56 protein-coding genes and 2 riboswitches (1 of these 58 only partly in view) are annotated in these 56,426 nt (G+C 55.6%); of the genes, 40 read left to right on the top strand and 16 right to left on the bottom strand.

Annotated features, from left to right (window positions below; genetic code table 11):
* Window positions 1-262: 262 nt before the first annotated feature.
* A complete protein-coding gene (locus tag BMW84_RS23115) occupies window positions 263-634 on the bottom strand; it encodes a hypothetical protein (RefSeq protein WP_139209680.1) in 372 nt (123 codons plus the stop codon).
* Between the two features lie 550 nt (window positions 635-1,184).
* Here BMW84_RS23115 and BMW84_RS23110 point away from each other — a divergent pair.
* On the top strand, window positions 1,185-2,120 hold the full coding sequence (locus tag BMW84_RS23110; protein ID WP_091072612.1) for an ADP-ribosylglycohydrolase family protein: 936 nt from the start codon (window positions 1,185-1,187) through the stop codon (window positions 2,118-2,120).
* Between the two features lie 51 nt (window positions 2,121-2,171).
* Here the strand turns inward: BMW84_RS23110 and BMW84_RS23105 are convergent, their stop codons facing one another.
* Both BMW84_RS23105 and BMW84_RS23095 read right to left on the bottom strand, forming a co-directional pair.
* Complete coding sequence (locus tag BMW84_RS23105; protein WP_091072611.1) at window positions 2,172-2,351, bottom strand: hypothetical protein; 180 nt, start codon at window positions 2,349-2,351, stop codon at window positions 2,172-2,174.
* A 528-nt stretch (window positions 2,352-2,879) separates the two neighbouring features.
* Window positions 2,880-3,239, bottom strand: a complete 360-nt coding sequence (locus BMW84_RS23095) for a YhjD family protein (RefSeq protein WP_091072607.1) — start codon at window positions 3,237-3,239, stop codon at window positions 2,880-2,882.
* 575 nt (window positions 3,240-3,814) lie between these two features.
* A riboswitch (cyclic di-GMP riboswitch) is annotated at window positions 3,815-3,901 on the top strand.
* A gap of 72 nt (window positions 3,902-3,973) precedes the next feature.
* Here BMW84_RS23095 and BMW84_RS25125 point away from each other — a divergent pair.
* The 10 genes from BMW84_RS25125 to BMW84_RS23035 all read left to right on the top strand — a co-directional run bounded on the left by BMW84_RS25125 (window position 3,974) and on the right by BMW84_RS23035 (window position 15,546).
* Window positions 3,974-5,587, top strand: coding sequence for a choice-of-anchor A family protein (locus BMW84_RS25125; protein ID WP_175499019.1), 1,614 nt, complete (start codon window positions 3,974-3,976; stop codon window positions 5,585-5,587).
* 476 nt (window positions 5,588-6,063) lie between these two features.
* Window positions 6,064-7,605 carry an HD domain-containing phosphohydrolase gene (locus BMW84_RS23075; protein WP_368086737.1) on the top strand — a complete coding sequence of 514 codons (1,542 nt, stop codon included), beginning with the start codon at window positions 6,064-6,066 and terminating at the stop codon, window positions 7,603-7,605.
* Window positions 7,606-7,864: 259 nt separating this feature from the next.
* Complete coding sequence (locus tag BMW84_RS23070; RefSeq protein ID WP_091072604.1) at window positions 7,865-8,251, top strand: NusG domain II-containing protein; 387 nt, start codon at window positions 7,865-7,867, stop codon at window positions 8,249-8,251.
* Window positions 8,235-8,798: a Gx transporter family protein gene (locus BMW84_RS23065; protein ID WP_091072603.1), complete on the top strand. Its 564-nt coding sequence runs from the start codon at window positions 8,235-8,237 to the stop codon at window positions 8,796-8,798. The genes BMW84_RS23070 and BMW84_RS23065 overlap by 17 nt, the downstream gene beginning before the upstream one ends.
* A gap of 29 nt (window positions 8,799-8,827) precedes the next feature.
* On the top strand, window positions 8,828-9,685 hold the full coding sequence (locus BMW84_RS23060) for an ATP-binding cassette domain-containing protein (protein ID WP_254773122.1): 858 nt from the start codon (window positions 8,828-8,830) through the stop codon (window positions 9,683-9,685).
* Window positions 9,661-10,548 (top strand): energy-coupling factor transporter ATPase, encoded by an 888-nt coding sequence (locus tag BMW84_RS23055; protein WP_091072600.1) that lies wholly within the window; start codon window positions 9,661-9,663, stop codon window positions 10,546-10,548. The genes BMW84_RS23060 and BMW84_RS23055 overlap by 25 nt, the downstream gene beginning before the upstream one ends.
* Window positions 10,541-11,332, top strand: coding sequence for an energy-coupling factor transporter transmembrane component T family protein (locus tag BMW84_RS23050; RefSeq protein ID WP_091072599.1), 792 nt, complete (start codon window positions 10,541-10,543; stop codon window positions 11,330-11,332). The genes BMW84_RS23055 and BMW84_RS23050 overlap by 8 nt, the downstream gene beginning before the upstream one ends.
* Window positions 11,333-11,383: 51 nt before the next feature.
* Complete coding sequence (locus BMW84_RS23045) at window positions 11,384-13,309, top strand: peptidase U32 family protein (RefSeq protein WP_091072596.1); 1,926 nt, start codon at window positions 11,384-11,386, stop codon at window positions 13,307-13,309.
* Between the two features lie 58 nt (window positions 13,310-13,367).
* Window positions 13,368-14,660: an aspartate aminotransferase family protein gene (locus BMW84_RS23040; protein WP_091072595.1), complete on the top strand. Its 1,293-nt coding sequence runs from the start codon at window positions 13,368-13,370 to the stop codon at window positions 14,658-14,660.
* Window position 14,661: 1 nt separating this feature from the next.
* Window positions 14,662-15,546, top strand: a complete 885-nt coding sequence (locus BMW84_RS23035) for a UbiA-like polyprenyltransferase (protein ID WP_091072592.1) — start codon at window positions 14,662-14,664, stop codon at window positions 15,544-15,546.
* A 191-nt stretch (window positions 15,547-15,737) separates the two neighbouring features.
* Here the strand turns inward: BMW84_RS23035 and BMW84_RS23030 are convergent, their stop codons facing one another.
* The 4 genes from BMW84_RS23030 to BMW84_RS23015 form a co-directional block, all read right to left on the bottom strand.
* Window positions 15,738-16,718 carry a polyprenyl synthetase family protein gene (locus BMW84_RS23030; protein WP_091072590.1) on the bottom strand — a complete coding sequence of 327 codons (981 nt, stop codon included), beginning with the start codon at window positions 16,716-16,718 and terminating at the stop codon, window positions 15,738-15,740.
* Window positions 16,719-16,733: 15 nt separating this feature from the next.
* Window positions 16,734-17,183: a hypothetical protein gene (locus BMW84_RS23025; RefSeq protein WP_091072587.1), complete on the bottom strand. Its 450-nt coding sequence runs from the start codon at window positions 17,181-17,183 to the stop codon at window positions 16,734-16,736.
* A 121-nt stretch (window positions 17,184-17,304) separates the two neighbouring features.
* Window positions 17,305-19,188 (bottom strand): NAD(P)/FAD-dependent oxidoreductase, encoded by a 1,884-nt coding sequence (locus BMW84_RS23020; protein WP_091072584.1) that lies wholly within the window; start codon window positions 19,186-19,188, stop codon window positions 17,305-17,307.
* Window positions 19,189-19,237: 49 nt separating this feature from the next.
* Window positions 19,238-20,149 carry an FMN-binding protein gene (locus BMW84_RS23015; RefSeq protein WP_091072582.1) on the bottom strand — a complete coding sequence of 304 codons (912 nt, stop codon included), beginning with the start codon at window positions 20,147-20,149 and terminating at the stop codon, window positions 19,238-19,240.
* A gap of 452 nt (window positions 20,150-20,601) precedes the next feature.
* Here BMW84_RS23015 and BMW84_RS23010 point away from each other — a divergent pair, with 452 nt between their 5' ends.
* From BMW84_RS23010 to BMW84_RS24885, 9 genes are all read left to right on the top strand, one after another.
* Window positions 20,602-20,814, top strand: a complete 213-nt coding sequence (locus BMW84_RS23010) for a CsbD family protein (RefSeq protein ID WP_091072579.1) — start codon at window positions 20,602-20,604, stop codon at window positions 20,812-20,814.
* Between the two features lie 195 nt (window positions 20,815-21,009).
* Window positions 21,010-22,410 carry a sensor histidine kinase gene (locus BMW84_RS23005; protein WP_091072576.1) on the top strand — a complete coding sequence of 467 codons (1,401 nt, stop codon included), beginning with the start codon at window positions 21,010-21,012 and terminating at the stop codon, window positions 22,408-22,410.
* A gap of 84 nt (window positions 22,411-22,494) precedes the next feature.
* Window positions 22,495-23,769, top strand: a complete 1,275-nt coding sequence (locus BMW84_RS23000; protein WP_091072575.1) for an MFS transporter — start codon at window positions 22,495-22,497, stop codon at window positions 23,767-23,769.
* A gap of 10 nt (window positions 23,770-23,779) precedes the next feature.
* Window positions 23,780-24,445, top strand: a complete 666-nt coding sequence (locus BMW84_RS22995) for an NAD(P)H-binding protein (RefSeq protein WP_091072572.1) — start codon at window positions 23,780-23,782, stop codon at window positions 24,443-24,445.
* A gap of 82 nt (window positions 24,446-24,527) precedes the next feature.
* The gene (locus tag BMW84_RS22990; RefSeq protein WP_091072570.1) at window positions 24,528-24,908 is read left to right on the top strand and encodes a RidA family protein; all 381 of its coding nucleotides are present in this window, start codon (window positions 24,528-24,530) and stop codon (window positions 24,906-24,908) included.
* Between the two features lie 256 nt (window positions 24,909-25,164).
* Window positions 25,165-27,630, top strand: coding sequence for a glycoside hydrolase family 31 protein (locus tag BMW84_RS22985; protein WP_091072568.1), 2,466 nt, complete (start codon window positions 25,165-25,167; stop codon window positions 27,628-27,630).
* A 141-nt stretch (window positions 27,631-27,771) separates the two neighbouring features.
* Window positions 27,772-30,858: a DEAD/DEAH box helicase gene (locus BMW84_RS22980; RefSeq protein ID WP_091072566.1), complete on the top strand. Its 3,087-nt coding sequence runs from the start codon at window positions 27,772-27,774 to the stop codon at window positions 30,856-30,858.
* A gap of 40 nt (window positions 30,859-30,898) precedes the next feature.
* Window positions 30,899-31,348, top strand: coding sequence for a hypothetical protein (locus BMW84_RS22975; RefSeq protein ID WP_091072564.1), 450 nt, complete (start codon window positions 30,899-30,901; stop codon window positions 31,346-31,348).
* Window positions 31,329-31,475: a hypothetical protein gene (locus BMW84_RS24885; protein ID WP_175499017.1), complete on the top strand. Its 147-nt coding sequence runs from the start codon at window positions 31,329-31,331 to the stop codon at window positions 31,473-31,475. The genes BMW84_RS22975 and BMW84_RS24885 overlap by 20 nt, the downstream gene beginning before the upstream one ends.
* A 122-nt stretch (window positions 31,476-31,597) precedes the next feature.
* On the opposite strand, the gene BMW84_RS22970 is transcribed toward BMW84_RS24885, so the two are convergent.
* Complete coding sequence (locus tag BMW84_RS22970; protein WP_091072562.1) at window positions 31,598-31,972, bottom strand: hypothetical protein; 375 nt, start codon at window positions 31,970-31,972, stop codon at window positions 31,598-31,600.
* Window positions 31,973-32,131: 159 nt separating this feature from the next.
* Here BMW84_RS22970 and BMW84_RS22965 point away from each other — a divergent pair, with 159 nt between their 5' ends.
* From BMW84_RS22965 to BMW84_RS22950, 4 genes are read left to right on the top strand one after another with little or no spacing between them, the layout of a single operon-like run.
* Entirely contained in the window at window positions 32,132-32,911 is a 780-nt protein-coding gene (locus tag BMW84_RS22965; protein ID WP_091072560.1) for a zinc ribbon domain-containing protein, read from the top strand.
* Window positions 32,912-32,952: 41 nt separating this feature from the next.
* A complete protein-coding gene (locus tag BMW84_RS22960; RefSeq protein ID WP_091072558.1) occupies window positions 32,953-33,816 on the top strand; it encodes a TrmB family transcriptional regulator in 864 nt (287 codons plus the stop codon).
* An 18-nt stretch (window positions 33,817-33,834) separates the two neighbouring features.
* Window positions 33,835-34,137 (top strand): hypothetical protein, encoded by a 303-nt coding sequence (locus tag BMW84_RS22955; protein ID WP_091072555.1) that lies wholly within the window; start codon window positions 33,835-33,837, stop codon window positions 34,135-34,137.
* A 45-nt stretch (window positions 34,138-34,182) separates the two neighbouring features.
* Entirely contained in the window at window positions 34,183-34,776 is a 594-nt protein-coding gene (locus BMW84_RS22950) for a xanthine phosphoribosyltransferase (RefSeq protein WP_091072554.1), read from the top strand.
* 411 nt (window positions 34,777-35,187) lie between these two features.
* On the opposite strand, the gene BMW84_RS22945 is transcribed toward BMW84_RS22950, so the two are convergent.
* The 3 genes from BMW84_RS22945 to BMW84_RS22935 form a co-directional block, all read right to left on the bottom strand.
* Window positions 35,188-36,120 carry a diacylglycerol/lipid kinase family protein gene (locus BMW84_RS22945; RefSeq protein ID WP_091072551.1) on the bottom strand — a complete coding sequence of 311 codons (933 nt, stop codon included), beginning with the start codon at window positions 36,118-36,120 and terminating at the stop codon, window positions 35,188-35,190.
* A gap of 89 nt (window positions 36,121-36,209) precedes the next feature.
* A complete protein-coding gene (locus BMW84_RS22940; RefSeq protein ID WP_091072550.1) occupies window positions 36,210-36,548 on the bottom strand; it encodes a DUF4870 domain-containing protein in 339 nt (112 codons plus the stop codon).
* A gap of 80 nt (window positions 36,549-36,628) precedes the next feature.
* On the bottom strand, window positions 36,629-37,660 hold the full coding sequence (locus BMW84_RS22935) for a serine hydrolase domain-containing protein (protein WP_091072547.1): 1,032 nt from the start codon (window positions 37,658-37,660) through the stop codon (window positions 36,629-36,631).
* A 362-nt stretch (window positions 37,661-38,022) separates the two neighbouring features.
* On the opposite strand from BMW84_RS22935, the gene BMW84_RS22930 reads away from it, so the two are divergent.
* From BMW84_RS22930 to BMW84_RS22870, 13 genes are all read left to right on the top strand, one after another.
* Window positions 38,023-38,211 carry a hypothetical protein gene (locus BMW84_RS22930; protein WP_038585388.1) on the top strand — a complete coding sequence of 63 codons (189 nt, stop codon included), beginning with the start codon at window positions 38,023-38,025 and terminating at the stop codon, window positions 38,209-38,211.
* A 402-nt stretch (window positions 38,212-38,613) separates the two neighbouring features.
* Entirely contained in the window at window positions 38,614-39,657 is a 1,044-nt protein-coding gene (gene coxB, locus BMW84_RS22925) for a cytochrome c oxidase subunit II (protein WP_091072544.1), read from the top strand.
* 130 nt (window positions 39,658-39,787) lie between these two features.
* A complete protein-coding gene (ctaD, locus tag BMW84_RS22920) occupies window positions 39,788-41,635 on the top strand; it encodes a cytochrome c oxidase subunit I (RefSeq protein WP_091072542.1) in 1,848 nt (615 codons plus the stop codon).
* On the top strand, window positions 41,632-42,255 hold the full coding sequence (locus BMW84_RS22915) for a cytochrome (ubi)quinol oxidase subunit III (RefSeq protein ID WP_091072539.1): 624 nt from the start codon (window positions 41,632-41,634) through the stop codon (window positions 42,253-42,255). Before ctaD ends, BMW84_RS22915 begins: the two co-directional genes overlap by 4 nt.
* Before the next feature lie 2 nt (window positions 42,256-42,257).
* The gene (locus BMW84_RS22910) at window positions 42,258-42,581 is read left to right on the top strand and encodes a cytochrome C oxidase subunit IV family protein (protein WP_091072536.1); all 324 of its coding nucleotides are present in this window, start codon (window positions 42,258-42,260) and stop codon (window positions 42,579-42,581) included.
* A 16-nt stretch (window positions 42,582-42,597) separates the two neighbouring features.
* Window positions 42,598-43,518 carry a cytochrome c oxidase assembly factor CtaG gene (ctaG, locus tag BMW84_RS22905; protein ID WP_091072534.1) on the top strand — a complete coding sequence of 307 codons (921 nt, stop codon included), beginning with the start codon at window positions 42,598-42,600 and terminating at the stop codon, window positions 43,516-43,518.
* 18 nt (window positions 43,519-43,536) lie between these two features.
* Window positions 43,537-44,001: a DUF420 domain-containing protein gene (locus tag BMW84_RS22900; protein WP_091072531.1), complete on the top strand. Its 465-nt coding sequence runs from the start codon at window positions 43,537-43,539 to the stop codon at window positions 43,999-44,001.
* Between the two features lie 155 nt (window positions 44,002-44,156).
* The gene (locus BMW84_RS22895) at window positions 44,157-44,885 is read left to right on the top strand and encodes a hypothetical protein (RefSeq protein WP_091072530.1); all 729 of its coding nucleotides are present in this window, start codon (window positions 44,157-44,159) and stop codon (window positions 44,883-44,885) included.
* A gap of 29 nt (window positions 44,886-44,914) precedes the next feature.
* On the top strand, window positions 44,915-45,310 hold the full coding sequence (locus tag BMW84_RS22890) for a GntR family transcriptional regulator (protein ID WP_091072526.1): 396 nt from the start codon (window positions 44,915-44,917) through the stop codon (window positions 45,308-45,310).
* Between the two features lie 16 nt (window positions 45,311-45,326).
* Window positions 45,327-46,256: an ATP-binding cassette domain-containing protein gene (locus tag BMW84_RS22885; protein ID WP_091072524.1), complete on the top strand. Its 930-nt coding sequence runs from the start codon at window positions 45,327-45,329 to the stop codon at window positions 46,254-46,256.
* A gap of 3 nt (window positions 46,257-46,259) precedes the next feature.
* Window positions 46,260-47,162, top strand: a complete 903-nt coding sequence (locus BMW84_RS22880; RefSeq protein WP_091072522.1) for an ABC transporter ATP-binding protein — start codon at window positions 46,260-46,262, stop codon at window positions 47,160-47,162.
* The gene (locus BMW84_RS22875; RefSeq protein WP_091072520.1) at window positions 47,155-48,447 is read left to right on the top strand and encodes an ABC transporter permease; all 1,293 of its coding nucleotides are present in this window, start codon (window positions 47,155-47,157) and stop codon (window positions 48,445-48,447) included. The genes BMW84_RS22880 and BMW84_RS22875 overlap by 8 nt, the downstream gene beginning before the upstream one ends.
* A 230-nt stretch (window positions 48,448-48,677) precedes the next feature.
* Window positions 48,678-50,861 carry a methyl-accepting chemotaxis protein gene (locus BMW84_RS22870; RefSeq protein WP_175499015.1) on the top strand — a complete coding sequence of 728 codons (2,184 nt, stop codon included), beginning with the start codon at window positions 48,678-48,680 and terminating at the stop codon, window positions 50,859-50,861.
* Window positions 50,862-50,923: 62 nt separating this feature from the next.
* On the opposite strand, the gene BMW84_RS22865 is transcribed toward BMW84_RS22870, so the two are convergent.
* Window positions 50,924-52,009 (bottom strand): acyltransferase family protein, encoded by a 1,086-nt coding sequence (locus BMW84_RS22865; RefSeq protein ID WP_091072514.1) that lies wholly within the window; start codon window positions 52,007-52,009, stop codon window positions 50,924-50,926.
* Between the two features lie 172 nt (window positions 52,010-52,181).
* Here BMW84_RS22865 and BMW84_RS22860 point away from each other — a divergent pair, with 172 nt between their 5' ends.
* Window positions 52,182-52,370, top strand: coding sequence for a hypothetical protein (locus tag BMW84_RS22860; protein ID WP_091072511.1), 189 nt, complete (start codon window positions 52,182-52,184; stop codon window positions 52,368-52,370).
* 144 nt (window positions 52,371-52,514) lie between these two features.
* Here the strand turns inward: BMW84_RS22860 and BMW84_RS24585 are convergent, their stop codons facing one another.
* Window positions 52,515-52,844: a hypothetical protein gene (locus BMW84_RS24585; RefSeq protein ID WP_139209678.1), complete on the bottom strand. Its 330-nt coding sequence runs from the start codon at window positions 52,842-52,844 to the stop codon at window positions 52,515-52,517.
* A 579-nt stretch (window positions 52,845-53,423) separates the two neighbouring features.
* A riboswitch (cyclic di-AMP (ydaO/yuaA leader) is annotated at window positions 53,424-53,616 on the top strand.
* Between the two features lie 107 nt (window positions 53,617-53,723).
* Here BMW84_RS24585 and BMW84_RS22850 point away from each other — a divergent pair.
* Entirely contained in the window at window positions 53,724-54,140 is a 417-nt protein-coding gene (locus tag BMW84_RS22850; protein WP_091072508.1) for a hypothetical protein, read from the top strand.
* A gap of 68 nt (window positions 54,141-54,208) precedes the next feature.
* Here BMW84_RS22850 and BMW84_RS22845 read toward each other — a convergent pair whose 3' ends face one another.
* Both BMW84_RS22845 and ytxJ read right to left on the bottom strand, forming a co-directional pair.
* Window positions 54,209-54,451 (bottom strand): glutaredoxin family protein, encoded by a 243-nt coding sequence (locus tag BMW84_RS22845; RefSeq protein ID WP_091072507.1) that lies wholly within the window; start codon window positions 54,449-54,451, stop codon window positions 54,209-54,211.
* Window positions 54,448-54,774, bottom strand: coding sequence for a bacillithiol system redox-active protein YtxJ (gene ytxJ / locus BMW84_RS22840; RefSeq protein ID WP_091072505.1), 327 nt, complete (start codon window positions 54,772-54,774; stop codon window positions 54,448-54,450). The genes BMW84_RS22845 and ytxJ overlap by 4 nt, the downstream gene beginning before the upstream one ends.
* A 171-nt stretch (window positions 54,775-54,945) precedes the next feature.
* Between ytxJ and BMW84_RS22835 the strand changes: the two genes are divergently transcribed.
* Entirely contained in the window at window positions 54,946-55,668 is a 723-nt protein-coding gene (locus BMW84_RS22835; protein ID WP_091072635.1) for an SDR family NAD(P)-dependent oxidoreductase, read from the top strand.
* Window positions 55,669-55,743: 75 nt separating this feature from the next.
* Here the strand turns inward: BMW84_RS22835 and BMW84_RS22830 are convergent, their stop codons facing one another.
* On the bottom strand, window positions 55,744-56,426 hold the end of the coding sequence (locus BMW84_RS22830) for a glycoside hydrolase family 65 protein (RefSeq protein WP_091072502.1). Its footprint extends 1,663 nt past the window's final position; 683 of the gene's 2,346 nt are visible here — the last part of the coding sequence; the start codon falls outside the window, past its right edge — the gene reads right to left on this strand; its stop codon occupies window positions 55,744-55,746.

Raw genomic sequence — 56,426 nt, 5'->3', positions numbered from 1 at the left:
ACTCGTAATGCGTAGGCCGGGGGTTCAATTCCCTTCACCAGCATCCTTTTCAAACGCAAAGCGCGACTTCCGGAATCCGGGAGCCGCGCTTTTTTTGTTCACAATAAATCAACCCAAGAGGCGGGTTGACTATGCAAGGCTTCCAAGAAGTGCGAAAGAAGGTTAGTTCATATATTAAAAAGAACGCCTCAGAAGGCGTTCTTTTTCTAGCTATTGGAGTTAAAAACTGGAGGATTTGTCCACCCGGAATGCCAAGAGGTGATTAATCCTCAACGCTTGTTCTCACTAATGGTTTAATAATATCTTCTAATCGGTAGTTTTGAACAACTATTTTTTCCTCGCCATTAACTTGATATTTAATATATATTCCAAGCGAAGAGTTCTTATGCGTCTTTACCTTATACAAATAGCCGTTATCTAAAAGAATATGCTTCTGATTTTCTATTTTAAATGGATCGCCAGCCATACTAATGTTTAGAAACGAATCACCATCTATATCGCCATTGAGAGACATTCCTTCAAAGCTTTTATTTGAGCCAATTATTTCGAGATAACCGTCGGATAAATATATATAATTATTAAATTTAACCAGATGAACATTTTTAATTGTAAAGTCATCGGTTTTGATGTCCAATGTGTACTCGGTGGGTTTTTGATGTAGTTTTATTTGTGAATAAGTCGTCGAAAAGATTAAGAGAATTATAATAACTAACGGAATAAGGAAACTTTTTTTTCTAATCATAAATTTACAATTGATTTAGAAAAATAAATGTTCTCCTTTCTTTGTTTTATTAGTATGGCAGTTTGCTGTCTACATCGAAATGACCGTTAACACAGGCGAGCCATAATTCGCATGAGGATCCAACCGTAGTTTGACCACCAACAGCTTTCCAGTCAAAGCGTAAAGTGGCTTGGCTAAACCAATAGCTTCTTGCTAAGGCGGCTCTACTCAAGCTTGTATCTTCAATGCCACGAACAATTTCGTATTGAGGATTCTCGGTTGCGCCAAAACCAGAAACACCAGGTGCATAGACGCGTGCGATTTCGCTTGCCCTGTATCCAGGATTCCCCACACAAAAATCAGCATAGAACCAAAATGTAATATAATTCTAAAATATACCCTAGAATGTGAGCGTTAGTGAATGCTCAATTCATCGGAAAAGGGACGGGGAGGCTGTATCTTGATGCTGGAATATAACCGGTTTGCCGGCTGCCTGGCAGGGCTTGCGGCGGGCGATGCGCTGGGGACGACAGTGGAGTTCAGTCCGCCGGGGACGTTTGCACCGCTTACGGACATGAACGGCGGTGGCGTGTTTGGATTAAAAGCCGGGCAATGGACCGATGACACATCGATGGCGCTATGCCTGGCGGAAAGCCTGATCAAATCGGAGGGGTTTGACCCGCGGGATCAGATGGACCGGTATGTAAAATGGTTCCAAGAGGGACATCTAAGCAGCACTGGCGTGTGCTTTGATATCGGGAATGCAACGCGCACGGCGCTTACCGCTTATTTAGAGACAGGCGAACCCTACAGCGGATCGGAAAATCCGCGGTCGGCAGGAAACGGCTCGATCATGCGGCTTGCGCCGGTTCCGATGTTCTATGCGTCGGCGCCCGAACAGGCGCTGTCGTACGCGGAGGCCAGCTCCCGGACGACCCATGCGGCGCGGGAGTGCCTGGATGCTTGCCGGTTGCTGACGGCAATTCTTCTGGCCGGCCTACACGGCTGGCCGCGGGAGCGCATTCTGGCGGCCGGGGCCTTTGAGGCTTGGCTCGGAGGCCGGAAGCTGTCGCCCCGGATCCAGGATATTTACAGCGGCTCTTACCTGCGGCTTGCTCCGCCGGATATTCGGGGGACGGGGTATGTGGCCGAATCGCTGGAGGCGGCGCTTTGGGCATTTGCCGCATCTTCCAATTTTGAAGAAGGCGCACTGCTGGCCGTCAATCTGGGCGATGACGCCGATACGACGGGGGCGGTGTACGGACAAATTGCCGGTGCATATTATGGCTGGGAGGGGATTCCCGAGCGGTGGAGAGACAAACTTGCCATGGGCGACTTGATTCTTGAGTATGCAAGCCGGCTGTATCAGAAGGGAACAAGCGCTGTTTCGGAGAAGTGATGCGAAACCAGGTCGGTGGCAATGGTTTAGCTATTGGGGAGCAGGCTGAGGTTATTTCTTTTTCCGGGAATCCCGCGGAAGAACCATTACTGTCAGCCCCAGCGCAAAGATGATTTGACCAGCGAGAATGATTTGTTTATCCGTTAATGTAAAGTGGCTTAATTGCAGTCTGATACCGGCGACCCACAGCACAATTCCAATTCCGGCGATCGCTATCCCGAGCTTTCTCAATCGGATAACCTCCATACCCGTATTTAGTGGTGCCTTCATAGATACGTTGCGATTTGGAATAAATTTCAGCTAACTTTTAGCCGCATTTCAGATTCACTTAAGCTTCAGGGGATACATTATATACATAACCCCCAGTTAATATATATCTTGGCCCCGCCGGACTCCGGCGGGGTACTTTTTTTGGAGAAGATTATTTTTCCTGTAAGGCCCGTTTGCAGGAATGAACCGGGCATGCCGCGGGTAATCTTCATATATAGGGTTTACGGGGAAGGGGCGAATGCGCTAAGCATGGGCAGTTTGTTGATTGCATGGCTCGGAATGCTGTGTTTGCTTGTGACGTTTAAAGATCGACTCAGCCGAAAACTTCTTTATTCCGTCGCACTGGTTGTCCTGCTGGGTACGCTAGGCTGCTGGGGTGCGCTGATGTAACGGTTTTCTCTGCAGCCGATCCATAGCTGTGCTTCATGTCCGCCCGCGAAGGCGGGCTTTTTTTATTGCAGACACAGCAGAATTCAGGACCGTCAGCCTTTACAGGGGAATGCCCAGCTGAAGATATTTGCGCATCAGGCCAATGGTTTCTTTTTCAATCCGATTGTCCAGCATCAACATGCGCTCATGGTATCCGCGGCACTGGAACAATGCTTCGACACCGACGTCGGTCCGCCGCTGTTCATAGACGTTGACGCCGCGTTTGCGCATATCGGCGCGCACTTCCCGCAAATCCGCGGCGGCGGAAGCGGCGGCATGGTGGAGTACATCGGTATAAGGCGTGGGCGTGCGCAGTTCGCGGGCGAGAATCGCCGCATCCTCTGCGAATGCGGATGAAACGAGCGGCAGTAGGACATAGGCTTTGACAAGCAGGTGATCATGGCTTTCCGTCCGGTGCATCTGGAAATTACACCTCTTTCAGGGAACGTATATTCGTATTCTAACCCGTGCTTCACAAAATAATCAATAATTTGTCGAAATACCCGATAAAATGTGATGTTTTTCACAATAGAGATATTGGGAAATCTATATATTAAAAATTGAAATAAGAAAGTTTAAAATATGATTTCCATAAAGGAGAATGGCTTATGAATCATGAAGGAAGCTTGCGGCGCGGTCTCGTTTTTGGCCTGCTTTTCAGTATTCCATTATGGGTTTCGATGCTGGGTTGGATGCAGTTGCTTTAATGCGCAGCATGCGACTTGGAGTCAGCAGTTTTTATAGGGCTAATATACTAAATTTTAACATCTAAAAGTTAAATGGAGTTATCAAACAAATAGGAGCGTTTACGCTCGATACGGCGATGAATGGACCGTAAACGCAGTTGCAGCAAGCTTTTTCAGCTTCGACAAAATTTCCAAAAAAACCTTTGGGACCAATTGACAATCACTAGGTCCAGGGTCTACACTGAAACTAGTTCCAAAGTAACAAATGTCATAGACATACATAGGGGATAATAGTCAATTATCTACGTTCATGTATAATCGCAAACCGTTTGAAAAAACGGGACGCAAAGCCAGGAATCTAACGCCCGCAAGGGCTATGGTCGTCCGGCCGCCGTGAAGCTCATCCTTCTTGGCGGTCTTTTTGTTGTTTGGGCTTTCATAGATTTGTATTTTATGGAGGTGCCTTTGATGAAAAAAGGTATGCGGAAGACTGCAGCTTTGGTTTTTGCGGGAGTAGTAGCCGCGGCCAGCATCCTATCCTGGGGCTGGAGCATAAACGCAACGGCGAATATACCTTATACCCAAACGCCGGTTCTCGGTGTGGCGGGGAATTTCAATGCATTTGTCTTTAGCGACTTTTCGCAAACGAACGAACAGATCCATGGGAGGCTGGCTGCTGCCGGAAACATCACTTTGCAGAATTATTCCGTTTCGATGGAGGATAAAGGCGGAGATGTGCTGATCAGCGGCAAAGATATTTCGTTTACGAACGGAACGATTAACGGCAGAGCGGTATACGGCGGCTCCTTTTCGGCTTCCGGTGCGGATGTGCAGGAAGGTGCGGTAAAGGATGCACCGATCGATTTTTCGGAACAGGAACAGTTTCTGCTCGGGCAGTCCGATGAACTGGCTCAACTGGAAGCTACACAGCCGCTTGCATGGGATGGCGGGACAGCCGTCATTAACGCGCCCGATGAATTTAATGTGATCGAGATGTCGGCAGCCGATCTGGCGAAAGCAAGCGGTAACGGCATGCGGTTCAATGTAGCAAATGATGCTACCGTTATTATTAATGTAAGCGGAAGTAGTGTGAGCTATCATAATTTTCAAATGTGGAACAGCAATCCGCAGCAGGTATTATTTAATTTCTATCAAGCAGATTCCATTGAAGTGACCAGTGTAACGACAGCGGGCTCCATTCTTGCTCCCCGCGCGCATGTTACCTATAACTGGGCCGAGCTTCACGGAACTCTGATTGCCAAAAGCTTCAGCGGCAGTGTGGAGATGCATCATTACCCGTTCAAGGGCTGCCAGCCTCCGGTGAAGCCGTCGCCAACGGCTACAGCCGAACCGACGGCAACGCCGACGCCAACGGAAACACCAACACCGACGCCGACAGCAACGCCGACGCCAACGGAAACCCCAACACCGACGCCGACAGCAACGCCGACGCTGACGGCAACACCGACGCCGACAGCAACACCAACGGCAACGGAAACACCGACGTCGACGCCAACGGCAACACCAACGGCAACGGCAACACCGACGCCGACAGCAACACCGACGCCGACAGCAACACCAACGGCAACGGAAACACCGACGTCGACGCCAACGGTAACACCAACGGCAACGGCAACACCGACGCCGACAGCAACACCGACGCCGACAGCAACACCAACGGCAACGGAAACACCAACACCGACGCCAACGGCAACACCAACGGCAACACCGACACCAACGGCAACACCGACGCCGACGCCAACGCCGACGGCAACACCGATTACAATCATCGGCATCGTCGACGATCCTGTGCCGCTGGGACCGGTACCTACGGTAAGTCCATCGGCCTCGCCGGTTGCTTCCGCCGTTCCGACGCCTGCGGTTACGCCGGCTGCCGGCCCGGCGCCGGAGGATGAAGTTGTTCTGGATGACGATATCCCGCTCGGGGCCGTAGATACGGTTACGACGCTCCCGCAGACGGGAGAATCCAGTCCGGCACCGTATTATATTGCCGGGGCAGCAATCGCGGCATGCGGCTTATTGCTGGGAAAAAGGGCGAAAACAAACAAGCGTCGTCGATAGCCGGCGCGAAAAGTCCCTGAAACGTAGACGCGCCCGATATCCGCAAGAGCGGTTATCGGGCGCTACATTTTATCCACATATGGTGCCGTCCGGCACCATGTTCTTTCAGTATATTCATCCCCTGCCGCGTTCGCGGTCGAACGGGTGATTCAACATTCCTTGTTATTCCCAGCAGCCGTATGGCGAGAGTAAATCTTCCAAAACGACAAAAGCCCTGCCTCTCTTTTGCCCTTGCGGCTCCGCGGCCGCTCCAGTGTGAGTCGGAAATCTATGTGCGAATTTATTCTCATAATAAGGAAAAGTCATGCAAGAAAACGTAAGATTTTGTGAACAAATTGCCGATATAAAAGGGAAATCAACGATCGGCCCAACATCTTCTTGATGGGGATATATATACAGAAAAATCAATATTCAAATATTATATCAGGAAATGAGAAAAAATGCAAATAGAGCGTGGGCAGCAGGAGCAGGCAAGAATGGGGGAACCGATGAGTATATACAGCGTTTTTATAAAGACACAGATTCGAAACTATTTGCTCGGCTCGGTTATAGCGGTGCTTGCCGTCGGAAGTTTGATATTGTTCGCGTCACTGGAGATCGGCAAAACGGAATATATACGGCTGCTTGCCGTGCTGCTGATCTCTTTTCTGATTATGGCCGCAGTGGAGTTAAAGGCATTTATGAAACAGCTCCGGCCGATACGCCTCGCACTGGGGCAGTTTGGTCCTACGCTGGGAGAGTTGGAAAATGCCTATGAATATACGCACCGTCTGCCCAAACATGCCGTGCTGCGGATCATGGGTCCGCATTTGCTCGGTTTCGACATTCCCGCGCTGCTGATCTCCTTATGGATGATTCACTCCGGTTACTTGAACATTCCTTATTATTATGTGTTGTTTGCGCTGCTTGGTTCGGTGCTAGTGGCGTGCATGCATGCGCTGATCGAATTTTATTTGAATTCCGCGGCGATTATCCCGCTGGTCAATCAGCTGAGGGTACGGGCCATGGAGCTTTATAATGTGGATTTTTCGCTGGAGGGTCACGTGTTCGTGCCGATCCGCCCGAAGTTCCTGATCAGCTGCATGCTGATTGGCACCTTTCCGCTTGTTCTGTTCATTATTGCGACCCAGATCCGCCTGGACAACTTTGTGGACAGTTCCCAAGGCGTGGAGAGCTACTGGGCCTGGGCAGGGCTGATGCTGATCATCGGGGTCATTTTTTCCTCGATTACGGCCTGGCTCCTGACTGGCAGCGTGCAAAAGCCGATTCGCGAGCTGTACGGAGCAATGAACAAAGTGCGCGAAGGGGAGCTGGCGCTGCTGCAGGACCAGTATTCGGATGAGTTCTCCAAGCTCGTGGCCGGTTTTAATATGATGGTCCGCAGCTTGCAGGCCCGGGAACAGCAGAGCAGGCAGATGCTGGACAGCTACTTCACGACGCTGGCCGTGGCGCTGGATGCGCGCGACTCCTATACCGCCGGCCATTCCCTGAGGGTAGCGGAATACTCGGTCATTATCGGGCAACTGGCGGGCCTTGCCGGGCAGAGGCTTGACGATTTGCGCAAATCGGCGCTGCTGCATGACATCGGGAAAATCGGCGTTCCGGACAGCGTGCTGTTCAAGGAAGGCGCCTTGACGGATGAAGAGTTCAACCAGATCAAAAGCCACCCTGTGCTCGGCGAGAAGATTCTGCGGCAGATCGAGTCAGTGGAGAAAATGGAGCCTTATTTAAGCGGGGTGCGCTCGCATCATGAACGTTACGACGGCAAGGGTTACCCCGATGGTCTCAAAGGGTTGGATATCCCGCTGCATGGGCGGATTATCGCGGTGGCCGACGCTTACGATGCCATGACGTCCGACCGGCCCTACCGAAAGGGGATGGATCATGAACGGGCGCTGCTAATCTTGGAGGCGGGCAGAGGCACGCAGTGGGATCCGGAGCTGGCGGGGCTGTTGCTGAGCTACTTTGGGAGAAATCCTAAAGACGCATCGGCCGGAACCTCCGGGCGGACGGGGTGATCGCCGCTCCACTTGAACAGACTTCATGCCAAGCCCCACTTTGTGGGGTTGTTTATGTCCTGGGCATGAGCAGGGCGAAAGCGTTACTAATTAAAGCGGATACTGTAAAATATAAGGAAACGCATAGCGCTTTTTATCTGCCTATTTTGTGAACTGGGCGTCAAAACTGACAATAAACGACGACATTCATTGAAGGATTGTAAGGAGATCGTTATAATTATTAGGTCTGGAATTTAATTAAAAAATAAGGGAGATTTTTATGAAACGCGCTGATGTGCTGCTGGTTTCCATCGTACTCATCGCCGCGCTCGCATTTCTCGTGCCAAGATGGTTTTCAAACGAAGGCAAAGGCGGCCCCGGTAAAGATCTCGTGGCCAATATAACCGTTGACGGGAAGCTTTATAAGACGGTGAAGCTAACGAAGGAAGAACAAACCATCGATGTCCGCACCGAGCGCGGATACAATATTTTGAAGGTGCATGATTACGGAATTGAAATGTACGACGCCGATTGTCCCGATAAAGTGTGTCTGGATTTCGGCTTTATTACCCGCCCTAAGCAGTCCATTGTGTGTTTGCCGCACCGGGTGCTTGTGGAGATCGCCGGCGGGTCAGGAGAGGATGACGTAGATGCCTATGTCCAGTAGCGAATCGGCAACGATTCTGAAACGGACGGTCATTGTTGCAATTTTTGCCGCAGTGGCCGTCGTTCTTAGTATAGTAGAAGCGCAAATTCCGCTGGCCGGAATGGGGCTGATGCCCGGCGCGAAGCTTGGCTTTGCCAACATTATGATTTTGACCTGTATTTATTTCCTGCGCGGACGCGATGCGTTTGTGCTGGTGCTGCTGAAGACGCTGCTGACCGCATTCGTGCTCGGCACGTTTTCTAGCTTACTGTTCAGTCTTTTCGGCTCCATGCTGAGCTTTATCGTAATGTTCCTGCTGGTCCGCTTCAGCGGCAAGCGGCTCAGCGTTATCGGCATCAGTATCGCGGGGGGGCTGGCTCACAACACCGGGCAGCTGCTGGCCGCATCGATCGTCCTGGACTCTATGAGCACCTTCTATTATTTCCCGGTGCTGCTGATCACCGGCGTCGTTACCGGAATTATCGTCGGTTTTGCCGTACGCTACCTCATCGCCTCGTTGTCGAAGCTGGCATTATTTGAAGAGTTTTTGAACAGACCGGGCCACTAGCCGCGGAAGGATGACTGTACATGGAACGAATGGATAAAGACACAGAGAACATGGAGCATTCTCCCGTTATCTCGCTGGAAGGCGTATCTTTCGGCTATGATCCCGAGCATCCCATTTTGCATGATATTACGGTATCGGTCGCGGAAGGCGAGTGGGTCAGCATCGTTGGACCCAACGGCTGCGGCAAATCGACGCTGGTCAAGCTGCTGAACGCCCTGCTGCCGAAGAGCGCGGGGGAGATCACGGTCTGCGGCCACCGGCTGGAGGAAGCGAACATCGGAGCGATCCGCCGCTGCATCGGCATGGTATTCCAGAATCCCGACAACCAGTTCATCGGCGCGACCGTGGAAGAAGATATCGTATTCGGCCTGGAAGGCCTATGTTTGTCTTACGAGGAAATGAAAAACCGGCTCGAAGCCTATACGGCCAAGCTAGAGATCGGCCACCTGCTGTCCAAGCATCCCGGCGAGCTGTCAGGGGGGCAGAAGCAGCGCGTTGCGATCGCTTCCATCCTGGCTATGCAACCAGGCATCGTCATCTTTGACGAGGCCTCTTCGATGTTGGACGAAGGCAGCCGCGACGACCTGCTCGGGGTGCTGCGGGAAATGCATGCGGAAGGCCGCTACACGATTCTGATGATTACGCATGATGCCGACGAGATTCTCGCCTCGGATCGTGTGCTGGCCCTGCACGGCGGGGGGCTGGCAGCGGATCTTACGCCGCAGGAGCTGTTCCGGGACTCCGAACTGCTGGATAAGTGCCATTTACGGGCACCGTACGCCTGGCAGCTGGCGCAGGAACTGCAGGGCCGCGGAATTCCGGTGGAGGTACCCGCCAGTGAAAAGGAGCTTATAGAGTCGTTATGGCTATCCAACTACAGCAAGTAAGCTATACTTATGCAGCGCGGAGCGTGTGGCGGCAGACGGCGCTGCATGGCATTGAACTGAATATCCCGCAGGGCTCGTTGACCGGCATCGCCGGTGCAACCGGCTCCGGCAAATCGACGCTGCTGCAGATGTTCAACGGCCTCCTGAAGCCGACCGAGGGCACGGTTCAGGTGCTGGACGTGACGATACGGGCCGGGGAGAAGTCGCCGCGACTGCTCCCGCTGCGCCGCCGGGTCGGGCTGGTATTTCAATTTCCTGAACAGCAAATGTTCGAGGATACCGTAGAGAAGGACCTGATCTTCGGTCCGCTGAATTTTGGTATGCCGCCGGAGGAAGCCAAAGCGCGGGCCCGCCAGGCGATGGAAGACATGGGGCTTCCGCTGGGCCTGCTGGAGCGGAACCCGTTCCAGCTTAGCGGCGGGCAGATGCGCAAGGCGGCCATCGCTTCGGTGCTGGCGATGGACCCCGAGATTCTCGTGCTGGACGAACCGACAGCCACGCTCGATCCGGTCAGCCGGGCCGAGCTGATCGATTTGCTGAACCGGCTTTGCCGGGAGCAGGGCAAGACGGTCGTTATCGTGACGCACCGGATGGACGAACTGCTGCCTTACGCCGACCAGTGGCTGCTGCTGCAGGAGGGCCGGCTGGCTTTCCAGGGCAGCCGCGAGGAGCTGGTGCAGGCGCCGGAAGAGCTGGAGCGCTGCGGCCTCGAGGTGCCGCAGTCGCTGCGCTACTGGCGCGCGGCCGCGGCGCGCTTCGGCCTGCACGGCGAGCCGCCGTGCCTGACGGCCGAGAGCCTGGCGGCACGCATCGCCGCGCTGCTGCCATCCTCCGGGACAGGAAAGGAGGATGGCCATGAATGAACGGCTGCTGCTCGGACGCAGCATCGAAACCGGCTCCTGGGTCCACAAGCTGGACGCCCGGGCCAAGCTCACGGGGATGTTATTATACGTAGCGGTCATCCTGCTGTCGCATTCGTGGCCGGCGATGGCGCTGCTTGCCGCATTTTCGGTGCTGGTGATGCTATCGACCAAAATTCCGCTCAAATATTTCTGGAAGGCGGCCAAGCCGCTTCGTTATTTGATGTTCTTTATTTTTATTGTGCAGCTGATCTCCGTGAAATCCGGCAGTGCCTATTTCACGCTCGGGTCTTTTTCGCTGCATGCGGGCGGCTTCCGGCTGGCGGCATTCTCCGTTATCCGGATGTTCTTCCTGATTACCTTTACGGCGATTCTGACGTTCACGACGACGCCGGGCAAGCTCAATCAGGGGCTGGAGGGGCTCCTCTCCCCGTTCAAGAAGCTGGGGCTGTCGCCGGACCGGATCACGCTGATGATCGGCATTGCGCTGCGGTTTATTCCGACGATTCTGGAGGAATCGCAGATTATCCTTAAAGCCCAGGCATCGCGCGGTGCCGATCTCAAGGAGCTTCCGCTCAAAGAGAAAGCTCAGATGCTGATTTCTCTTCTCGTGCCGGTCATCGCCAGCGCGTTCCGGCGGGCACAGGATCTCATATATTCGATGGAGTCGCGCGGCTTTCTGATCGACGCGCCGCGCAGCCGGTATCACCGCCTCAGGTGGGGCGGCGCGGATACCTTTTTTGTCGCGTTGTTTGTCGTTGTGGGAGTGGCGGTCGCGTTATTGTAAATCGAATAGGCAGCTTAGGGTTGCGGTCTCAACATTTAGGGGGAAACAGGAATGGCACGTTTTTTTAATGGCAAGGAAATTGAATTGCTGGCGCCGGCAGGCACGTTTGAAATTTTTGAGGACGTCATCCGTTCGCGCTGCGACGCCGTGTATTTCGGCGGTCCGGTGCTGAACATGCGGATGATGCGCAAGGGCTACAATTTGTCGCATGACGAAATCCGGGAAGCGATCAAGATCGCCCACAGCCTGGATAAAAAAGTATATGTTACCGTAAACAATCTGTTCAGCGAAGAGGATGTGGAAGAGGCTCGCGCCTATCTGCTGTTCCTGGACGAGGTCCGTCCGGATGCGCTGATCGTGCAGGATATGGCCGTGCTTGAGTTGATCCGCTCGATGGGATTGACCGTTCCGGTACATGCTTCAGTCATGATGAACGTGCACAACCTGGAGATGATCCACGCGCTGCGCGAGCTCGGCGTGACCCGCTGCGTGACGTCGCGGGAGATGGATCTGCAGACTGCCAAGCTGCTGGGGCAGGAGAGCGGGATGGAGCTGGAATATTTCATCCATGGCGATATGTGCTCGGTGCACGGCGCCAACTGCTACTTCAGCTCGCAGGTGTTCGGCATGAGCAGCAACCGGGGCAAATGCATGAAGCCTTGCCGCTGGGATTACCGGATCAAAAAGGACGGCTTCATCTATCCGACGGAGTATCCGCTGGCCGTTAAAGATATGTTTATGTATGAGCATCTTCCGGAGCTGATCGAATCGGGCATTACGTCGTTTAAGATCGAAGGCCGGATGCGCGACAAGGAGTTTATGGTCATGCTGGTCAACAGCTATGGCGATGCTCTGGACCGCTATATCGACGATCCGGTCGGTTTTGACCGGAGCGTGGACACCAAGCTGCTGTTCGACAACCGCAAGCGCGACTTCTCCACCGCTTACGCCTTCGGGAAGCCGGGCCTGTCGAATATCAACCGCCGCTATGAAGGCACAGGCAAATTCTACAGCACGGGCAAAGTATTCAGTACGCCGACCGCCGAACGCGAGCTGTCCGAGAAACGGGTGGAGCAGCTGCGCGAGCGTTTTGCCGAAAGCCAAAAAACGCAGCAGCATAAACCGGAGCTGGCTGTGCGGGTCAACAATATGGAACAAGCCAATCTTGCGCTGGAGCTGGGCGTGGACAGCCTCTACCTGCCGGGAGAAGTGTTCCAGCCGGATCGTCCGTTTACCAAGCAGGAGATTATCGATCTCGGCGCGCGCAAAGGCCAAACGAAGCTGTATCTCGGCATGCCGCGCATGATGACCGAGCTGCATTTTGCCCAATATGATCATCTGCTCAGCGGACCTCGTTTGCCGATTGACGGACTGATTGTTACGAATCTCGGCGCGATCCGCCGCTTCAAGGGCATGGGTTATCCGATGATCGGCGATGCGAACCTAAACGTGTACAACCATCTCTCCGCGGCGCTGTATTCCGGCCTCGGGCTTTCGCAGCTGACGGTTTCGCCGGAGATGACCAAAGATCATTTCGCGTCCTTCGTCTCCCGTTGCGACCTGCCGCTGGAGGTCGTTGTGCACGGAACGCCGGCACTCATGTATATGGAGCACGACTTGTTCGAGAATACCGAAGTGATGGAGCCGATCGGCGAGGAGGATAATTTCTATACCCGCAACGATGTGCTTGTCCTGAAGACCGATAAAGGCGAAAATCCGGTGTACCGTGACCAATACGGACGCAATCATTTATTGTTTGCCAAAGAGCTGTGCTACCTGCCGGTCATTGAGGAGCTGAAGGGGCTCGGCGTTGCATGCTTCCGAATCGAAGCGGCTACTTACGGCCTGGAGGAACTGCGCCGTGTCATTACGGAATATCAAACGGCGATTAACGGTACGACAACAAGAGAATCGCTTGTAGGCGCCCTGCAGCCTGTATATGCCGGCTTTACACTGGGGTCTCTGCAGTTCGATTAAACCTTGAAGGCACCCGTTTACGTTATTTATTTCACAAAAGAAAGCGGAGGGATTTAGGATGGCGGAACCAGTTTATATCGGAAGAGAAGCGGTGGCGGCCAAGCGGAAAGAGACATTTTTCCCGTGCACGGCCCACTTTTACCGCGATGCGCCGCAAATCGTCCGCGGAAGCATGCAATACCTGTTTGATGAAAAAGGAAACCGATATACCGATTTCTTTGCAGGGGTTTCGGTCGTTGCCTGCGGCCACTGCAACCCTGCGATTACCTCGCGCACGATCGAACAGCTGCAGCGTCTGCAGCATACTTCGACGATCTATTTGACCCAGCCGAACGTGGATCTGGCGGAACGGCTGGCGGGATTGCTGCCGGGCGGTCTGCGGCGGACCTTCTTCGTTAACAGCGGCTCAGAAGCCAATGAAGGCGCCCTGCTGTTGGCGAGAATGCATACCGGACGCAAAGGGTTTATCGCGCTGGACGGCGGCCTCCACGGCCGGACGAACCTGACGATGAGCGTGACCGGGCTTCAGATGTGGAGAACCGACGATTATCTGGACGAAGACGTGGCCTTTATCGAACGTCCGTATGATCCGAATCTGAGCCTCGAACAAGCTGCGCAGCGCTCGCTGGACAGCTTGCGTCGGGTGCTGGAGGAGAAGGGGGATTCCATCGCCGCAATGATCGTAGAGCCGATTCAGGGCAACGGCGGGATGATTATGCCGGTATCATGGTATTTCCGTGAGGTTAAAGCACTGCTGGAAGCTTATGGCGTCCTGCTGATCGATGATGAGATTCAAACCGGCTACGGCCGTACAGGCAAAATGTTCGCAATCGAGCATTTCGGCGTCGTTCCCGATATCATCAGCATGGCCAAAGCGCTGGGCAACGGCGTGCCGGTCGCCGCTTTTGCCACGACGGATGAAATCGCACGTTCGCTGAACCGTCCGTCCGCCTCCACCTTCGGAGGTAACCCGGTTTCGGCGGCGACGGCGCTGGCCGTACTGGATTACATTGAAGGCGAGAGCCTGCCGCAGCGTGCGGCGGAGCTCGGCGGGCGCTTGAAGAGCGGTTTGCAGGAGCTGATGACGCGTTATCCGCAGCGAATCGCCGATGTGCGCGGTACCGGATTCATGCTCGGCGCCGAGCTTCGGGCGGAGGATGCCAATGCAGCGGCTGTCTTCACCGACGATGTGCTGGAAGCCATGAAGGATCGCGGCTACATTATCGGTAAAAACGGCATCGGCCGCAATGTGCTGGCGTTCCAGCCGCCGATTGTCGTGACAGAGCAGAATGTCGACGGACTGCTGGAAGCGCTGAACGAAGTGCTGGAATTACTCGCAAAGGAAGATTGATATGGCAATTCTGAATGCATTCAAAACAACCGCGCTGAAGCTGAAGATGTTCAGCGAGCTGGTGATGTTCTCCCATACGCTGTTCTCGCTGCCGTTTGCGGTAATCTCGATGATCTGGGCCGCCGGCGGCTGGCCTTCCGGGCATATGATGCTGTGGGGGCTGATCGCCCTGATCGGTGCGCGCAACGGTGCCAACGCCTTTAACCGCCTGGTGGACCGCACGTTCGATGGGCAAAATCCGCGCACGGCGCATCGCCATTTGCCGCAGCGGCTGCTTGAGGCCAAAGAGGTTGTCATCTTTATTATTGTCAATTACGCGCTGTTTATCGTCGCTTCGGGCATGCTGAATCTGCTGTGCCTGGTGCTTTCGCCGGTCGCCATTGTTCTGATCTCGACGTATTCCTATACGAAGCGGTTTACGTTCCTGAGCCATCTGTATCTCGGATTTGTGATTGCCTCCGCGCCGATCGGCGCCTGGTTTGCGGTTACGGGGAACATCGCCTTTACGCCGTTCGTCATCGGTACGGTCGTCATGCTCTGGATTGCCGGCTTTGACATCATCTACGGCACGCAGGATATCGATTTCGACCGGCGCCACGGGCTGTGGTCGATCCCCAGCTTCTTTGGCCTGGAGAATGCGCTGCGCATCGCCAAGGGACTGCACTTCATTATGGTGCTGCTGCTGCTCTTCCTGTACCTGTGGCGCGACCTTGGCTGGATGTACCTTGTCGGCATCGGCATTGCTACACTGCTGCTGATGACCGAGCATAAAATCATCAAGCCGACGAACCGCCGAATGATGAAAGTGGCCTCTTATAATCTGAATCAGGTGATCAGTATGGTTATCCTGACCTGTACGCTGATTGATTTCTTCTATGTCCGCTAAGAGCGGAGGTATATCGAAAGGGGACATCCTTAAGGCCATAACGGCCTTAAGGATGTCCCCTTTTTGCATGAACCTAATAAAAAAACCGCCCTTATAAGGGGCGGAGTGGCTTAATATAAAGAACTAATCTGTTTATCGAGGTCCCCACAAAGTACCTGACTCGAAGCCCCAGCTCCACTTTATGTGGTTGTTTATCGGTCTCTGCCGGCAAAAAAGCGCAGCAGCGTCTGCAGGTCGGCATGCGCCGGATGTGCAGAGAGCCTGTGGATGATCTCGCTCGCCTGGTTTAGATAATCCTGGCTCACGGCTTCCGCGCGGGCCAGCGCATCGCTGCTTGTGATCAGCTTCAGCACCCGGGCGATTTCCTCATCCCCGGAGTGCGGTCCGATCTTGCGGATCGCAGGTGCCAGCGCAGGATTCTGCAGCGCGAAGAGCACCGGGAGGGTTACCTGCCCATGCCGCAGATCGCTGCCGGCCGGCTTACCGAGCACATCGGCGGATTGCGTAAAGTCGAGCAGGTCATCCTGGATTTGAAATGACATGCCGAGCACCTCGCCGAAGGTATACAGCGCATCGGCGACCTGCTCAGAGCTTTCGGTAGACAGGGCGCCTACACGCAGGCAGGTGGCCATCAGCACTGCCGTTTTGTTGCGTGATTTCTCCAGGTAGTCATCGATGCTCATATCATAGTCGAAGGCGTGCTCCATCTGCTGGTATTCACCGAGCGCAAGCTGAGCGGTTGCAACGGATGAGAGATCGTGAACGTAGCGGTCTTTGTCGGCGCTGTACTTGCTTAAGAGCTCAATGACCCTGGCCGACATGTAGTTGCCGATATGCACGGCAGAAAGAACGCCGGTTTTGGTGTGAACGGCAGGCTCGCCGCGGCGTAGTTCGGCACCGTCGATGATGTCATCATGGATCAGCGAGGCGACATGGATGAACTCGGCGGCGGCAGCAAGCTGCAGGGTGCGTTTGTTCTCCGGACGGCGGCCAAAACGGCCGCCGACGATCACCATCAGCGGCCGCAGCCGTTTGCCGCCCGACCGGGCAAGCTCAAGAATGCTTTGCGCAAGCGGTGACTGTCTGGGTACATCCCGGTCGCGTAGAACAAGATTTTCGATTTCGCGGTTGATATCGTCAAGATCAATATTCAAGGCTTCGTGCAGCTTCATCGTCATTCCCACCTGTCAAATGGCTTTGCTTGTGCGGCTACCCTGCCGGCGTTCCTGAAGCAAAAAGGCGTCGATGTGATCGGCAGGGTTCCATTCCAAGAAATCGCCATTTGAGCGTTTGATTTGCATTTTCTTGAGGGAAGGAGCCATATACGCCACTAAATCCACTTCCCGGTGATTAACCGCGAATTGAAGGTAAAAGCTGTAAAGGTAATCTCCGTCCAAAATGTTCCGGACAAGATCCGGATGATGCAAGGTGCATTCGCTGTGGCGCTGGATCGCCACGGCAAGGATCATGTATATACCCAATAAATGAATTTTGCGTGTTTCGTCAAGTTCATGGCGTTCCAGAATCTCAATAAACCGCTCACATGACGCCGGAGAGAGTTGCAGCTTAATTCCGGCAATCGGTGATAGTTCAGCCTGAAGCAGCCGGAAGGTATCCTCAATCAGTTGTCTGTTCACAAGCTTCTCTCCTTTACAAAACCATTCATGAATTCGCCCTGTTAAATAAGGAGAGTAATGTGTCGCATGGACACATTACTCTTCGGTACATTCTATTCAACTATATGCAGTTTGTTTAATATCAGTCGGTGAATAAATACCAACGCCGGACGAGCGGTATCTTCTTCCACTGCTTTTTGAGCCATGGGAGAACATAGTAGTCAAGACTGAAGACGCTGCCCGAGCCGCCGATGCAGGCGATAGCCGCCCCAACGTACCAGAGCATTTCCGTCGACGCCATCTTGGACGACCAGATCATAACGGCGAGTCCGATGGTCGCAATCGAAGCGATAGCTGTGAAGAGACCAACGATGAGCATTACACCCAGAACGATTTCGGCACAAACCATGCCGATTTGGAACCATTTGGCGAGGAACGTGTACGTTCCGTCGTTATTGTAGAACATCAGATCCATGAACCAGTTGGTGATGTCATAAATCCATCCTGGAACCCACAGCGCTTGAACCGCTTCTTTAGCAGTCGAAACGGCGGATGCCGCGGATTGAGCGTCAACGGTATCTTTTACGGCATCAACCGCCTGGCTGGCGGAAGAAGCAGCATCGGTAGCATTCGGCGGAGCCGGAATGAGGAAGATCTTGTTCGGATCATCCCAGATCTTTCTCAGCTTGTCGATACCTTCATAGAGCCACATGCCGCCGAGCAACATACGGAGCGGTACGAGCCAGAAGTTCGGGGAACGTCTGGAGAAGTAACCTCCGACAAAGCTCTTGCGGTTCTCCACATGGAAGAACTCATGCATCATATAAGTCCACACTTTGTTGAAACCAACTACCTGAGACAGGTAGAACATGTTGATGAAGTGTTTGGACAGCATCGCCATAAAGCCGGTCAGCATAAACAGTTTGCCCGGAAGACCGACGTTAGCTACGCCGTAACGGCTGCCGATCGATACCATCGTTCCGTGGAAACCAGGTTTGTATGCTTTTTTAGCCGTGCCTTTAATGTCGGCTGTAATATTGTTTGCAATCACCGGAGCGGCTTGCTCGGCATTTTCAACCATTTGCGGTACCGGACGGGTTTCGCCTTCAGGAATGAAGAAGATGTTGTCCCCAACCACGTACACGTTTTTGTGGTCGACGCTTTCCAGATGTTCGTTGGTCATAATGCGCTTGCGGCCTTGTTGTTGAACATCGTTCAGCGTGCCAACCAGTTCGGAGCCTTCTACACCGGCAGTCCAGACGATGGTGTGCGAATCAACGACGTTTTTCTCGCCGAGCGCTACGGAACCTTCGCCCACTTCGGTGATTTTTGCGCCGGTAACGATCTCAACGTTGAGCTTCTTGAGGCGTTGCTCGGCTTTTTGGATCAGCTTATCCGGGAGGATCGGCAGAACCTTAGGCGCCATATCGGCTACGATCAGCCGTACTTCGGATGGATCAATGAAGAATTCTTTGCACAGTTCATCGCGTTGCTCGGCCATTTCACCGACCAGCTCGACGCCGGTAAAGCCTGCACCGATGATGACGAAGGTCAGCATGGAACGGCGAACCGCTGCATCTCTTTCCTTAGCCGCTTTGGTGTACATATCGCGAATTTGGCGTTTCAGCGCAACGGCATCATCATAAGACCAGAATGGGAAGGTGTTCTCTTCCGCTCCTGGAATTCCGAAGAACGTCGGCTTGCTGCCTGTGCCGATAACCAGGTAATCGTAAGCGTATGTGGCTTTTTCGGAAGCCAGCTTCTTGCCGCTGAAATCGATGTTCTTAATTTCGTCCAGCACAACATCCACTTTCAGGCCGGCGAAAATTTTCTTCAGGTCAATCTTGATCGAATCCTCAGGCGCGCGGTTCGCAGAAACCTCGTGCAGCTCAGTCAAAAGAGTGTGATATGGATTTTTGTCGATCAGCTTAATTTCTACTTCTTTGTCGTTCTTAAACTTCTTTGCCAGTTTCTTAGCCGTGAGGACGCCGCCGTAGCCGCCGCCTAAAATGACTATTTTCTTCAAAAGAAACTCACCTCGTTCGTCTGATTAGCTGCAAGAGGATAGCGATGGATTACTTCGCGCCTTCGAGTGCTTTTTCTGCCAGGGAGAAATATTCGCCTACATGGATGGATACGCCGGAGATCGCGTCTGTGGTTCCGTCGTCTTTCAATGCAGGAGCAGCGCCTTTATTTTCAAGGAAATACTTTTCGGCAAGGGCGATTTCTTCATGCCATTCAGCGGAAGCGCCGCCGGCTTTCATACCGTATTTGCCGTCAATGGAATATTGTTTCTTATCGTCGCCTGCTGCATTCACGCCGCTGAAGTTAGCAGCAACAACGTTGCCGCCTGCAACGGTAATGGCTACAGTAGATTTCCAGCCGGATTCAGCGTCCATTTCGCCTTCAGCAAAGTATCCGCCGTCTTTGTAAGGTCCCAATTGGGTAGGGCCAGCAGCCAGAGCAGCTTTCGATGCGGTTACCAGGTCGGCAACGTGGATGGATACGCCGGATACTGCGTCGGTGTGGCCGTCGTCTGTCAGCGTGATTGCGTCCGGATCTTGTTTTTCAACCAGGTAAGCGGCAGCAGCGTTTGCTTCTTCATGCCATTCAGCGGAAGCGCCGCCGGCTTTCATGCCGTATTTGCCGTCTTCGGAGAATTTCTTTTTCAGATCGCCTGCAGTCTTGGTGTTGAAACCGTCCCAGTCAACGTTGGTGATCTTGCCGCCTTCAACAGTCAGGATAACGAAGGATTGCCAGCCGGTTTCTGCATCGGCATCAGCAGTTCCGTAGTATGTTCCGTCTTGATATTTGCCAGTTTCTGCAGTTGCCGCAGCGTTGCCGGCATTGGTTGCAGGAGCGGCGGATTCGGCAGGAGCGTTCGTTGCCGCAGCGTTGTTAGCAGCGTTATTGTTGTTGTTGCCGCAACCTGCGAGCAGCGTGCCTAGAACCATGGCGCTTGCCAAGATAATCGAAGCTTTTTTCATGGGTGATGACCTCCAAAATTAGTTTAAAATATATATATTAAAATGTAAAACATTTTAATAGACTTGGAAGTGATAAATATCACTTGATAAATGACATTTATCACTATGCAATAAGGGCGGACTCTTTTTTTGTTGCAAGACTATGACATATATTAGTAAACATTAGGAAAAATTTTAAACAACCCGTTTTTGCTCCGAAGGCATTCTAGCATAATGACCGGGAAACTCATGTGAAAATAATCACTTAAAACGTAAGTTTCCGTTTCCCATCTGTATTATAGCGAATATTTTAATTTCTGGATACCTGCTTAATAGACTATTATGTGACAAAATGTGTCCGGCTTTGACGAATCGTGTCCCACGTTTTTTGCAGTTTCAAGGCTAATCGGCCCGGGTAATGTGTGATTGTGTACAGGCAACTGCCAAATGGACCCGCAAAGGAGATGAGCATCATGGACAACAACGTGCTGAAGGGCAAATGGACGCAGCTGAAGGGTGAAGCCAAAAAGCAATGGGGAGAGCTTACCGACGACGACCTTGATATCATTGATGGCGAGAAGGACAAGCTCGTAGGCAAGCTTCAGGAGCGGTACGGTCACACCAAGGATGACGCCGAGACCGAATATCGTAACTGGGAACGAGCGGTTCATAGCGTTCATAAATAATCGGGATAGACACACGCGGATTCCTTGGGGCTTCCGCGAAGCGCAAATCAACGTTGATTTGCGCTTTTTTGCTGTCATAAAACGTCTATAACTCTCAAGTTCCATGATTTTACTAAGCGCTTTATGGTAGTATGGAGTGAAGGGATTCTTATAGGCATATGGACATTCTGACAACATCGCGGTAGGAGTGAAGCTATGGAATATTTGAAAATCTTTTTCGTGAATACGGCTCTGTTGATCACATTGGCGTTCATTGCCAATTTAATCTATAAACATACGATTGCTTTCGCGCCCGACCGGGTGAAAAAAATCAGTTGGGTGCTCCTGGCGATATTAGGCGGCTGGGTCAGTTCGTTTTTCGGCTACCGGCTGGATGAACATGTGATTTTGGATTTGCGTTTCGTTCCTCTCATCATTTCCACGCTGGCTTATCCTCAGCCTTTTTTCCTTATAATAGTAGGTACCGGAATCGGAGTTATGCGGCTGACCTTCGGCGTAACCGAAGCGGCGGTGGCCGGCGTGCTCAATCTGTCGCTCCTTGGCTTCATCTGCGCGGGACTAGCCCTATGGCTGGGACGCTCCCGGTTTACGACCGTTTACAAAGGCCTCATTACCATTGTGGTTGTTAATCTGATGAATGCCGTCAATATCAGCGTTTTCGGCGTTATTCCCTTTCATCAATACATAACGCAGATTTTTCCGGTCACGTTCCCGGCCGGGCTGCTGCTGAGTTTTCTGTTTGCCTTCATCATCCACGACTTTTATCTGGACAATTTGCGCAACGGGCAGATCGTCCGGGCCAATGAGCTGTTGTCGCGCCAGACCGAAGAATTGCATAAAAACAAGATTGTGCTGGAGGACCGGGCCAAACAGCTGATGCTAGCCTCGCAGTACAAATCGGAGTTTCTGGCCAATATGTCGCATGAACTGCGGACGCCGCTGAACAGCATCATCAATCTGTCCCAGTTAATTGAAGAGAACGACGGCGCGCTGACCCCCGAGGAACTGGCCGAATACGGCGGAATCATCCACCGTTCGGGCGAAGACCTGCTTGCACTTATTAATGATATTCTTGATCTGTCCAAGGTAGAAGCGGGCAAACTCGATATTGTCTATGAAGAGCTTAGCGTCCGGGAGATTCCTGAGCTCTTGTCGCTGCAGTTCCAGGTTACGGCCAAGCAGAAGGGTCTCGATTTTGAGGTCGGGCTTGGGGAAAACGTGCCGGAGGTAATTCTTTCCGATCCGAAGCGGGTGCAGCAAATTTTGCGGAACCTGCTGTCCAACGCCTTTAAATTCACCGCCGATGGTTCGGTCAAGCTGAACGTGCGGACCGAGGAGCGGAGGGAGGGTGCCCTCCGGCGGAACTGGCTTGTCTTTGATGTCCAGGACACCGGAATCGGCATCGCGCCGGACAAACATGACATTATCTTTGAGGCGTTCCGGCAGGCGGACCAAGTTATCGGCCGCAAATACGGCGGCACCGGGCTGGGCCTCTCGATCAGCAGCGACCTGGCCAGGCTGCTTGGCGGATTTATAACGGTGAAGAGCCAGGAGCGCGAAGGAAGTCTCTTTTCCCTCTATTTACCGCTCCAATAATCTTTGGAATTCCGGCTGATTGACACGGCCTTGCTGCGGAGTAGAATGGAGCCAAAGCCCGCATCATAAGGAGAGTTACGCTTCATGGACATCATTAGAAACCGGCTCACTGCAAAGCGCCCCAGGCCTTTCCGCAAGCCGTCGGCTCACCGCAGAAATCTTTATACCGCCACGCTTGAAGGCGTGCCGGCCACGGTCTTTCTCGTTCTGCTGCAAGGACAGTTTCTTACCGGCTATCTGCTGTACCTGGGGGCAAGCTCCGGGGAAATCGGTTTTGTGCTTGCGCTTACTACGCTTGTCAATCTGGTCCAGATTGCGGTAGCGTTCCTGATTCAGCGGCTGCGCAGCCGCAAGTGGACGATGGTGACTTTTGTCGCGCTGCACCGCCTACTGTGGGCGCTGACCGGAATCATTCCGTTTGCCGTCCCGAAAGAGTACGGAGTCGCGACCTTCATCATTATGTATACGATTGCTTTTATCGCCGGTACGGCGGGCGGGGTGCTGTGGAACTCCGTGATCAGCGACCTCGTGCCTGCGAGAGTTCGCGGGCGCTATTTCGGCATCCGCAATACGCTGCTCAATGCGCTGGGCAGTCTGGTCCTGTACGGCGGCGGCGTGATCCTGGACCGTTACCCCGGCGGCCACGGCTTTGCGATTCTTTACATCATTGCGACTGTTTTTGCGTTTGCCAATATCGCCGTCTTTTTCTTCTATCCGGACGTTCCGTTCGAGAAGTCGGAAGAGACGGAATTTCTGCCGATGCTGAAAAAACCGCTGAAAGATAAGCTGTTTATGCGCTCGACGCTGTTTTTGTCTGCCTGGCTGCTGCTGCAGAATCTCACAGTTCCGCTCTACTCGTACGTGATGCTGCAGCTTCTGCATATCAACTATGAAACGCTGTCGCTGCTGAACGTGGCGCAGACGGTGTTTATGATGGCCAGCTTTTATTTATGGGGCAATCTGAATGCCCGGTACAGCAATAAACGGCTGCTGCTGTTCACGCTGCCGATCATCGCCGTCTCTTCGCTGCTGTGGGGATTGCTGTCGGTATTTCCGCTGCTGCCGGTCCTGTTTGCCGCCCATATCGTGTTTGGCGTCGGCGTCGGCGGGTTTAACCAGCTTGCTTTTAATTTCATTATCGGGGATACCCCCAAAAAAGAGCGGCCGATGTACATGGCTATGTATTCCGCGCTTACCGGATTGGCCGCCTTTTTCGGACCGCTTATCGGCGGCCAGATTTACGACGGGATTAAAGGCTGGCCGCACTGGATTCAGGTGTACGGCATGCAGCTTGCGGTCGGCGCCGTGATGATCCTGCTCGCGCTGCTGCCCGGCCGCCGCATTCTCAAGGACGAATAGGGGAGGAACTATGGCCAAAATCGCGTTAGTGCTGGGAGCCACCGGCATGGTGGGGAAAGCCCTGATCGAAGAACTGCTCAGCGGAGGCGGGTGGGAGGAGGTGCGGGTGCTGGTCCGCCGCACGCTCCCTCTTAACGATCCCCGTCTGACGCAGACCGTCATCGATTGGGAACGGCTGGAGGATTACGGGGATAGCTTCTCCGGCGTTACCGAGGTGTTCTGCTGCCTTGGCACGACGATCAAAAAGGCGGGCTCGCAGGAGCAGTTTGAAAAGGTGGATCTGCAATATCCGCTTGCGGCGGCAAGGCTGGCGAGGGCCAAAGGCGCCAGGCAGTTTCTGGCGGTCTCCTCGATGGGAGCCTCGGCGTCGTCGAGGAATTTCTACCTCCGGACCAAGGGCAACATGGAGGAGGGCGTGATGAACGCGGGGTATCCCGCGGTTCACCTGTTCCGCCCCTCGCTACTGCTGGGGGAACGCGAAGAATTCCGGCTCGGCGAACGGGTATCCGCTGTGGCCATGAAAGGACTGGACAAGCTGTTTGCGCGGTTTCTGGCACGCTACCGTGCGGTTCCCGCCGCGACGGTCGCGCGGGCGATGGCCAATATCGCGAGGGCCGGCACCGGCGGAACGCATGTGTACCCGAACGATGTATTGTTTGCGCTGGGCGGCCGGTAAAGGTACGGAAAGTTTGCATCGGCAAAGGCCCCCGCGTACAATGGATAATAAATCGAATGTACATAACAGGAGGAGCGAAATCATGAGCAAAAAGCAGGTGGCGACGACCTCGGCGCCCGGGGCTATCGGACCTTACAGCCAGGCGATCGTAAACGGGAACTGGATTTTCACTTCCGGACAGCTCGGGCTTAACCCCGAAACCGGAGAGCTTGCCGAAGGCGTACAGGAGCAGGCCCGTCAATCGCTGAGCAATGTCAAAGCGATTCTGGAGGAAGCCGGCGCTTCGCTCGACCATGTCGTTAAAACAACCGTATTCTTGAAGGACATGAACGATTTTGCCGCAGTCAACGAGGTGTACAGCACCTTCTTCGCCGAGCCGTATCCGGCGCGCAGCGCCGTGGAAGTGGCCCGTCTGCCGAAAGACGGACTGGTGGAAATCGAAGCAATCGCCCGTAAAAAATAAACGCGTTCACGATCCGGCAAGGATCGGGAGCATCGAAAATTCCGCCGTTCATGCCAGGGCATGAACGGCGGAATTTATTTTTGAGCAGCAAGTTCCCCGCTGCCGCTCCGCTTAATAACCGAGTCAATGATGCTCATAGGCCGACCAGCTGCATGCTGGCGGCCTTTGTATTTTTTATGGATAGTCTTCCGGCAAGTCGGGGTATATAAGTAATATTATGATTTTGCCGGGAGCGGCCGAAGGGGGAGAATGACGCATGGAGAGCAGCGAGGCGATACGGCCGGAAAAAATGGGGCCGCTGGTATTGAAGGAGACCTGGAATACGCCGGGGAGCCTGGTATCCTGGGAACGTTCGGAGAATGTCTACATCTGCCGGGGGGAGCGCGGAGGCATTGCCTTTTTATTTTTGGGCGACGACATGTTCCGGATGAAGGTGTTCCGCGGCAGCGTGCCGGATTTGACGACCTCCCCGGCAGTGCTTGCGGAATGCTGCATCCCGCATTTGTTCCCGGAGGAAGAGGACGACGAGCGGCTGATCTTTACGACCGGGGCCATCCGGCTCATCATCGACAAGGCCACGTTCCTGATCCGTGTGGAGAATCACCAGGGAATAACCGTCATGCAGCAAAACCTGACCAGTTGGAATCCGCGCGGTGCCAGCCATGCCGAATATGATATGCAGCCGGACTCACATTTCTACGGACTTGGGGAGAAGGCCAGTTTTCTCGATAAACGCGGCGAAAAATATACAAACTGGAACACCGACGTCTTTGCGCCCCATCTGCCGGAAATCGAGGCATTATACGAAACGATTCCGCTGCTGATCCATATGCACGGCGATCTCGCCTACGGCTTGTTCCTCGATAATACGGGCCGCAGCGATTTTGACATGCGCTCGCATGGCGTCGCCTTTACCATCGGCTGCGATACCGGGGAATACGACATTTATTTCATCAACGGGCCGGAAATGAAGGACGTGGTGAAACGTTATACGACGCTGACCGGACGAATCGCTCTGCCGCCGAAATGGGCCATCGGCTACCATCAGTCGCGATATAGTTATATGAACCAGCAGGAGGTGCTGCAGCTCGCCCGCACGTTCCGGGAGAAGGGCATCCCCTGCGACGTCATCTATCTGGACATTCATTATATGGACGAGTACCGGGTGTTTACGTTTGATCCCGTTCATTTCCCGGAACCGGAGAAAATGATCGCCGAACTTAGGGAACTAGGCGTGCGCATTATCCCTATCGTGGATCCCGGCGTCAAAAAAGACCCCCGCTACGAGGTATACCAGCAAGGCGTGCTGAATAAGCACTTCTGCCGGCGGCTTGAGGGAGATATTTTCTTTGGCGAGGTCTGGCCGGGTACGAGCGCATTTCCCGACTTCTCCGACAGCCGCGCCGCCGAATGGTGGGGCGATCTCCATAAGTTCTATACCGATCTGGGCATTCAGGGGATATGGAATGACATGAACGAACCGGCGGTGTTTAACGAGAGCAAAACGAAGGATCTCGACGTCATGCATTTCAACAATGGGCGGCCCGTGACGCATGAGGAGTACCATAACCTGTACGGTATGATGATGTCCAAGGCAACCTATGAGGGCCTGGCCGAGCAGCTCGGCGGCGAGCGCCCGTTCGTGTTGACGCGGGCCGGCTATGCCGGCATCCAGCGGTACGCGGCCGTCTGGACCGGCGATAACCGCAGCTTCTGGGAGCATATGGCGATGGCCATGCCAATGGTGCTTAACATGGGCTTGTCGGGTCTTGCGTTTGCCGGCCCGGACATCGGCGGCTTCGCGCATCATACCTCGGCGCAGCTGCTCGTGCGCTGGACGCAGATGGGCGTCTTCTTCCCGTATTGCCGCAACCATTCCTCCATCGGCACGCTGCGCCAGGAGCCCTGGTCGTTCGGGGAAGAGGTGGAGCGTATTCTGCGGGAATTTATCGGGCTGCGCTACCGGCTCCTTCCGCAGCTCTACAATCTGTTTCGCGAGGCGGAGACGACCGGACTGCCCGTCATCCGGCCGCTGGTGCTGGAATATCCGCGCGATCCTTATGTGGCTAACCTGTGCGACGAGTTCCTGTTCGGCGATAACATGCTGATCGCGCCGGTATACCGTCCGGATACGGAGCACCGTTCGGTCTATTTGCCGAAAGGGCGCTGGCTCGACTATTGGGACGGGGAAGCCTTCGAGGGCGGAGTCCACATTCTGGCGGCAGCACCGCTGCATGTCATGCCGATGTACGTCAAGGCCGGCAGCTTTATCGCTGAAGGGCCGCTGAAGCAGCATGCTCTGGAGGAGAACGGCGACGCCATCACCTTCCAGCTGTACGGGGCGGAAACAAGCGAGGATTTCCGTGCGGCGTTCAGCCTCTATGAAGACGACGGTCACAGCTTTGCATACCGCAAAGGCGAATATTCGGTGCTTGATGTCGCTGCCGAAGGGGAGAGCGACGGGTTAACGTTCCGTTGGTCTTACCAGACCGGTGCATTCCGCCCGCGCCGGGAGACGCTGCGCTTTGAGCTGCGTTACTCTGCGTTCCAGCCGGAAGGCATCGCCGGAATGAAGCGAAGAACGCTCGAACAGCTGGATGCCGGCCAAACCGGCTGGTGTCTGGGCGAAAGCGGGGGATTTCTCGTCCAGGTGGAGGATCGTCCGGAAGGGGGCACCCTGAAGGTGCGCGCCAAGGACGGGAATGAAGGGAATAGCCGATGATGTCCGGTCCGGAGGGGATTTCTCCGGACTGTACTTTTTTCTGTGCAAAATACGGTGAAATCTTGCAGAAATGTTTTTAAAACCGTTGTTTTTCGTATAAGATGGAGGGATGAAGATTATTTCGTGGTCAGGAGATCATCAATGAGTAAGCATCTGTATGCAATTTGGCTCGGGGAGGTTCTGTTTCTCTTCTCCGGCGAAACTTCGGAACCGAAAGTGGACGCCTGGACGCGCGTCGTTAGACGTCTTGCGCTGCGGGGAGGCATGCGCCCGCTGGCCGGGGCTGCCCTGCGGCTGGCGGAGGTCCGGTATCCGGTCCAGCCGCCGGCTGAAGGCCGGGCGCAGCGCCGCAGCTTGCCGGGCCGCACGCTCGAAGGGCTTGCCCTTGGACCGCGCGAGGCACTGGAGCTGCTGCTGGCCTGGGACGAGCGGCTGTGCCGGGAGCAAGGACTGGAACCGGGCGGCGAGCTGCGGTATTGGGCCGCCGCCGCCCGGTTCGCACTGGAGCTGATCGGCGCGGGTGCCATCGTGCCGGGCGCGGAGCTGCAGCGGACGGCGGGGGTTCGCCGCCGCGGCGGCGAGCAGGCGGCGCTGGCGATCTGGTCGCCGTTGCTGCGCGGAGATGCGGACAAGGAGCGATTCCTGCAATTGGCGGCGGCGATGCCGGTTCTTGCGCTCGGCTCGTTTGCTCCAGAGGATGGCGAGGCGGGCTCGCGGGAGGAGGCCGGAGCCTACGTGCTGTATTCGTTTCTCCGGGCGATCATTACAGCGGAGCTCAAACGGACGGTCGCCGAGCATGAGAGCGAGCTCGGCCGTTACAAGGCCGAATACCGCCGGGGGCGCTCCCCGCTGACGGAGCTGTGGTGGAACGGGCTGCTGACGGGCAGCCGCGAGCTTCCGGCACAGGGGACGCCGGCAGAGGTGGCGGAGCTGCTTGCCGCGGTAAACGGCGCGGCGGCGGCTCCCGTTCCGAAGCCGGGGCCGGAAGCCGAGCAGAGCGGCCAGCTAAGCCTCGGCCTCCGGCTGGAACCGCCGGAGGAGGACGGAGAAGCGTGGAACCTCAGCTTCTGGGCGGAATGCCGGGAGGAGGGAGGCTTCTGGCTCCCGGCATCGGCCGTGTGGGCCAGCCAAGAGCGGGATTTCACGCTCTGGGGCAAACGCTACGCCGGCATCCAGCGGCAGCTGCTGGCGGCGCTGGGACGGGCAGCGGCGCTGTCGCCGGATATCCGCGCCGCGCTGGATGCGCCGGCGCCGGCAGGAACGCGGCTGGCGCCCGAGCGGCTGTACGCTTTCCTGAAGGAAAGCCTGCAGCCGCTGCGGGATCACGGCATCACGGTGCAGATGCCGTCCCGCTGGAGCCGCGAAGGCCGGCGCAAGGTCGGCATGCGGATGCGCATGGCATTGCCTCCGGAGCAGAGCGCGGCAACCGAAGCTGCGCTGGGCATGGAGGCGCTGGTCTCCTTCCGTGTCGAGGCTTCGCTCGGCGGGCTGTCGCTGGGCGAAGACGAATTGCAGGCGCTGGCCGATGCCGGCGTACCGTATGTACAATTTCGCGGAGAATGGATCGAGGTGGACCCGAAGGAGGTCCGGCAGGTCCTGAAATATATGAAACGCCACGAGAGCGGCGAGATGGCCGCGGCGGACTGGCTGCGGCTGCAGGCCGAGGATGACGACGAACGGAGCTTTAAAGGCATCCAGGTCATGGGCATGGAGACCGCCGGACTTCTGGCATCCCTGATCCACGGCGGGGCGGGCGGTTACGCGCCGCCTCGCCGCATCCCGGCTACGCTGAACGGAACGCTGCGTCCGTACCAGGAACGGGGATACCAGTGGCTGGCGGCGCTGGTCGGGCTTGGCTTCGGCGTATGTCTGGCCGATGATATGGGCCTCGGCAAAACCGTCCAGGTCATAACCTGCCTGCTGGATCAGGCGCAGTCCGCATCGCTCGGCAGAGAGTCCGGGCCGGTGCTGATTCTCTGCCCCACCTCGCTGCTCGGCAATTGGCAGCGGGAGCTGCAGCGCTTTGCCCCGGGGCTGAAGGTGCATATCCATCACGGCAGCCGGCGGCAGCGCGGCCGGACCTTTGCCGATCTTGCGGCGGCGCATGATATCCTGCTCACCACCTATCACCTGGCCGGCCGGGACAGCGACGATCTCACGGCGGTGCGCTGGTCGACCGTCGTGCTGGACGAAGCGCAGTATATCAAGAACCACCGTACGAAGCAGGCGCAAAGCGTGATGAAGCTGGCGGCGCCGCGGCGCATCGCCATGACGGGAACGCCGGTAGAGAACCGGCTCGGGGAGCTGTGGTCGATCTTCCATTTCCTGAATCCGGGGTATCTCGGTTCTTATCATGCTTTCCGCCAGCGATACATTTCTGGAGACGGCGACGGGAGGCTGCCGGAGCTGCACCGGCTGGTGTCGCCGTTCCTGCTCCGGCGGCTCAAGAGCGATCCGGACATTTCCAAGGATCTGCCCGACAAGCTGGAGCTGAAGTCGTATTGTCCGCTGACCGAAACCCAGGCAGCGTTGTATCAGGGTGTGGTCAACGAAATGCTCGGCCTGATCGGCGAGCGCACCGGCATCGCCCGCAAAGGCGTGGTGCTGTCCTCGCTGACCCGGCTGAAGCAAATCTGCGATCACCCGCAGCTGCTCCGGGGAGAAGAGGGGCGCACTGCGCGCGGCGAGCCGTCCGGCAAGCTGGAGATGCTGTATGAGGTGTTGGACGGCATCGCCGAATTGGGCGAATCGGTCCTGATCTTTACCCAATACGTGGCGATGGGCGAGCTGCTCGTGCAGCGGCTCGGCAAACGTTACGGCACGCCGCCGCTCTTCCTGCACGGAGGTATCGCCAAACGCGAGCGGGACGCCATGGTGCAGGCATTCCAGGAAGGGGAAGGCCCGTCCATCTTTGTATTGTCGTTGAAAGCGGGCGGCGTTGGGCTCAATCTGACCCGGGCCAACCATGTTGTCCATTACGACCGCTGGTGGAACCCTGCGGTAGAGAACCAAGCTACCGACCGTGCCTTCCGGATCGGCCAGCGCAAAAACGTTCATGTCCACAAGCTGATCTGCCAGGGAACGCTGGAGGAGCGGATCGACGAACTGATAGAACGCAAGAAAAATCTGTCGGAGCAGGTCATCGGCTCCGGCGAGCATTGGTTAACCGAAATGTCCAATCAGGAGCTGAGGGAGCTGGTCGAGCTCCAGGGCCAGGATTGGCTGTAGCATTCTGCATTCCGGGCATTGCCGGAGAGGAGGAGGGAACATGGAGAAGCTGACCTCGGATAATCAGCCGAAAACGCCGGCCGAGGAAGAGATTACGGCGCTTGCGCTGCTGGAGCCGCATCCTAAGGCGAACGCCGACCGCGTTTTTGCGGCGTGGGCTGCGGCACTGGAGCGGGAAGGGGAAGGAGACCCCGAGCTGCTGGCCGCGGAGCTGGCGAAGCTGGAGCGCAAAGGCCCGCCGAGTCCGGCGGGCGAATGGCTGGCGGAAGCCGCCGCCGAAGGCTCGCTGCATGAGCCGGGGGCCATGTTTCACTCGCTGGAGTCCCGGCCGTTCCCGTCGGCTGCCCAGCGGCGCGAGCCGGACGAAGGGTGGCGGGCCATCCTGCCGCCGCCGCTGAAGCCCCAGGAGGGGCTGCGGCTGATTATGCGATATGCCGCGGAAGCGGCGGCGCGCCGGGCTGATGGGCCGGATGGAACGTGGAAATCATAGATGCCGGCGCGGGGCCAAGCAAGGGCTGCTGCCGCTGGAGATCGCCAACAACGGCATACGCAGCATGGTGTTCTACACCACCGGCGACGGCGGGCGGACATGGACCAACCTGTTGAAATCGAGATAATTTTCGCGCCAGGCGCGAACAAGCCGCAAAGGACGGGGCGTCCGTCTGCGGCTGTTTTTTTTCTGCGACCCGGAAACCTTCCCCTGCCGCTTCCGTATCAGCTATTGTACTTTAAGCCGTGGTCATTTGTTCAGCGGCGAACCCCCGTCATAGCCGGGGTCCTCGTAGCCGGTATTTTTCAGCTTGGGCAGAAGGCCTGAACCGGCAATGTTCCGGCGGGTATCCTCCGTACCGCTTTCGTACAAAAAGCTGAACAGGCGGACGGTCTGCTCGTCGAATTGCTCCGCCGCCTGATCGTGATCGGCCGATTTGAAGGGCACAAAGGCGCGGCGAAAGGTCTCGTCCTCCCGTTCCCGGTGTGCCTTCAGCAAATCCTGCAGCCTGCCCAGCCCGTCCCGGTCCAATAGCACCTCGTATTCGCTGGAATCGCTCCGCTCATGCTGGATCAGGCTGTGGTTTACGGATACATAATAACGCTGTTTTTCCTCTTCGGGCATCTGAAGATCCCTCCCGTATTCGTTTAACTGTCCGGCGTTCGTTATAAGTAACATACACGTTGCGACAAATAATGAATCTATCCGGCACATTTGGTATGATAGAAGCACGTTTCCGCTTTTTGCGGAGCAGTTCTCACTCTGGAGAAGGAGGAACTTACGATGGATTTTTTGAAACGCATTAAGGACGGAGCCAGCCGGGTGAGTGAAAAAGCGCAAAGCTCGGTAGAGGTCGGAAAGCTGAATAGCCAAATTTCCGATGTTGAGCGTGAGATGGAACTTGAATTCATGAAGATGGGAAAGATCTTTTTCGATGGATACCGCTCCAAGGACATGTCCGCTGCCGAAGGGCCGATGGTCGAGCTGGCACGGGGCTGCCTTAAGCTGCAGGATAGAATCGGAGAGCTGCGTTTGCGGATCGCCGAGATTAAGAATGAACGGATCTGCACCTGCGGGGCAGTGGTTCCGCTCGATGCCAACTTCTGTCCGGCTTGCGGTGCCAAGCTCGAGGCGTTCGCGCCTAAGCGGGAGTCGTCGGCTCCGCCTGTCGTTGCCGGAGTGTTCTACGGGGATGAACGCGACGAGGATGAGTTCTATGGCGCCGACGAATTAACCGACGAGGAAAAAGAACTCGCGCTTCGCCACGACCCGTCCGTGCAAGTCCAGGCCAAGGCATTCTCCGCGGGCGAGCCTGAAGTGCCGGCGTATGCGGGCGCTGCGGCCGAGAGCGAGCATCGCCGCCGGGAAGAGCAGCTGGAACGCGAACGGCAACGGCAGCTGGAGCTGGACCGGCGCATTCGCGATTGGCATGCGGTGGAGCAGGAGGAAGAACCAGCCGAGACGGCGGCGGTAGGTCGGGAAATGGTCAAATGCCAGATTTGCCGGGCCGATTTACCGAAAGGCTCCATGTGGTGCTCGCGCTGCGGATCCGAGCAAATTTAGCGCCGGCCCGCGGGAGCGGCCGGTGTGGAGGGACAACATAGATGGAACAACTGCTGCTGCATCTGCGCAATTTGGGATTTACCGAGATGGAAGCGAAAATCATGGTCGAGCTGGCGGCGAAAGGCCAGGCTTCCGGCTATGAGGTTGCCAAGCAGCTCGGCGCCTCCAGATCGAACGTATACGCGGCGCTCCAGCGGCTGACCCAGCAGGGGTATGTCCGCTGCGGCGAAGGCGAGCCGGCACGGTACAGCGTGCTGGGTCCGGAGGAGCTTGGCGCGATGATCTCCGGCAGGGTGCAAGCCTCGCTTGCTTATGTCGAGGAAGAGATGCCGCGCGGCGGGACGGTCACGCCTTCTTTTTACAATATGGAAGGCGACCGCAACATCCTCGGCGCGCTCGTCCACCAGCTTGGCCTCGCCAAGCGTGAGATCGTAGTCGACGTATGGCGCGAAGAGGCGTCGCTGCTGCGCAAAGAGCTGGAGCAGGCCGAACAGCGGGGCGTAAAGCTGCTGTGGTCTTTTAACGGGGGCAACGCTGAGGTTGCGCCGTTCCCGGCCTGGGCGCCGGCCGGCGGCGCGCCGCACAAATCCGGCGGACGGAAATTTTCATTCGTGGTCGACCGCAGCTGGTGTATGCTCGGCATGCGTTACGGGGATGGCACCGCACAGGCGGTGGTTACCGAGCATCCGGCACTCACGGAGATGCTGCTGAACCATTTTATGCAGGAAATGGTGCTGTTCGAGCTGGAGGAGGATATGGGAAGCGAATTGACCCGGAAGTATGGCTCGCGGTACAACAAAATTTACGAGAAATACTTATCCCGCCCTCCGGAGCGCCCCGAATCTGGGGCGGAGCCGGAAGGGGAAGAGGCGCCGGGGGTCCCCGGCAGTCTGGCGGCAGACTAAGCGTTGGAGGTGAGAAGCGTGGAATGTATCGTCCATTTTAATGTGCAGCATCCGCAAGGCGACAAATCGCTGCGCGGTTTGCTTTTCCTGGATGAGGGACAGACGCCGGGAGAGCAGCAGCTGATCGACATGTTCAAAGAAATGAAGTTCAATGTCCGCCTGGAGGACCGCGAAAAGCTGGTGTTCAAGCCGGTGAATCCGGCTGACGGCTATTCCGAGATCCGGATTACCGGGTACAACGGGGGCAAGGGCGGCAAAGACGATCACGACCTGAAATCCATCGTCGGCAACCTGATGCCGCAGAAACCGTCGGGATTGTAGGCCCGGGCCCGGGAGGCCGGAGCGATACGAGAAGGGGGAGCACGGATGGAGCTATTGAGACAAAAAGTACTGGATGAAGGCATTGTTCTCGGTCAGGGCGTGCTCAAGGTCGATTCTTTCCTGAATCACCAGATGGACCCGTTTTTGATGCGTGAGGTCGGGCGCGAATTTGCCCGTCTGTTCGCCGAATCAGGGATTACCAAGGTGCTGACGATCGAGTCGTCCGGGATTGCCCCCGGCATTATGGCCGCGCTGGAGCTTGAGGTGCCGCTGATCTTCGCCCGCAAGCACAAGTCGCTGACGCTGACCGAGGACATTTACGTGGAGAAAGTCTACTCGTTCACCAAGCAAGTAAGCAATGACATCACCGTATCCAAAAAATTCATCGCGCCCGGCGAACGCGTGCTGATCGTCGATGATTTTCTGGCCAACGGGGAAGCAGCCTTCGGCTTGGCACGCATCGTCGAACAGGCAGGGGCCAGCGTCGCAGGCATCGGCATCGTCATTGAAAAAGCATTCCAGCCGGGCAGCCGCCTGCTGAAGGAAGCCGGCTACCGCGTGGAATCGCTTGTGCGCATCGCCTCGCTTGAAGATGGCGTGATCGCTTTCGCAGAAGGCGGAGAAGAAGCTGCCGGGTAAGCCATTGCGGATCGCTGGCCGGAGGTTTGCCGAAATGCCGGACTGCCTGTTGCTGGCAGTTTTAAGGGGCGGAGGCAGCCGGTTCCTGATGACGGTGGGATGAGCCGATTCTATCGCTGTACGGTGCGGCGCCTGTTCGAACGATAATACCGGGCGCATGCCGTTGCAGTTGAGCGGATATTGGAAATCAAAATAAACGGATAGCAACAAAGAGCAGCCCCCGGACTACGGGGGCTGCTCTTTGTTGTGGGCGTATATGGCTTCGGAGAATCGTCCCACTATTTTGTTGGAAGGCTGTTCGATGTTGAAATAGTGGGAAATCATTCCGCTAAATTTAGCCGAAACAGCGATAAAGCCAGGAAATGGCCGGAATAAAGGGACAATTTCCCACTAATCCGCAGGCGCACGGAATCAGGCCAGATGCTGCACGGCCCGCTGCGGAAGCGCGCGCGGCGACATCACGCGCAGCGCGCCCGGCTCGCAGCGCACGGCGAACGGCGAGACGCCGAGGCTCTCGCCGTCGCCGATGCACGGACGCGGCTGCGCGAAGTCGACGGCGACGCGGCGTCCGCGCAGCATTGTGACGACGGGCAGGCCCACATGGGCGCCCGTCAGCAGCGTGGGGAACAGCCGCAGCACCTGCCAGCGGCTGCACCCGTGGACGACGCACACGTCGAGCTGGCCGTCGCCGCTCTCCGCCTGCGGGCAAATCCGCAGCCCGCCGCCGTATCCCGGCAGGTTGCAGGTGGAGACGAGCCAGGCGCGGTCAAAGACGCGTGTTTCGTCGTCTACGCTCACCCGTACGCTGCAAGTTTTGAACGTGAGCAGCGTATGCAGTACGCCGATGATGTAAGCAAGCCGGCCCGCGCCGAGCGCATTGCATACCCGCTTGTAGAACGAAGCGTTTACATTGACGGCCACCTGGGCATCAAAGCCGCTCGCAACCGCGGTCAGCGTCAGCCCGCCGGGCCCTTCCAGCAAGTCGGCTTCCAGCTCGCCGCCATGCAGCAGGGCTTCCACTGCTTCGCCCGCCTCCAGCGGGATACCGAAGCCGCGGGCCGTATCGTTGCCCGAGCCGGCGGGAATGACCGCCAGCGGCACCTTCGTGCGCCGCAGTGCGCCGAGCACGCTGTGGATCGTGCCGTCGCCGCCGATGACGACGGCCGCCTGCCAGCCGGCGCGGCCGGACAAAGCCTCGTACACTTGCGCCTCCGCGCTGTCCGCATCCCGGGTATACAAAGCTTCATGCGGGATGCCCCGCGCATCCAGCTGAGCCCGGACCGCTTGCGCGGTCCGCTGCGCTGCGCCGCCGCCCGCGCGGGGATTTATAATCAACAAATACATTCATGTTCCTCCGCTTGCAGATTCTTGTTGGTTCTTTACTCATTGTAAGGAGTCGGAGGGGAAAAGGGAATCCCGAATCTGGGCTTTGGTTATAAATGACGGAGCTGGCTTTCCGCGAGGTCACCGGCCCAGGGGAGCTTGAACCACCGGCCGCCAAGCGAATGATAAATCATGAGCAGCCAGACCGCCAAAGCGCATAAGGACAGCAGCGCGGCGATCAGCGGGCCGAGCAGAGGGATGAATCCGCTGATTACGTGCATCACGATCAGCGCGCCGAAGGCAATCAGCGATTGCATAGCATGGAACAGCACGAAACGGCTGCGTTTTTCCAGGGCGAGGAAGATGATTCCGCCGATAAAGGGGAAGAAATAACAGACGGCGGCTGCGACATTGTCGGGCAGTCCGGTAGAGGATCTGAAAGGGGACAACAGGCTCACGCTCCTTGAAAGGGAAACAGGTTTTCCCGGTTCCGCATCTTTACTATGAGCCTATGTGCGATTGGAGGAATTCATGTACGGGTCCCTTCCTGCAGCGCGGGTAGAATATATCGCTCCAGCAGCGGCCGCGGCGACTTCCAGCGATTTACCGCGCTGTCCGCGGTGAAGACGACAGCTGCCTCCTGGTCCGGCAGCAGCCACAGCTGCTGCCCGCCGTGGCCGTGGGCGAGCGTAAACGGCTTACCGCAAATCCGGCCGCACCAAAATTGGTAGCCGTAGTCCCCGTAAGCCGGATACCCGGCGGTTTGCGCCGCCAGCGCCTCGTTCAGCCACGTACCGGGCAGAACGGTCCGACCGCCGAACATCCCTCCGCCCAGCAGGCAGAGGCCGATCTTGCCGAAATCGCGCGCCGTCAAATAAAGGCCAATATGCCCCATAGTGTGACCTTCGGGGCAGGAATGCCAAGCCAGGTGGCGGATATCCAATGGTCCGAATAAATGCTCCTGGGCATAGGCGAAGGCATTCATGCCCGTCGCTTCCGAGAGCAAAACGGATAAGAGATGAGAGTCGCTGCTGCGGTACTGAAATTTGCCGATCTGCTCCGGATCGACCGGCAAGCCCAGAGCATAGGCGGCCCAGCGGCGGCTGCGCTGCATTTGGCGGACGAGCGGTTCGCCGAGCTTCTTGCCGGTGATCCAGCGGAAGCCGGAGGTCATCGACAGCAGATGGCGAAGTGTCAGCTGCTCCAGCTCCGGTGACGGCCTTTGCGGCACATGGGCGGCAAGTCCTTCGGTCAGGCGGAGGTCCAGTCCGGCGAGTTCGCCGCGCCCAAGGGCAATGCCGATCAAGAGACCGACAAAGCTTTTGGTGGCGGAACGAAGGTCGTGCAGCGTTCCGGCATGGCTTCCGTCATAGTAACGTTCAAAGATCAGCCGGCCGCTGCGGAAGACGAGCATGCTGCGCATCCGCGGATACTGGCGGAGCGCGGCCTGATGCGCTTCTTCCAGCAGACGGCCGGACGTGCCGGTCTCTTCAGGTGCGGCCTGCTCCACGGCCGGCACGGATTGAAGCGGTGTATTCAGCAACGGCAACGGCCCGTTCATCGCGGCGGTTCGCCCCTTTCAGCGTTTATCGGAATCAAACCGCACGGCGGCGGATATATTATCTTAACCAATATTTTTATAAAATCCGCAAACATATTTTACACGGATAGGTGGAAGTTGGTCTGAAATATGCTATTATAATACGATAAGGCCCGAAAGGAGTGATTCAGAGACCGGCTCTTCGGGTAACTAAAGTGTCTAGACGGCCCTATGAGGTGCGCAGTCTTAGTCTCAGCCCAATACACAACGAACCTGCTTAGGAAGGCGGACCGCGAGTATTTTTCAACGTTAGCCTTGGACTTTTCATCATGCATTCTCTACGACGGAGCATTCATTTTCAATGTTTTGGGAGGGAACTGATCATGGCAAGTAAAGGTCACAACGAAGTTAAGGAAAGTTTAAGGGAAATGACACGAATTTTCCGGCCCAAAGATCCCAAGAAATTTGTAAAAGAGTACGTCCGGAAATACCGGATCACGGGAGGCTACGAAGAGGAGCTGACCATGGTCGTAGAGCATGAGCTGGGAAGAATCAACTCTTCCGTCTCCTAGAGCATCAGGACGCAGAGGGGTTCCTGTGCCTTACATTCTGTAAACATTGCCTCCATGAGGATTTCTCATAAACCGTAATCCCGCGGCATTTGCCGCAGGGAGCGGTTTTTTTTGTACGCATTTTTCGCTCTTTGAAGGGCCGGTATCGTTTAATAGAAGATGTCAAATGAAATTAAAGGAATAAATAGTTTTGTATGCGCTTTAATAGAAGGGACGCGGCAGGACAAAAATTTGGAAGCGTTCTTAAATGGCTTCAGGACAAGCTTTTTGGGGACTTTGCGAAATTATGAACTTGTTGTGAACGATTGACAAAAATTGCCCATAAACTTATATTAGTAGTGATTATCATAATTGACAGGAATGTGAACAAGTCTACGAAAACGGGAAAAGCGGGGTAGATCTATGATGAAAACGTGGCAAGCCGGCAAACGGCTTCTTCCCATGACCGCAACGTTTGGACTCCTTCTCGCCGGATGCGGGCGGCAGGACCTGTCGGTACTCAGGCCGCAGGGACCCGCGGCAGAAACCTCATTCGATTTGATGAAGCTGTCGATCGCTATTATGATCGTCGTACTGCTCATCGTCTTCTCCATTGCTGCATATGTGCTGATCCGCTATCGCCGTAAGCCCGGACATGATGAAATTCCTAAACAAATCGAAGGCAATTTCAAGCTGGAAGTGCTGTGGACCGTCATTCCCCTTATCCTCGTCATCGTGCTCGCCGTGCCTACCGTCAAAGCGGTATTTGCCGCAGGCAACGACCATTCAACCGACAAAAACGCCATCAAAGTCAAAGTTACCGGCCATCAATACTGGTGGGAGTTCGAATATCCCGATTACGGCGTGACGACCGCGCAGGATCTGGTGATTCCCGCCGGAAAGGCGATTGCCTTCGAGCTTGGCACCGCCGATGTGCTGCACTCCTTCTGGGTGCCTTCCCTTTCCGGGAAAATGGATACCAACCCCGACGGAACCGTCAACCGGTTCAGCTTCAGTGCGCCAAATGAAGGCGTTTACCGCGGCAAATGCGCCGAGCTTTGCGGGCCGTCCCACGGCCTGATGGAGTTCAAGGTGAAGTCTGTCAGCGAAGCCGAATTTACCGCCTGGATCGATTCCATGAAAGCGCCGGCCGTGATGCCGGAGGATCCGCAGGTGGCCGAGAAGTTCAAATCCGCCTGCCTGAGCTGCCATGCCGTCGGTGACCAAGGCGGAATCCTTGGGCCGAATCTGACGGGCATCGGTTCCCGCGAATCGGTTGCCGGCATCCTGCTGAACGACGATACGGGGGTGGACGGAGCGCCGATCGAAGACAACCTGAAGACCTGGCTGCATGATCCGCAAAGCGTCAAGCCGGGGAATAAAATGCCGGATCCGAAGAGCCTTGGACTCAGCGAAGAGGAGATCGACGGAATCGCCGAATACTTGGCCGGCTACAAGCTGAACTAACACAAGTCCGATACAAGGAAGCGGCATATTTGAAAAGGGGGTACGAACCTTGGCTCAAACAGCGCAATCCCTGCATCCTTCCGCCCATCCGCTCGGGCAAAGCCACAGCGTCAAGAGGCATACCGGGCTAATGGACTGGATCACCACGGTCGACCATAAAAAAATCGCCATACTGTACCTCTGGGCCGGCGGGTTTTTCTTCGGCATCGGCGGGCTGGAGGCAATTCTGATCCGCATCCAGCTGATCAAGCCGATGAATACGTTTCTGGAAGCCCAGACGTTCAACGAACTGATTACGATGCACGGGACGACGATGATTTTTCTCGGGGTCATGCCCGTCATCTTCGCCCTGATGAATGCGGTCATTCCGCTGCAGATCGGGGCACGTGACGTCGCGTTCCCATTCCTCAATGCGCTCGGATTCTGGACGTTTCTGTTCGGGGGGCTGCTGCTGAACCTCAGCTGGCTGATGGGCGGCGCGCCGGATGCCGGCTGGACCGCTTATACGCCGCTCTCCACCACGACCTACAGTACGACGCACGGCGTCGACTTTTATACGATCGGCCTGCAGATTGCCGGGCTGGGCACGCTGATCGGGGGCATCAACTTTCTGGCCACCATCATCACGATGCGCGCGCCGGGCATGACCTACATGCGGATGCCGATGTTCGCCTGGACGACGTTTATTACCTCCGCTATTATCCTGTTTGCTTTTCCTGCGATTACCGTGGGCCTGGTGCTGCTGACTTTCGACCGGATTATCGGCGCCAACTTTTTTGAAGTCGGAGCCGGGGGCAATCCCGTGCTGTGGCAGCATATCTTCTGGATTTTCGGCCATCCGGAAGTGTACATCTTGATCCTTCCCGCCTTCGGCATCATTTCGGAGGTTATTCCGACATTCGCGCGCAAGCGGCTGTTCGGCTACAGCTCGATGGTGTTCGCGACGATCCTGATCGCCTTCCTCGGCTTTATGGTCTGGGCGCATCATATGTTCACCACCGGCCTCGGCCCGGTTGCCAACGCCCTGTTCTCGGTGTCGACGATGCTGATCGCCGTGCCGACCGGCATCAAGATCTTCAACTGGCTGTTCACGATGTGGGGCGGCTCGGTGCGCTTCACTAGCCCGAACCTGTTTGCCGTCGGGTTTATCCCGACCTTTACGATGGGCGGCGTCACCGGCGTCATGCTGGCTTCCGCGCCGGCGGACTTCCAGTTCCATGATACGTATTTCGTCGTGGCCCATTTCCACTATGTTATCGTCGGCGGCCTCGTCTCCGGCCTGTTCGCCGGGCTGCACTACTGGTGGCCGAAGATGTTCGGCCGGATGCTGAACGAAAGCTTGGGGAAATGGACGTTCTGGACGTTTATCATCGGCTTCCACCTGACCTTCTTCGTCCAGCATTTCCTCGGACTGATGGGCATGCAGCGCCGCGTCTTTACGTATCTGCCGAATCAGGATTTCGACGATTTGAACTTTGTTAGCACGATCGGTGCGGGACTGATGGGTGTGGGGGTGCTGATCTTCCTGACCAATATCGTGCTTACCTCGCGAAAACCGGCGGATGCGCCGGCCGATCCGTGGGAGGACGGGCGGACGCTGGAGTGGACGATGTCCTCGCCGCCGCCGGAGTACAATTTCAAGCAGACCCCGCTCGTACGCGGGCTGGATGCGTTCTGGAAGGAAAAGCTGGCCGGGCATAAAGAGATGACGCCTGCCGAGCCGGTCGGTTCCATCCATATGCCTTCGGCAACGATCCTGCCGTTCCTGATGTCCGTCGGCATCTTTATTGCCGGGCTCGGGTTTATGTTCAGCCGGGATGATTATGCCAACGCCGCGCTCGGCTTTCTGTTCAACAACTACATTGTGACGGCGCTGGGGCTTGCGATCACGTTCGGATGCATGCTGGTGCGTTCCTTGTATGACGACCACGGCTGGCACATCGAGCCGGAGGAACTGGAAGGCGGTGAGCGGGGATGACAACGGTACATGCCGAAGCGGCGGGCAATCTGCCGCATGAACCGGAAAAAGCAACGCTGGAGGGCCGCAACAAGGTGTTGGGCTTCTGGCTGTTTCTCGGCGGGGAGGCTGTGCTCTTCGGCACGCTGTTCGCCACTTTCCTGGCGCTGCGCAATCAGACGAACGATGGGCCGTCGGCAGCCGAGCTGTTTGAGCTTCCGCTGGTGGCCGGGGCTACCTTCCTGCTGCTCGTCAGCAGCCTGACCAGTGTCTTCGCGATCCAGGCGATGCACCGGAATCATCCGGGTAGGCTGCGGACCTGGCTGGGCATCACCGTTCTGCTCGGCGCCGGGTTTCTCGGGCTGGAGATTTACGAATTTACCAAATACGTGCGGCATGAAGAATTCGGGATGACTACCAGCGCGTTCAGTTCGGCGTTTTATACGCTGGTCGGATTCCACGGGGCGCATGTGGCCTTCGGGATTCTGTGGATTTCGCTGCTGATCGCGCAGCTTGTCCGCAAAGGTCTAAACACGGTAACCGCGCCGAAAGTGTACGTCTCCGCGATGTACTGGCATTTTATCGACGTGGTATGGGTCTTTATCTTCACAGTCGTGTATTTGCTCGGAAAGGTGGGGTAACGATGGCGACGGAAGAGCAGGCAAAAGAGGGAGCCGTACGGCACCGCCACCGGCCGGAAGGGCCGCAGCGCCACATCGTGGTTTTTGTTTTTTCGGCGGTGCTCACGTTAATCGCCTTTGCGGCGGTCGCTGCCGGGGGCGTCAATGCGGCGTTTGCGGTCATTCTTCTGCTGGTGATGGCGGTGCTGCAGGTCATCCTGCAAATGGGCTTCTGGATGCATCTTAAGGATAAAGGACATCTGCTTCCGATCCTGTTTATGTCGGGTGGCTTCTTTATTGCCGGGACCTGCATTGTGATGGCGCTGTACTGGGTATGGTGGGATTAGGAAGGGGGCCGAAGCGATGTCCGGGCTGCAAGCATTCAGCTTTGCCGAAATGTGGAGTCCGCTGCTGCTTGCGGCAGCGCTGCTGGCTGCGGCGGGATATCTCGTGCTGATCGGTCCGGCCGCGGAGCGCCTCCGGGCGGCTCCCGTGCCGCTTTGGCGGCGGGCGCTGTTCCTCGGCGGCCTCGCCATGCTTTATCTTGCTCAAGGAGGGCCGGTCAGCCTGCTTGGGCATATTTTTTTCTCGTTTCATATGCTCAGTATGGCGCTGTCGTATCTGGTGGCAATTCCACTGATGATGCTGGGCATTCCCGATTGGGCCTGGCGAATATTGCTTGCCTTTCTCCGGCCGTTGCGGGGGCTTTCGTTTCTGGCGCGGCCCGTCGTTTCCGCCGCCCTGTTCAACGGCCTCTTCTCGCTGTATCATCTTCCAGCGGTGCATGATTACGTCATGCTGCATTTTGCCGTACACCGCCTGTATTACGGCCTGCTGTTCCTTGCGGCGGCGCTGATGTGGTGGAATTTGATCAACCCGCTGCCCGAAAGGCGTTCTCTGGAAGGGCCGGGCGGGATCGGCTATATTTTTCTGAACATGGTGCTCCTGACGCCTGCCTGCGGACTGATCATCTTCGCAGGTTCTCCGCTTTATGCCACCTACAGCGATCCTCAGGCCTGGGCACGGGCTATGGGCTACTGCGTTTCGGGCAGCCCGGCGGCGTTATTGCAGCAATTCGGCGGTCCGGCATATTTCGGCTGGCTGTCGCCCAGGGTCGATCAGCAGGTCGGCGGCATCGCCATGAAGTTCATCCAGGAAGGGATTTTTGCCTCCATGCTTGCTTATGTGTTCTATCATTGGTATAAAAAAGAGAACGGGCCTGACGAGGAGGAGCCAATGGCTGCCCTCTTGCCGGTTCAAGGAACACCAGTGGATACCCGGTGAGCATCGAGGAGGATAAGCATGGATATTTTTACGTTGTTTCCGACGATCAGCACCTCTTTTATCGTGATCAGCGCGATACTCGTGGCGATCGGCTGGAGACTCATCATTCAGGGCAAACGGGAAGCGCATAAAAAAACGATGATTGCCGCGGCCATTGCCGCCATTCTGTTTTTTCTGGTATACGCTTCGCGCACGGCGTTTGTCGGCAATACCGAGTGGGGCGGGCCGGACAATCTGGCGACGCTGTACCAAATTTTTCTGATATTCCACATCGTATTGGCTTCGGTGGCTGCCGTCTTCGGCATTACCACCCTGGTCCTGGGCTTCAAGGCGAAATATGCGAAGCACCGCAAATGGGGCCGGGTGACGGCCGTCATCTGGTTCATCACCGCCATTACGGGCGTCGTGGTTTATGTGCTGCTGTACATATTTTATCCGGGCGGGCACACGAAGCCGGTCTGGGAAGTCATTCTGGGCGCATAGCCGTTCCAAAGAAAAACCTGCGAATTCTTCTTCTGCATGGAGAGGAGCCCGCAGGTTTTTTGATTTGTTAAATATAGGGTTGACACTGGAAAATTCAGGTCATATACTGTGTATATAAATATATACAGTATGCACAGAAAAAGCGAGGGAATGTAATGACGACGTTTCAAGGAGCATGGGCGCTGGTACGGGGAGAATTTTACGGCGACCGTTTGAAGCTGCTGAGAAGCCTGCTGTTCGCCATCATCTTTATGGGTTATATGGCCGTGCTGACCGCGGTAATTGGCGAAGATACTATATCGGGCGAAGGCGGAGGCATGCTGGTGGATTTCATGCTGCTCATGATGCTGCCGATGCTGGGCATGACTTTTTCCAAACGCACGATGAAGTACATTCATGAAGATTCCTATACGCGGATGCTGGGTTATATGCGTTGCCTGCCGGTGTCCAACGAAATGATCTTATGCCGGCGGAAGCTGCATGCGGCCTACTCGTTCTTCCAGAACGGAATTCTGTATTTCGGCCTGATCTATGCCGTCAGCGGGAGCGTCCGCAGCGAGGTTCAATTACTTGAATTTGCGGTCTTTGCATTAACCGCCATCGGTCTGGGGCTGATAATCAGCGGCATGTATATCTTCATCGAGTTGACGGTCAGCGGAAAAGTTTATTTTTTTCTGCTTTTGCTGAATTTCGTGCTGGCGCTGGGCATTTCGCTGCTGATTCATCTGTCGGACGGCAATCTGTTTTTGTACTTGATTGAATTTTCGAAGGATTGGGGGCTGCGCTCCCCGCTGATGTGGGGAAGCCTGGTCGCCGGCACGGCATCGGTTCAATTGTTCTCGCAGCTGACGCTCCGCCGGCTGAAGAGCCGCAATCTCGTATGATCGGGCCACAGGGAAGGCAGGTGTGAACGATGTGGATACCGGTACAAATTAACGAAAACAGCCCTGAGCCGCTGTACCATCAGATTGAGACCCAGCTCCGCTCGCTTATCATCGGGGGAAGCATCGCCGAAGGAACGCTGCTGCCTTCGATCCGGGAATTCGCCGGGGATTTGAAATGCAGCGTCATCACGGTGCGGCGGGTTTATCAGGATTTGGAGAATGAAGGCTTGCTGCGTACGAGGCAGGGCACGGGCACCTTCGTCTCGCATGTCGGTGACGGGGCGATGGAGACCTACAAGCAGGAAACGGTGCGCAAGGCGCTGGAAAGCGCCGTGGATGCCGGGTTGTCGGTCCAGTGCGGCGAAGAGGAGCTGATCGCGCTGTTTACCGAAATCGTACGGAGCAAATATAAAAAGAATAACTGAAGGGTGGGTTCATCCCATGGCACAGCAGGCCATTGAACTGCGGAACGTATGCAAGAAGCGCAAGGCTCAAACAATCGGTCCGCTAAACTTAGACATTCCGGCGGGATATGTGACGGCACTGGTCGGGCAGAACGGCTCCGGTAAAAGCACGCTGCTGCATATGCTCCTGCAGCTCGCTTTTCCCGAGGAAGGGGAGATCCGCTGGTTTGAACAGCGGTATCCGGATCTGCTCCCGCTTGAAGTGCGGCAGCAGATCGCCTACGTCGCGGAGCATCCGCTGGCGGAGGAGAACTGGTGGACGGCGGAAGAAGCCGCGCGTTTCCGGAGCGGGTGGTATCCGAACTGGGACGGCGACTATTTCGAGGCGCTGATGGAGGAATTCGAGGTTCCGCGGGACCAGCGGCTCTCCAAAATGTCCAAAGGCCAGCGCCGCAAATTCGAGATTGCCGCCGCGCTTGCCCCGCACCCCCGGCTGCTGCTGCTGGATGAACCCTCCTCGGGCCTCGATCCGTTCGCCTGGAAGGCGATGATCGCCCGTCTGCAGGAGCACATGGAGCGTGAGGGCACGACGATCATCATCAGTTCGCATATCATCGAAGAAGTGCGGCGGCTGGCGGACTACATCGTGCTGATGCACCGCGGGCAACTGCTGGGCATGGCCGAGAAAGACAGCTTGTTCGGGACCTGGACCGAAATATGGGTGAACGCGGAATCCGCGGAGGAGCTGGAGGAGCTCCGCTCTGAATTCCCCGATGCGCAGCGTGTGGCCATGGAGTCGGCGGATACCGCATCGCTGCTTATCCAGGATTTTCATAAAAAGGAGAAACGCCTGCAGGATTTGGGCGTAAAAGTAATCAAGAGCCGCAGCTTGGAGTTGGATGAAATCCTAAGCTTGTGGACCAAAGGGCATGGACCGATTCTGATGGACCAGAAGAGAGGGGACTAGGGAATGGAAGCTTTGAAGCTGGAACAGGTAGTCAAGCAGTACGGTGAAAAAACCGCTGTAAACGGCATTACCCTGAACGTGCAGGAAGGCGAGATTTACGGGCTGCTGGGCGCCAACGGCGCCGGCAAAACCACGACAATGCGCATGGTGCTCGGCCTGATTTATCCCGACGGCGGACGGATTCTGTATAGCGGCAAGCCTTACAACAGCGAGCTGCAGCAGCTCATGGGCTATCTGCCGGAAGAGCGGGGGCTTTATCCGAAGGTCAAGGTAAGCGACCAGATCACTTACCTGGCCCGGCTGCGCGGCATGCCGGCCGGCGAGGCGGACGCGAGTCTGCGGTACTGGCTGGACCGCTTCGAGGTTCCCGAATACTACAACAAGAAGATCGAAGAGCTCTCCAAAGGGAATCAGCAAAAAATGGGTTTTATTGCTGCCGTCGTGCATAAGCCGAAGCTGCTCATTCTGGATGAAGCGTTCAGCGGCCTGGATCCGGTCAACGTCGAGCTGTTGAAGGATACGGTCCGCGAGCTGCGCGACCAGGGCACCAGCATCCTGTTCTCGACGCACCGCATGGAGCACGTCGAGGAGCTGTGCCGCAACATTACGATTCTTGACCGTTCCAATACCGTGGTGCAGGGCGATATCCGCGAGATCAAGAAAGGCTACCCGCGCGAAGAGGTGCTGCTGCAAACCGGCGGCGAAGTGGCGGGGCTGGATGCCATCGCAGGGGTAACCGGAGTGGAGCGGCTGGAACGCGGCTATCTGATCCGCATCTCCGAGCTCGCTGCGGCGCAGCGGATTCTGCATGCGGCAATCGCGCAGGGCGAGGTCGAGCATTTTGAAATCAAGGAACCGACGTTAAACCAAATCTTTATCAGAGCGGTAGGTGAATCTCATGAATAAGATGGGGACGATTATTGGCTTTACCTTCAAAAATAAAGTGAGAACGAAGTCTTTCCTGATTACGACGCTGATTCTGGTGCTTCTGATTTCCGTCGGGATGAACATTCCGTATATCATCGATAAGTTTCAGGGCGAGGATAAAACCGGCGGCCAGGTGCAGATCGGGATCGTGACGGAATCGGGCAACCGCGCGGCGGAGCTGCTTCTAGCGTATACGCCTGCTGCGGATCAGGAGACCAAGCTGGGGTTCACCGTATATCCTTCCGAAACAGATGCACAGCTGAAGAAAGATTTGGATGACGAAAAAGTAAAAGGGTACCTCACCTTTGCCGCTGACGGCCAGGAAGGCCTGGCCTCCGTCACTTATCATTCGAGCAAAGGCGACCTGAAGGACAATGTTAAAACGTTGCTGCAAACCGCATTGCAGCAGGTCAACACGCAGCTGATCGCCGGCGACAAGCTCAGTGCCGATCAGATCACCGCAATGTACAGACCGGTTACCATCGATACAAAACAATTAAACGTAAGCGGAGACAGTACAGGGCAGGAAGAGGCTGATACTTCGGCGCCGACCATTAATTATGTGGCGGTCTACGTGGCGCTGATGCTGTTCTTCATGTCCATCATGATGACCGGCAATATGATTGCCGCGGAGATTACTTCCGAGAAAAGCTCGCGGATCATGGAGATCCTCATTACAAGCGCCGCTCCGCTGACCCAGATGTTCGGCAAAGTGATCGGCGTGTTCCTGGTCGGCATTCTGCAAATCGCGCTTTTTGTGGCGACGATTGCGGTGAACCTGACGCTGCCGCATAACTCGGGTGTCCTTACGGATTTTGATCTGGATCTGTCCCAGCTCGATACCAGCCTGCTGTTCTACGGCCTGCTGCTCTATATTCTCGGCTTCTTCCTCTATGCGCTGCTCTATGCGGCTGTCGGTTCGATCGTTAGCCGGACCGAGGACCTTGGCCAGGCAGCCATGCCGGTGATGATGCTCGGCTTCGTAGCCTTCTATATTCCGCTCTTCAGCATGTCGGCACCGGATACGCTATTGATCAAAGTCGCCAGTTATGTGCCGTTCACCTCGCCGCTTAGCCTGCTGCTGCGCATTGGCATCGGTGAAGTGGCCGGGTGGGAGATCGCGATTTCGCTGGTGCTGCTGTTGGCAACCACCTTCTTCATGGGATGGCTGTCGGCCAAGATTTACCGTACCGGCGTGTTGATGTACGGCAAACGTCCTAGCATTGCGGAAATCCGCAAGGCGATGAAGGCGTACAAGATTTAAGAGATGAACCTGCTGCTTGGAGATATTTTGAGAACCTGATCGATTTGCAGAGCCCTTAAGGCATCGAAACTAACCGGCCATCACCCGATGGCCGGTTTTTTGTATGTTGAGAATTTGTTGAAAATTCATGAATATTGTCGAAATATAAAATTATATGACGTTATGTGTTAAATAATGCGAGAATAATGTCGAAATATAGTATTAAACACATCTATGTAGGAGGCTCCCAGATGGAAGGTAATTCCCCTGAATCCCATGAAAAATTGCACTCGAAAGTAACAAACAAGCTGAAGCGGTGGAGCAAGCATACGGCCCGGGAAGGGAAGACGATGAGAGGCAAGCTGGTTCTTTCCTTTCTTGCCGTTCTCCTGATCCCCAGTGCTGTAATCGCTTTCGCTTCTTATCAAAGCGCAAAGAGCGAAGTCCGGTCGCAAATCCGGGAGTCCAGCATCAACACGATGGAGCTGACCCGCACGAACATCGGGCAATACATGCTGCCGGTGATGAATAACCTGGACGAATATGCACAAATGTTCACCTCCGATACTGCGGCCAACCCGGAGCAATCCCAAACCTTCCTGGATCGGATTGTCGCTTCACATCCGGAAGTCAGCAGCATGGTCGTCGGCAATGCAGCGGGGGAGTTCGTCAGCTCTCCGAAGGAAGAAGCTACGGATTATGATCCGCGGAAGCAGTTATGGTATCAACATTCGATGGCCGATACCTCCAAAATCGAAATCGGTGAGCCTATACAGAACGCCAAGACGGGCAGATGGATCATCGCACTTGCCAAAGCACTGCCCGACGGAAAAGGGAGCATCGCCTTAAATGTTGATTTGGACCGGTTGGCGGATTCGTTCCGTGGCATTTCCATCGGGAAAAACGGGAGCTTGATCATTCTGGATGAATCGAACAAAATCGTGGCCGCATCGGCGATGATTTTTGATGTCTACGGAATGAAACTTGGGGATGAATTTACAGCCATCGCCTCGACGGACTCTGCATCCGGAGAGTCGGCTGAACAGGCACCTGCCGGAAAGCCCGGATTGGCGGATGCTTCGGCGGCACAGCCATCGGCCGAGCCGCAGCAAGGACAGACGCCACCCGATGGAACAACCCCTGAAGGAGATATTCCTGTCTCTTCAAAGGTTGTGCAATACGGCGCTATGGAGTTGGAGATTTACAGCAGTACCGAGCCGATGACCGGGTGGAAAATGTACGGAATGATTGGAACGGGCGAATATACAGACGCCGCCCGGCCGATTTACTATAAAAGCTTGTGGGTCATGGGAATTGCCGTACTGTTCTCCGGACTTCTGATCTTCATTATTCTACGGGTATTCCTGAATTCTCTGACGAAGCTCAGAACAGGGGTGCGTAAAATTAGCGAAGGCGATTTATCGGCAAGAGTCCATCTTCATACGAAGGATGAATTCGGTGAGCTGGCACAGGATTTCAATCAGATGGCGGAATCCGTTCAGAAGGTGGTTTCGGAGATTTATGAGACGACTTCCATGCTGAATGAATTCTCCCAAGCCATCAGGGAAAGCACCGACCAGACCGCCCAGTCCGTCAAACATGTGGCGGAGACTACCCAAGAGACGGCTGAAGCCGCCATTAACAGCGCGGAATCTTCGGGAGAAGCGGCGAGCTCGATGGAAGAAATGGCCCGTGGCGTAGTGGCCATTGCCGAATCGGCGGGAGTGATTGTCGATGCTGCCAGCCAGACAGAGCAGGAAGTAGCCGAAGGCAGCCGGACCATTCACGGGGTGCGTCAGCAGATGGATCAGATTCTGGACTCCGTCGCCAAAGCGGGCGGGCTCATGGATGAGCTCTCCAGGTTGTCCGGAGATGCCGGCACCATGAACGAAGCGATCGCCGACATCGCCAACCAGACCAATCTGCTCTCGCTGAACGCTTCCATAGAAGCGGCAAGAGCCGGGGAACACGGACGCGGATTTGCCGTAGTGGCGGGAGAGGTTCGGAAGTTGTCCGACCAGACGAAGCAGACGGCCTTGGAAATCGGCCAAACCCTGGGACGGATGCTGTCGCTGATCGAGCAGTCCGATAAGTATATGAACAGCGAAGTCCGGAGCAAAGTCAACGAAGGTCTGCGGATCAGTGAAGAAGCAACGCTCAGCTTCGGCAACATTGAACGATCCACCTCCCATATCGTGGACCAGATTCAAGGGATCTCGGCGGTAGCGGAACAGATGTCGGCCAGCACTCAGGAAGTATCGGCAACGGTAACGGAGCTGGCGGGAATGTCGAAACAGACGGCAGAAGGGGCGGAAACGACCTCAGCGGCAGCGGAAGAGCAGCTGGCAGCCATTGAAGCCATTGCAGCATCCTCGCAGCAACTGGCCTCCATTGCCAACAATCTGACCCTGCTTGTCTCGAAATTCAAAGTATAGGATTGCAACAAAAAGCCTTGATTCGCCCGGAAACACCGGCAGATCAAGGCTTTTTGATAAGTTTAAAGGTCTTTTGCGGTTCGATTTGCCTGTTTGGCGAGTAAACCCGGAAATTTGAACTTCTTTAGTTTCAAAGCATGCTTCTCGATCAAATGCCATGAGATATACGCACAGATCAGCGTGAGCGGATAGCTGAACACGAAGCTTTTGGCCGGCGTAATTGAATCGCCAAACCACATGGCCACCAGCTGCTGAATGGGAAAAGCATAGATATAAATACCGTAGGAAAAATCACCGCGTTTGGAGAACTGGTACAGACTCTTTGTCGGCTTAAAGGCCAGATACATCACCAGATACGCACCGAAAATAGCGACAAATAATTTAAAATGCGCGGTGTCGATCAATCCGACCAGGAGCATAAGGCCTGAGAACCACGCTAAATATTTGTTATGCGGAATATGGTTGCGGAAGGCGTACAGCATCATTCCAGCGGCAAAGTATTTAACGAGCTCCAAGCTTATGAGCGAAGTATAGTAATATTGATTGATGATGAACGGAATATGGGGAACGGCCAAAACAAACAGGAAAAACAAGAGAATGAAAGGCTTCTTCAACAGGCGAAGCATCCCCAGACAGGCTACGATCAAATAACAAAAGGCTTCAAACTCCAGTGTCCACAGCGAACCGTTGACGGCCCCTTGGTAAACGTTGTGCTCATACACGCCCGGCAAGTAGAACCGGATCGGATGCAGCATAATATTTTTCAAATAATCTAAGGTTGCAGGATTTGAAAAGTAATCGTTTAACGACAGGTCTGTAACTAGCGGGCCTAATACAAAAACGGTAAGCAGCAGGACGAACATCAGGCCTGGGAGAATTCGCAGTATTCTTGCCACCAGGAAGTTGAATAAATGAGCTGAACGGTCATAGCTTTGCGTAATTAAATAACCGCTAATGATGAAGAAGATTGCGACAGCTATGCCGCCCAGGGATTGGATGCCGCCGGTAAGCACGAGGAGCGGTTCAAAATCGTTTCTGCCCGACAATGGATAGGCATGCGAGAATATGACAAGCGACGCGGCTGCAAAGCGGATAAAGTCAAAATTGTTTTGCCTTGATGAGGCGAGCTCTCCGAGCGATCCTTTCATATAACCACCTTGTTATCTTAATCTGAAATAGATGCTTCATCATCTTATCATTATTTAGTATAAAAAGCATAGACACGAGCAGCTCCCATCCTTTTACTCGCTTCCTCATTGTACAGGTATCCGGTGGCGGCGGGGGGCAATTTCGTGTATGGTAAAGACAAGGAGTGAGCATATGAAAAAGGGTAAATCCGCCGCATTTCTTGCGGTTTCCATTGTGTTGATCATTATCAGCGGCATCATCCGCCCCGAAGGCCGGGAACTGCTTGGCGCCCTGCAGACGATTCTGCTCGGCCTGGGGCTTGTGGGCTGCTGCCTGGCTGCCTGGCGGTTCGCCAAAGGCGGGAAAAACGGCAAGGCATAAGTTATACCGCTGGCGGAGCGGAGTAAAAGAAAAGGCGGTTCATCCGGAATTGGATGAACCGCCTTTTGGTATTTCGCCTGCAGGCCATATTCCTGCGAGGTATTCTGCAATGTTGAATGCAAAGAATCAAGGCAGGATGAGGTGCTATTGGCAAGAGGAGCCTTTATGCTCCTCCGCAGGGCCGTCCGCTCGGGCCGTCCACCCGAGCTGCGCTTCGCGCGCCTGCCGCAGCTGCGCTTTGACCTGCGGCAGGGCGCTTCCGGTGATCCGGGCGATGTCGACCGGCGGCAGCCGCAGGCCGTAACGCAGCGCTAGGATCACCCGGGTCTCGAACGCGGCATCGGGCGCCACCGATGCCGCTGCGGGCAACATCCGCCGGCAGACGCGGATGCAAGCCCCATAGGCGGCGCGGAGCATGCTCTCCGCGTCCGCGCCGCCGGAGCCTTCCGCATGCAGTGCGCGGAAGGCCTGCACGGCAGCCGGCTCCGCCAAGACGCCGGCGGGCAGCAGCAGGCGCGCGAGATGCGCCACCTCGGCGCTGTGCTGCCGGACAAAGTCGGCGAACCCCGGCGATATGCGGGCGCCGCTGTTTCCTGAACCGGCAGCAGCTTTAGCTGCGGGGCTGCCGCCCGCAAAACGGGCGGCGGGGCGTATGGGGAGCGTATCGGACATAAGGCAATTTCCTTCCGTGTGCTGTGTGGGAACAGCATGATTTTGATATCACGAATCATACTCCGCCGCTCCTGTTTTGTAAAAATGAAAAAGCATTCTCTGAAATCCATTTGCAGGGAAATGCGTCCATCCGTGGGAAGCCGGTGACGAAAGGAGACTGTTTCGCCGATTTTCACCCTATTATCTCTTCCGCACGCCGTTTTTCAATCCATCAATATAGCAAGATGCAAAATAGGAGAAAGAAGAAGCTTTTGTAAGATAAATGATGCTTTAAGGGTTATCTGATGTTGAAAAGGCGATGAATATGCGTTATTTTGCAATTAACGGCAGTTTACAAGCGGAAGTGCGGAGAGTATGATAACACCGAATTGAACGAAATTTCATAGTAATCCGCTTAATTTCCGTCAAACGGAAAACGGGGGAACCAAAGATCGGCAGCCGATTTTCTTTGTTACAGCGGCTCCGGTTAGGGGTGAATCCGGCGGCTTGGGCGCAAAGCCCAGGACGCAGGTAGGGCGACTCTCACCGCCCGAATCCGACAGCTAACCTCGTAAGCGTATTGTAGAGAGGATAAGTGCGATGTGCGCGCCAGCCGGCCACAGAGGAGATCCTTTGTGGTCTTTTTGCTGTCCTCCTGCGGAAAAACACGGGCATGACGAATCAGCGGAAGGAGATCAAAACATGGCGGAGCAAGAAAATTATGTGCTTATCAACGCCCCAACCAAAGCGGGAGAGGACTTCGTCCGCCTGCTCCGCGTCAGGGGCTGCCGCATCGCCGGTCTGGCCAACAACGCGGCCGAGAAAAAGCGGTTCGAGCAGCTTGGCATCCAAACGATAATTATGGTGGATACACACCGGCAAAAAACATGGTTTTGCCCGCAATTTGCGGTCACCAAAGTATTCCTGTTCGAGGGCAGCTTCGCGTTAACCTGCCGATATATCCAGATGTGCCGGGCCTGGACCGATCAGCCGATCGTTGTCGTCACCTCTTCGCTGAACCCGCGGCTCGTCTACAAAAGCCTGGGGGCCGATCATGTGGTCTACTCCCACAGCGGCCATGTATCTTTTCTGGCGGAAGCCTCCGCGATGGAAGGGTAACACAAAAAAAGGACATTCTGCAGGCCCTATGCCTGCGGAATATCCTTATCGGCCTTACCAACCTTACTTTAGCAGCCGGCGGTTTGCGCGAGAGCCTGAAGTCCGGGAAGATCAAATCCCTTAACGGCCCGGCCGCCAAATACGGTGACCGGCACGCCCATAAACCCCAGCTTCTCCACTTCCTCCTGATATTGAACGCTGCTCATGACGTCGCGGACTTCAAAGGCGAAACCCTGCCCGGCCAGCCATTGCTTGACCTGATTGCAGTCGCTGCAGCCCGAGGTAGAGTATACTATCCATGGTTCGCTCATGCGTTTACGGCTTCCGTGATGGCTTCCCGGGTAATTTTCCAATGGGAGGTGTTCCAGCGGACGTCGCCGCCTTCCAGCAGGAAAATTTGCGGGGATTCGTGTTTGATGCCGAAGCGCTCGGCGATTTCATTGGATACGGGCCGGTCTTCAATGACCAGCACCACTGCCGCCGGCGTATCCGCACCTTCAACATAAGCCTGAAACTCGGTATTTGCTTTGGCGCTGATCGGGCAGGTCGTGCTGTGCTTGAACAGCAGTTTTTTCCCCGGAGCCTGAACGTATTGCTCCAATTCCTCCAGCGTATGAAGTTGTTTGATCGACATGGGAATCCCCTTTCTAGAAATTATTCCGTGAGCCTTGATTGTAACATAGTTCAAAATTAAAACAAAAGTAGTTGAACCTAAAACCTGCAATGTGCCGCATTGTAAATGACGGGGTGCCATGCTAAGGTGAGAGGGAATTGACAATTGAAGCCGGCGTTGGAGGTGTTTGTTTTGAAGAGGGTTGCTGTTGTTACCGGTGCGGACCGTGGCCTGGGCTTTTTTCTGACGCGCGTTCTCCTGGAGAACAAGTACACGGTATTTGCCGGAAAATATGACGCGTTGTCTCTGCAGCTGCAAACGCTTAAGGAGGCTTATGAGGAACGCCTTCATCTTATCCCGCTGGATATCGGAAGCAGCGAAAGTGTGAAACAGGCAGTACGGAGCATCGCCGGCAGCACGGGGCATGTCGATCTGGTCATTAACAACGCGGGAATTCTGCACAAGTCGGACTGTGCGACGCTGCTCGTCGATATGGACGTGAATGCGATGGCGGAGGTGTACAATGTCAACACGCTGGGCGCTTTGCGTGTCAGCAACGCCATGATGGGCCTCCTGATGATGGGCAGGCAGAAGCTGATCGTCAATATTTCTTCCGAAGCAGGCAGCATCGGCCGCAACCAGCGGATCAATATGTACGGCTACTGCATGTCCAAAGCGGCGCTAAATATGCAATCTTCCCTGATTCATAACCACATTAAAAATATGGGCGGACAGGTCATGGTGTTTCATCCCGGCTGGCTGCAAACTTACATGCATGGCGAGGTGGATGCAGAGGCACCTATAACGCCTGAGGAATCCGCTTATAAAGTGGTCGGCCTGGTCCTGAAGCATAAACAATATATAGGCGATGAGCCGGCTTATTTAGACCTGGACGGGAATCCGTGGCCATGGTGAGCGGTTCTGCTACGGAAAAAGGCGCAGCGCCTTCCCGAAGGGAAGCGCCGCGCCTTTATTTATGAAGCTGGTGGCCTAAAGCGCCAGCACCGTTGTTTCGCCGGCAGCGAGCGTCAGCGGTTTGCCGGCATGCAGCAGCTCCAGGGAATCGCCTTCAAGGAGCGAATAACGCACCTTGTTCCGGAAGATGCCGACCTCCAGCAGACCGCCGCGGAAGGCAATCCGGAACCGGCAGCTGTCCCACCGTTCCGGCAGACGCGGCTGGAACGACAGTTTGCCGCTATGCAGCCGCAGGCCGCCGAAGCCGTTCACGATCGACATCCACGAGCCGGCCATGGCTGCGGTATGCAGCCCGTCCTTAGCGTTGCGGTTGATGTCGTCCAGGTCCATCCGGACCGTGCGGTCGAAATACCCGTAGGCGCTCTCCAGATCGCCCAGCTCCGCCGACATGATGCTGTGGATACAAGGCGATAACGAAGAGTCGTGGGTCGTCAGCGGCTCATAATACTGATAATTGCGCCGTTTCTCCTCGGGTGTGAACCATTCGCCGAGCAGGAACAGGGCGAGTACGACATCGGCCTGCTTCAGCACCTGATGCCGGTAGATGACAAGCGGATGAAAATGCAGCAGGAGCGGATACTTATCCGCGGGAACGTTATCGAAGTCCCAGCGTTTTTTGAGCAGGAAAGCATCATCCTGGGCGATGATGCCCCGCTGTTCATCCACGGGGATGAACATGCGCGCCGCCGCCTTGCGCC

The organism is Paenibacillus sp. NFR01, from assembly GCF_900111565.1.
Classification (GTDB): domain Bacteria; phylum Bacillota; class Bacilli; order Paenibacillales; family Paenibacillaceae; genus Paenibacillus_AQ.
This window is presented reverse-complemented; position numbering and strand designations above follow the sequence as displayed.

What these genes read in the sequence shown, in the direction of transcription:
- BMW84_RS23110 (WP_091072612.1), top strand. Translation starts at nt 1,185, where the DNA reads ATGCTGGAATATAACCGGTTTGCCGGCTGCCTGGCAGGGCTTGCGGCG.
- BMW84_RS23095 (WP_091072607.1), bottom strand. Translation starts at nt 3,239, where the DNA reads ATGCACCGGACGGAAAGCCATGATCACCTGCTTGTCAAAGCCTATGTC.
- BMW84_RS25125 (WP_175499019.1), top strand. Translation starts at nt 3,974, where the DNA reads ATGAAAAAAGGTATGCGGAAGACTGCAGCTTTGGTTTTTGCGGGAGTA.
- BMW84_RS23075 (WP_368086737.1), top strand. Translation starts at nt 6,064, where the DNA reads ATGGGGGAACCGATGAGTATATACAGCGTTTTTATAAAGACACAGATT.
- BMW84_RS23070 (WP_091072604.1), top strand. Translation starts at nt 7,865, where the DNA reads ATGAAACGCGCTGATGTGCTGCTGGTTTCCATCGTACTCATCGCCGCG.
- BMW84_RS23065 (WP_091072603.1), top strand. Translation starts at nt 8,235, where the DNA reads ATGCCTATGTCCAGTAGCGAATCGGCAACGATTCTGAAACGGACGGTC.
- BMW84_RS23060 (WP_254773122.1), top strand. Translation starts at nt 8,828, where the DNA reads ATGGATAAAGACACAGAGAACATGGAGCATTCTCCCGTTATCTCGCTG.
- BMW84_RS23055 (WP_091072600.1), top strand. Translation starts at nt 9,661, where the DNA reads ATGGCTATCCAACTACAGCAAGTAAGCTATACTTATGCAGCGCGGAGC.
- BMW84_RS23050 (WP_091072599.1), top strand. Translation starts at nt 10,541, where the DNA reads ATGAATGAACGGCTGCTGCTCGGACGCAGCATCGAAACCGGCTCCTGG.
- BMW84_RS23045 (WP_091072596.1), top strand. Translation starts at nt 11,384, where the DNA reads ATGGCACGTTTTTTTAATGGCAAGGAAATTGAATTGCTGGCGCCGGCA.
- BMW84_RS23040 (WP_091072595.1), top strand. Translation starts at nt 13,368, where the DNA reads ATGGCGGAACCAGTTTATATCGGAAGAGAAGCGGTGGCGGCCAAGCGG.
- BMW84_RS23035 (WP_091072592.1), top strand. Translation starts at nt 14,662, where the DNA reads ATGGCAATTCTGAATGCATTCAAAACAACCGCGCTGAAGCTGAAGATG.
- BMW84_RS23030 (WP_091072590.1), bottom strand. Translation starts at nt 16,718, where the DNA reads ATGAAGCTGCACGAAGCCTTGAATATTGATCTTGACGATATCAACCGC.
- BMW84_RS23015 (WP_091072582.1), bottom strand. Translation starts at nt 20,149, where the DNA reads ATGAAAAAAGCTTCGATTATCTTGGCAAGCGCCATGGTTCTAGGCACG.
- BMW84_RS23010 (WP_091072579.1), top strand. Translation starts at nt 20,602, where the DNA reads ATGGACAACAACGTGCTGAAGGGCAAATGGACGCAGCTGAAGGGTGAA.
- BMW84_RS23005 (WP_091072576.1), top strand. Translation starts at nt 21,010, where the DNA reads ATGGAATATTTGAAAATCTTTTTCGTGAATACGGCTCTGTTGATCACA.
- BMW84_RS23000 (WP_091072575.1), top strand. Translation starts at nt 22,495, where the DNA reads ATGGACATCATTAGAAACCGGCTCACTGCAAAGCGCCCCAGGCCTTTC.
- BMW84_RS22995 (WP_091072572.1), top strand. Translation starts at nt 23,780, where the DNA reads ATGGCCAAAATCGCGTTAGTGCTGGGAGCCACCGGCATGGTGGGGAAA.
- BMW84_RS22990 (WP_091072570.1), top strand. Translation starts at nt 24,528, where the DNA reads ATGAGCAAAAAGCAGGTGGCGACGACCTCGGCGCCCGGGGCTATCGGA.
- BMW84_RS22985 (WP_091072568.1), top strand. Translation starts at nt 25,165, where the DNA reads ATGGAGAGCAGCGAGGCGATACGGCCGGAAAAAATGGGGCCGCTGGTA.
- BMW84_RS22980 (WP_091072566.1), top strand. Translation starts at nt 27,772, where the DNA reads ATGAGTAAGCATCTGTATGCAATTTGGCTCGGGGAGGTTCTGTTTCTC.
- BMW84_RS22975 (WP_091072564.1), top strand. Translation starts at nt 30,899, where the DNA reads ATGGAGAAGCTGACCTCGGATAATCAGCCGAAAACGCCGGCCGAGGAA.
- BMW84_RS24885 (WP_175499017.1), top strand. Translation starts at nt 31,329, where the DNA reads ATGGAACGTGGAAATCATAGATGCCGGCGCGGGGCCAAGCAAGGGCTG.
- BMW84_RS22970 (WP_091072562.1), bottom strand. Translation starts at nt 31,972, where the DNA reads ATGCCCGAAGAGGAAAAACAGCGTTATTATGTATCCGTAAACCACAGC.
- BMW84_RS22965 (WP_091072560.1), top strand. Translation starts at nt 32,132, where the DNA reads ATGGATTTTTTGAAACGCATTAAGGACGGAGCCAGCCGGGTGAGTGAA.
- BMW84_RS22960 (WP_091072558.1), top strand. Translation starts at nt 32,953, where the DNA reads ATGGAACAACTGCTGCTGCATCTGCGCAATTTGGGATTTACCGAGATG.
- BMW84_RS22950 (WP_091072554.1), top strand. Translation starts at nt 34,183, where the DNA reads ATGGAGCTATTGAGACAAAAAGTACTGGATGAAGGCATTGTTCTCGGT.
- BMW84_RS22945 (WP_091072551.1), bottom strand. Translation starts at nt 36,120, where the DNA reads ATGTATTTGTTGATTATAAATCCCCGCGCGGGCGGCGGCGCAGCGCAG.
- BMW84_RS22935 (WP_091072547.1), bottom strand. Translation starts at nt 37,660, where the DNA reads ATGAACGGGCCGTTGCCGTTGCTGAATACACCGCTTCAATCCGTGCCG.
- BMW84_RS22930 (WP_038585388.1), top strand. Translation starts at nt 38,023, where the DNA reads ATGGCAAGTAAAGGTCACAACGAAGTTAAGGAAAGTTTAAGGGAAATG.
- coxB (WP_091072544.1), top strand. Translation starts at nt 38,614, where the DNA reads ATGATGAAAACGTGGCAAGCCGGCAAACGGCTTCTTCCCATGACCGCA.
- ctaD (WP_091072542.1), top strand. Translation starts at nt 39,788, where the DNA reads ATGGACTGGATCACCACGGTCGACCATAAAAAAATCGCCATACTGTAC.
- BMW84_RS22915 (WP_091072539.1), top strand. Translation starts at nt 41,632, where the DNA reads ATGACAACGGTACATGCCGAAGCGGCGGGCAATCTGCCGCATGAACCG.
- BMW84_RS22910 (WP_091072536.1), top strand. Translation starts at nt 42,258, where the DNA reads ATGGCGACGGAAGAGCAGGCAAAAGAGGGAGCCGTACGGCACCGCCAC.
- ctaG (WP_091072534.1), top strand. Translation starts at nt 42,598, where the DNA reads ATGTCCGGGCTGCAAGCATTCAGCTTTGCCGAAATGTGGAGTCCGCTG.
- BMW84_RS22900 (WP_091072531.1), top strand. Translation starts at nt 43,537, where the DNA reads ATGGATATTTTTACGTTGTTTCCGACGATCAGCACCTCTTTTATCGTG.
- BMW84_RS22895 (WP_091072530.1), top strand. Translation starts at nt 44,157, where the DNA reads ATGACGACGTTTCAAGGAGCATGGGCGCTGGTACGGGGAGAATTTTAC.
- BMW84_RS22890 (WP_091072526.1), top strand. Translation starts at nt 44,915, where the DNA reads ATGTGGATACCGGTACAAATTAACGAAAACAGCCCTGAGCCGCTGTAC.
- BMW84_RS22885 (WP_091072524.1), top strand. Translation starts at nt 45,327, where the DNA reads ATGGCACAGCAGGCCATTGAACTGCGGAACGTATGCAAGAAGCGCAAG.
- BMW84_RS22880 (WP_091072522.1), top strand. Translation starts at nt 46,260, where the DNA reads ATGGAAGCTTTGAAGCTGGAACAGGTAGTCAAGCAGTACGGTGAAAAA.
- BMW84_RS22875 (WP_091072520.1), top strand. Translation starts at nt 47,155, where the DNA reads ATGAATAAGATGGGGACGATTATTGGCTTTACCTTCAAAAATAAAGTG.
- BMW84_RS22870 (WP_175499015.1), top strand. Translation starts at nt 48,678, where the DNA reads ATGGAAGGTAATTCCCCTGAATCCCATGAAAAATTGCACTCGAAAGTA.
- BMW84_RS22865 (WP_091072514.1), bottom strand. Translation starts at nt 52,009, where the DNA reads ATGAAAGGATCGCTCGGAGAGCTCGCCTCATCAAGGCAAAACAATTTT.
- BMW84_RS22860 (WP_091072511.1), top strand. Translation starts at nt 52,182, where the DNA reads ATGAAAAAGGGTAAATCCGCCGCATTTCTTGCGGTTTCCATTGTGTTG.
- BMW84_RS22850 (WP_091072508.1), top strand. Translation starts at nt 53,724, where the DNA reads ATGGCGGAGCAAGAAAATTATGTGCTTATCAACGCCCCAACCAAAGCG.
- BMW84_RS22845 (WP_091072507.1), bottom strand. Translation starts at nt 54,451, where the DNA reads ATGAGCGAACCATGGATAGTATACTCTACCTCGGGCTGCAGCGACTGC.
- ytxJ (WP_091072505.1), bottom strand. Translation starts at nt 54,774, where the DNA reads ATGTCGATCAAACAACTTCATACGCTGGAGGAATTGGAGCAATACGTT.